This is a genomic window from Kitasatospora sp. NPDC101157, from assembly GCF_044768255.1.
Classification (GTDB): Bacteria; Actinomycetota; Actinomycetes; order Streptomycetales; family Streptomycetaceae; genus Kitasatospora.
The window spans coordinates 1-57,671 of the sequence record NZ_JBIWPL010000038.1 but is presented as its reverse complement, the minus strand read 5'-3'; the positions used below and the strand labels follow the sequence as shown (position 1 = coordinate 57,671).

Annotated in this window: 44 protein-coding genes and 1 tRNA gene (1 of these 45 running past the window's edge); 19 read left to right on the top strand and 26 right to left on the bottom strand. The window is 70.1% G+C overall.

The genetic code is table 11. The features are described from left to right. From ACIRVF_RS39935 to ACIRVF_RS39910, 6 genes are all read left to right on the top strand, one after another. Positions 1-293 carry the final stretch of a restriction endonuclease subunit S gene (locus ACIRVF_RS39935; protein WP_402829427.1) on the top strand. It extends 994 nt beyond the left edge of the window, so the window shows 293 of its 1,287 coding nt (coding positions 995-1,287); its start codon lies beyond the left edge, outside the window; its stop codon occupies positions 291-293. Beyond that, positions 290-3,472, top strand: coding sequence for a type I restriction endonuclease subunit R (locus ACIRVF_RS39930; protein WP_402829425.1), 3,183 nt, complete (start codon positions 290-292; stop codon positions 3,470-3,472). Before ACIRVF_RS39935 ends, ACIRVF_RS39930 begins: the two co-directional genes overlap by 4 nt. Before the next feature lie 203 nt (positions 3,473-3,675). Then, positions 3,676-5,814, top strand: coding sequence for an AIPR family protein (locus ACIRVF_RS39925; RefSeq protein WP_402829423.1), 2,139 nt, complete (start codon positions 3,676-3,678; stop codon positions 5,812-5,814). 231 nt (positions 5,815-6,045) lie between these two features. Beyond that, entirely contained in the window at positions 6,046-7,638 is a 1,593-nt protein-coding gene (locus ACIRVF_RS39920) for a protein kinase (protein ID WP_402829421.1), read from the top strand. Positions 7,639-7,715: 77 nt separating this feature from the next. Continuing rightward, a complete protein-coding gene (locus tag ACIRVF_RS39915) occupies positions 7,716-9,860 on the top strand; it encodes a UvrD-helicase domain-containing protein (protein ID WP_402829419.1) in 2,145 nt (714 codons plus the stop codon). A 607-nt stretch (positions 9,861-10,467) separates the two neighbouring features. Continuing rightward, a tRNA-Met gene (locus tag ACIRVF_RS39910) sits at positions 10,468-10,541 on the top strand. 529 nt (positions 10,542-11,070) lie between these two features. On the opposite strand, the gene ACIRVF_RS39905 is transcribed toward ACIRVF_RS39910, so the two are convergent. Further along, positions 11,071-12,684: a peptide chain release factor 3 gene (locus ACIRVF_RS39905; RefSeq protein ID WP_402829417.1), complete on the bottom strand. Its 1,614-nt coding sequence runs from the start codon at positions 12,682-12,684 to the stop codon at positions 11,071-11,073. 571 nt (positions 12,685-13,255) lie between these two features. On the opposite strand from ACIRVF_RS39905, the gene ACIRVF_RS39900 reads away from it, so the two are divergent. Next, positions 13,256-13,651 (top strand): hypothetical protein, encoded by a 396-nt coding sequence (locus tag ACIRVF_RS39900; protein ID WP_402829415.1) that lies wholly within the window; start codon positions 13,256-13,258, stop codon positions 13,649-13,651. A gap of 882 nt (positions 13,652-14,533) precedes the next feature. Here the strand turns inward: ACIRVF_RS39900 and ACIRVF_RS39895 are convergent. From ACIRVF_RS39895 to ACIRVF_RS39885, 3 genes are all read right to left on the bottom strand, one after another. Next, on the bottom strand, positions 14,534-14,914 hold the full coding sequence (locus ACIRVF_RS39895) for a CBS domain-containing protein (protein WP_402829413.1): 381 nt from the start codon (positions 14,912-14,914) through the stop codon (positions 14,534-14,536). A 157-nt stretch (positions 14,915-15,071) separates the two neighbouring features. After that, a complete protein-coding gene (locus ACIRVF_RS39890; protein ID WP_402829411.1) occupies positions 15,072-16,619 on the bottom strand; it encodes a DEAD/DEAH box helicase in 1,548 nt (515 codons plus the stop codon). Positions 16,620-16,991: 372 nt separating this feature from the next. After that, positions 16,992-17,195, bottom strand: coding sequence for a cold-shock protein (locus ACIRVF_RS39885; protein WP_035850027.1), 204 nt, complete (start codon positions 17,193-17,195; stop codon positions 16,992-16,994). A gap of 510 nt (positions 17,196-17,705) precedes the next feature. Between ACIRVF_RS39885 and ACIRVF_RS39880 the strand changes: the two genes are divergently transcribed. Then, positions 17,706-17,933 carry a hypothetical protein gene (locus tag ACIRVF_RS39880; protein WP_402829409.1) on the top strand — a complete coding sequence of 76 codons (228 nt, stop codon included), beginning with the start codon at positions 17,706-17,708 and terminating at the stop codon, positions 17,931-17,933. 1,242 nt (positions 17,934-19,175) lie between these two features. On the opposite strand, the gene ACIRVF_RS39875 is transcribed toward ACIRVF_RS39880, so the two are convergent. From ACIRVF_RS39875 to ACIRVF_RS39860, 4 genes are all read right to left on the bottom strand, one after another. Then, complete coding sequence (locus ACIRVF_RS39875; protein ID WP_402829407.1) at positions 19,176-20,546, bottom strand: histidine-type phosphatase; 1,371 nt, start codon at positions 20,544-20,546, stop codon at positions 19,176-19,178. A gap of 267 nt (positions 20,547-20,813) precedes the next feature. Further along, positions 20,814-23,216, bottom strand: coding sequence for a glycoside hydrolase family 2 protein (locus ACIRVF_RS39870; protein ID WP_402829405.1), 2,403 nt, complete (start codon positions 23,214-23,216; stop codon positions 20,814-20,816). Positions 23,217-23,483: 267 nt separating this feature from the next. Then, the gene (locus ACIRVF_RS39865) at positions 23,484-24,203 is read right to left on the bottom strand and encodes a carbohydrate-binding domain-containing protein (RefSeq protein WP_402829403.1); all 720 of its coding nucleotides are present in this window, start codon (positions 24,201-24,203) and stop codon (positions 23,484-23,486) included. Positions 24,204-24,268: 65 nt separating this feature from the next. Continuing rightward, on the bottom strand, positions 24,269-25,873 hold the full coding sequence (locus tag ACIRVF_RS39860) for a cellulose binding domain-containing protein (RefSeq protein ID WP_402829401.1): 1,605 nt from the start codon (positions 25,871-25,873) through the stop codon (positions 24,269-24,271). A gap of 274 nt (positions 25,874-26,147) precedes the next feature. On the opposite strand from ACIRVF_RS39860, the gene ACIRVF_RS39855 reads away from it, so the two are divergent. Next, positions 26,148-27,188 (top strand): LacI family DNA-binding transcriptional regulator, encoded by a 1,041-nt coding sequence (locus tag ACIRVF_RS39855; protein WP_402829399.1) that lies wholly within the window; start codon positions 26,148-26,150, stop codon positions 27,186-27,188. 4 nt (positions 27,189-27,192) lie between these two features. Here the strand turns inward: ACIRVF_RS39855 and ACIRVF_RS39850 are convergent, their stop codons facing one another. The 9 genes from ACIRVF_RS39850 to ACIRVF_RS39810 form a co-directional block, all read right to left on the bottom strand. Next, positions 27,193-28,218 carry a LacI family DNA-binding transcriptional regulator gene (locus ACIRVF_RS39850; RefSeq protein WP_402829397.1) on the bottom strand — a complete coding sequence of 342 codons (1,026 nt, stop codon included), beginning with the start codon at positions 28,216-28,218 and terminating at the stop codon, positions 27,193-27,195. A gap of 117 nt (positions 28,219-28,335) precedes the next feature. Continuing rightward, entirely contained in the window at positions 28,336-29,355 is a 1,020-nt protein-coding gene (locus ACIRVF_RS39845; RefSeq protein ID WP_402829395.1) for a LacI family DNA-binding transcriptional regulator, read from the bottom strand. Further along, on the bottom strand, positions 29,352-30,011 hold the full coding sequence (locus tag ACIRVF_RS39840) for a GDSL-type esterase/lipase family protein (protein ID WP_402829393.1): 660 nt from the start codon (positions 30,009-30,011) through the stop codon (positions 29,352-29,354). Before ACIRVF_RS39840 ends, ACIRVF_RS39845 begins: the two co-directional genes overlap by 4 nt. Positions 30,012-30,090: 79 nt before the next feature. Next, positions 30,091-31,386, bottom strand: coding sequence for a cellulase family glycosylhydrolase (locus tag ACIRVF_RS39835; protein WP_402829391.1), 1,296 nt, complete (start codon positions 31,384-31,386; stop codon positions 30,091-30,093). A 56-nt stretch (positions 31,387-31,442) separates the two neighbouring features. Beyond that, positions 31,443-32,705, bottom strand: a complete 1,263-nt coding sequence (gene manA, locus ACIRVF_RS39830; RefSeq protein ID WP_402829389.1) for a mannose-6-phosphate isomerase, class I — start codon at positions 32,703-32,705, stop codon at positions 31,443-31,445. Between the two features lie 95 nt (positions 32,706-32,800). Next, complete coding sequence (locus ACIRVF_RS39825) at positions 32,801-33,838, bottom strand: LacI family DNA-binding transcriptional regulator (protein WP_402829387.1); 1,038 nt, start codon at positions 33,836-33,838, stop codon at positions 32,801-32,803. Positions 33,839-33,899: 61 nt separating this feature from the next. Continuing rightward, a complete protein-coding gene (locus tag ACIRVF_RS39820; protein WP_402829385.1) occupies positions 33,900-34,769 on the bottom strand; it encodes a carbohydrate ABC transporter permease in 870 nt (289 codons plus the stop codon). Further along, positions 34,766-35,725 carry a carbohydrate ABC transporter permease gene (locus tag ACIRVF_RS39815; protein ID WP_402829383.1) on the bottom strand — a complete coding sequence of 320 codons (960 nt, stop codon included), beginning with the start codon at positions 35,723-35,725 and terminating at the stop codon, positions 34,766-34,768. The genes ACIRVF_RS39820 and ACIRVF_RS39815 overlap by 4 nt, the downstream gene beginning before the upstream one ends. A gap of 187 nt (positions 35,726-35,912) precedes the next feature. Then, entirely contained in the window at positions 35,913-37,229 is a 1,317-nt protein-coding gene (locus tag ACIRVF_RS39810) for an extracellular solute-binding protein (RefSeq protein ID WP_402829381.1), read from the bottom strand. Positions 37,230-37,533: 304 nt separating this feature from the next. On the opposite strand from ACIRVF_RS39810, the gene ACIRVF_RS39805 reads away from it, so the two are divergent. Beyond that, a complete protein-coding gene (locus tag ACIRVF_RS39805) occupies positions 37,534-38,514 on the top strand; it encodes an ROK family protein (RefSeq protein WP_402829379.1) in 981 nt (326 codons plus the stop codon). A gap of 82 nt (positions 38,515-38,596) precedes the next feature. Next, a complete protein-coding gene (locus ACIRVF_RS39800) occupies positions 38,597-39,973 on the top strand; it encodes a GH1 family beta-glucosidase (RefSeq protein WP_402829377.1) in 1,377 nt (458 codons plus the stop codon). Positions 39,974-40,380: 407 nt separating this feature from the next. On the opposite strand, the gene ACIRVF_RS39795 is transcribed toward ACIRVF_RS39800, so the two are convergent. The 4 genes from ACIRVF_RS39795 to ACIRVF_RS39780 form a co-directional block, all read right to left on the bottom strand. After that, positions 40,381-40,794: a cupin domain-containing protein gene (locus ACIRVF_RS39795; protein WP_402829375.1), complete on the bottom strand. Its 414-nt coding sequence runs from the start codon at positions 40,792-40,794 to the stop codon at positions 40,381-40,383. Positions 40,795-40,826: 32 nt separating this feature from the next. Next, complete coding sequence (locus ACIRVF_RS39790) at positions 40,827-41,594, bottom strand: SDR family NAD(P)-dependent oxidoreductase (RefSeq protein ID WP_402829373.1); 768 nt, start codon at positions 41,592-41,594, stop codon at positions 40,827-40,829. Then, a complete protein-coding gene (locus tag ACIRVF_RS39785; protein WP_402829371.1) occupies positions 41,594-41,920 on the bottom strand; it encodes a cyclophilin-like fold protein in 327 nt (108 codons plus the stop codon). Before ACIRVF_RS39785 ends, ACIRVF_RS39790 begins: the two co-directional genes overlap by 1 nt. 221 nt (positions 41,921-42,141) lie before the next feature. Then, a complete protein-coding gene (locus ACIRVF_RS39780) occupies positions 42,142-43,158 on the bottom strand; it encodes a zinc-dependent alcohol dehydrogenase family protein (protein WP_402829370.1) in 1,017 nt (338 codons plus the stop codon). Between the two features lie 211 nt (positions 43,159-43,369). Between ACIRVF_RS39780 and ACIRVF_RS39775 the strand changes: the two genes are divergently transcribed. Beyond that, on the top strand, positions 43,370-44,272 hold the full coding sequence (locus ACIRVF_RS39775) for a helix-turn-helix transcriptional regulator (protein ID WP_402829368.1): 903 nt from the start codon (positions 43,370-43,372) through the stop codon (positions 44,270-44,272). Positions 44,273-44,318: 46 nt separating this feature from the next. Further along, entirely contained in the window at positions 44,319-45,332 is a 1,014-nt protein-coding gene (locus tag ACIRVF_RS39770; protein ID WP_402829366.1) for a hypothetical protein, read from the top strand. Here ACIRVF_RS39770 and ACIRVF_RS39765 read toward each other — a convergent pair. The 3 genes from ACIRVF_RS39765 to ACIRVF_RS39755 all read right to left on the bottom strand — a co-directional run bounded on the left by ACIRVF_RS39765 (position 45,299) and on the right by ACIRVF_RS39755 (position 53,123). Continuing rightward, positions 45,299-45,496, bottom strand: coding sequence for a hypothetical protein (locus ACIRVF_RS39765; RefSeq protein ID WP_402829364.1), 198 nt, complete (start codon positions 45,494-45,496; stop codon positions 45,299-45,301). The two genes, ACIRVF_RS39770 and ACIRVF_RS39765, sit on opposite strands and share 34 nt — an antisense overlap. Before the next feature lie 71 nt (positions 45,497-45,567). Then, positions 45,568-51,861 (bottom strand): DNRLRE domain-containing protein, encoded by a 6,294-nt coding sequence (locus ACIRVF_RS39760; protein WP_402829362.1) that lies wholly within the window; start codon positions 51,859-51,861, stop codon positions 45,568-45,570. A 554-nt stretch (positions 51,862-52,415) separates the two neighbouring features. Further along, a complete protein-coding gene (locus ACIRVF_RS39755) occupies positions 52,416-53,123 on the bottom strand; it encodes a glycoside hydrolase domain-containing protein (RefSeq protein ID WP_402829361.1) in 708 nt (235 codons plus the stop codon). Between ACIRVF_RS39755 and ACIRVF_RS39750 the strand changes: the two genes are divergently transcribed. From ACIRVF_RS39750 to ACIRVF_RS39730, 5 genes are all read left to right on the top strand, one after another. Then, positions 53,116-53,334: a hypothetical protein gene (locus tag ACIRVF_RS39750; protein ID WP_402829359.1), complete on the top strand. Its 219-nt coding sequence runs from the start codon at positions 53,116-53,118 to the stop codon at positions 53,332-53,334. The two genes, ACIRVF_RS39755 and ACIRVF_RS39750, sit on opposite strands and share 8 nt — an antisense overlap. A gap of 376 nt (positions 53,335-53,710) precedes the next feature. Next, positions 53,711-54,088 carry an SAV_915 family protein gene (locus ACIRVF_RS39745; protein ID WP_402829446.1) on the top strand — a complete coding sequence of 126 codons (378 nt, stop codon included), beginning with the start codon at positions 53,711-53,713 and terminating at the stop codon, positions 54,086-54,088. A 132-nt stretch (positions 54,089-54,220) separates the two neighbouring features. After that, positions 54,221-54,310 (top strand): K(+)-transporting ATPase subunit F, encoded by a 90-nt coding sequence (gene kdpF, locus ACIRVF_RS39740; protein ID WP_402829357.1) that lies wholly within the window; start codon positions 54,221-54,223, stop codon positions 54,308-54,310. A gap of 191 nt (positions 54,311-54,501) precedes the next feature. Beyond that, entirely contained in the window at positions 54,502-54,669 is a 168-nt protein-coding gene (locus ACIRVF_RS39735) for a hypothetical protein (RefSeq protein ID WP_402829355.1), read from the top strand. After that, positions 54,666-55,598, top strand: a complete 933-nt coding sequence (locus ACIRVF_RS39730; RefSeq protein WP_402829354.1) for a tyrosine-type recombinase/integrase — start codon at positions 54,666-54,668, stop codon at positions 55,596-55,598. Before ACIRVF_RS39735 ends, ACIRVF_RS39730 begins: the two co-directional genes overlap by 4 nt. A 153-nt stretch (positions 55,599-55,751) precedes the next feature. Here ACIRVF_RS39730 and ACIRVF_RS39725 read toward each other — a convergent pair whose 3' ends face one another. Both ACIRVF_RS39725 and ACIRVF_RS39720 read right to left on the bottom strand, forming a co-directional pair. Then, the gene (locus ACIRVF_RS39725; protein ID WP_402829352.1) at positions 55,752-56,045 is read right to left on the bottom strand and encodes a hypothetical protein; all 294 of its coding nucleotides are present in this window, start codon (positions 56,043-56,045) and stop codon (positions 55,752-55,754) included. Positions 56,046-56,089: 44 nt separating this feature from the next. After that, positions 56,090-56,371, bottom strand: a complete 282-nt coding sequence (locus tag ACIRVF_RS39720; RefSeq protein ID WP_402829350.1) for a hypothetical protein — start codon at positions 56,369-56,371, stop codon at positions 56,090-56,092. 598 nt (positions 56,372-56,969) lie between these two features. On the opposite strand from ACIRVF_RS39720, the gene ACIRVF_RS39715 reads away from it, so the two are divergent. Further along, complete coding sequence (locus tag ACIRVF_RS39715; RefSeq protein WP_279095675.1) at positions 56,970-57,431, top strand: hypothetical protein; 462 nt, start codon at positions 56,970-56,972, stop codon at positions 57,429-57,431. Positions 57,432-57,671: the final 240 nt, after the last annotated feature.

The window sequence follows — 57,671 nt, the reverse complement described above, 5'->3', positions numbered from 1 at the left end:
CAACCGCCCAGAATGTTTTCGCTATCGAGGGCAACTCGACCACTATTGCTCACCTAACTGGAGAGCAACTACGTGCCCACAAATTCCCCTTCCCGGCTCGAGAAGCGCAGGACAGATTGACTGACAGGCTCGATGCTGACGCTCGGTTGCAGGAGCAGCTTGCAGAGCTGCTGTCTCGCCAGCTCAAAGTCCTGGCCGAACGCCGCCAGGCGCTCATCACCGCCGCCGTAACCGGCCAGTTCGACGTCACCACCGCCAGCGGCCGCAACGTCACCGAAGGAGTCTCCGCTTGAGCCCCGTGCACGACGAATCTTCCTTCGGTTCCGCCATCGTCGCCGCCCTCTGCGAGCGCGGCTGGCGGGAGGCGAACCCGGAGGACTACCGGCCCGACCTCGGCCTGGACACCAACGAGTTGTTCACGTTCATCGGCGCTACCCAGCCCGATGAGTGGAACGAGCTCCTCACCGTCTACGGCGGCAACCCCGACGAGGCGCAGCGCGGTTTCGCGCAGCGCCTCGACCGGGCCATCGCCGACGACGGCCTTCTCCACGTCCTCCGGAACGGAGTGAAGGACCGCGGGGTCCGTCTCCGTGTCGCCTACTTCAGGCCCAACCTCATCTCTGCGGACTCGGTCCTCGACGGCTACCGGGCCAACCGCCTCACCGTCGTCCGGGAACTCCTCTATGCCACCAAGCAGGCCGACTGGGGTCACCGCCTCGACCTGACCCTGTTCCTCAACGGCATCCCCGTCGCCACCGCCGAGTTGAAGAATCCGCTCACCGGTCAGGGCGTCGAGCAGGCCAAGGAGCAGTATCGGGACGACCGCGACCCGACCGAGCTGATCTTCACGCGCCGCGTCATCGCCAACTTCGCGGTCGACCCGGACCTGGCCTTCGTCACCACCCAGCTCCGCGGCAAGAGTACCCGCTTCCTGCCGTTCAACACGGGCTCCAACGGCCCCGGCCAGCCCGGTGGGGCCGGCAACCCCTCCCCCACCGCCCACGGCAGGTACGCCACGTCTTACCTCTGGGAAGAGGTCTGGCAGCGGGACAACTGGCTCGACCTCCTCCAGCGCTTCGTGCACCAGCAGAAGCACAGGACGCCCGGCGGCGGCACTTCCAAATCGACGATCTTCCCCCGCTTCCACCAGTGGGACGTGGTCCGCAAGCTCACCGCGCACGCGGCCGCGCACGGTGCCGGCCAGAACTACCTGGTGATGGCCTCGGCCGGCTCCGGAAAGTCGAACACCATCGGCTGGCTCTCTCACCGCCTGAGTGATCTGCACGCCGATACCGACCCGGCCGTCCTCGACCCCGAGGCCGTCGCCGCCGGCCGCCTCAAGCCCGGCGAGCCCGTCTTCGACAAGGTCATCGTCATCACCGACCGCCGCAACCTGGACGCGCAACTCCGGGAGACGGTCGGTAGCTTCTCGCAGACCGACGGCCTGGTCGTGAAGGTCGACGAGAGGCACGGGGCGAAGAGCGAGCAGTTGGCCCGCGCCCTTTCCCGGGACACGGGGAAGATCGTCACGGTCACCCTGCACTCGTTCCCGGCACTGCTGGACTACATCAAGCGCAATCCCACCGAGATCAAGGGCACCCGCTTCGCGATCATCGTGGACGAAGCGCACTCCTCCCAGTCCGGTGACGCCGCCACCGCCGTGAAGTCCGCCCTGCGCGACCTCGGCCTGGATGCCGACTCGGACGACCGGGGCGCGACCACCGTCACCCTCGACGACAAGCTGAAGGCGAAAGCGGTCGAGCGTTCCCAGGCCGCCAACCTCTCCTACTTCGCCTTCACGGCGACCCCCAAGGCCAAGACGCTCGAACTCTTCGGCACGGAAGGCATGGAGGACGGCAAGGCCGTCTACCGTCCCTTCCACACCTACTCCATGCGCCAGGCCATTGAAGAGGGCTTCATCCTCGACCCCTTGCGCAATTACGTCACCTACAACACCTACTGGAAGCTCGCGAACCTCAACCGGGACGAGAAGGAGGTCGACCCCTCCAAGGCGAACAGCCTGTTGGCCCGGTTCGCGCTGATGCACGAGCACACGGTGTCCCAGCACGCCCAGGTGATCGTGGAGCACTTCGTCGCCCACACCCGTGGTCGGCTCGGTGGACGGGCCAAGGCCATGGTGGTCACGGCGTCCCGGCACTCCGCCGTGCAGATGGCCCGCGCCATCCGCAGCTACCTCGCCGACCGCGAGTACGACACCAGGTACCCGGACCTCGGTGTCCTGGTCGCCTTCTCCGGATCCCTCACCCTCGACGGCGAGGAGACCACCGAGAGCAAGGAGAACGGTGGTCTGTCGGAGAGCGCGCTGCCCAAGGCGTTCGCCTACACCCGTGCCGACGACAAGGCCGCGAAGGCCGGCGGCAAGGGGCAGCAGGAGTACCGGATCCTGGTCGTCGCAGAGAAGTACCAGACCGGCTTCGACCAGCCGCTCCTCACCACCATGTACGTCAACAAGACGCTGACCGGCATCGCCGCCGTGCAGACGCTCTCGCGCCTCAACCGCACCGCCGACCGCAAGTCGCAGGCCGACCTGGCCGTCCTGGACTTCGTCAACGAGGCCGAGGACATCCAGGACGCCTTCCGCCCGTATTTCGAGGAGGCGCACACCCTGCCCTCCGACCCGAACCTCCTCTACACGGCTCAGAGCCGAGTCATGTCCGCGCCGATCGTCTCGGAGCAGGACATGGACGAGTTCGTCGCCGCGTACTTCGAGGCGCAGGAGAAGGCCGGTGGGTCCCAGGCCAAGTGGGAGAAGCTGCACGCCGAGCTGTACCGGCTGCTCTCCCCCGCCGTCATCCGCTTCAGCACTCTGCTGGAGAGCGGGGAGGAGGACGACGTCGAGGCCGCCGAGGAGTTCCGGGCCAACCTCAACGACTACGTCCGCAAGTACGGGTTCCTCGCGCAGATCGTTCCCTACCAGGATGCCGACCTGGAACGGCTGTACCTGTACGGCCGTTACCTGCTCAACCGGCTGCCCCGCCTCGCGGACGGCGGCGTCGACATAGGCGAGGTCGACCTCAGCCACCTGCGCGTGGAGAAGACCGGCGAGCACGACAAGTCCCTGCTCCCAGAAGGTCCCGCTGAACTCAGCGGTTTCGGCGACGGAGTCGGCGGCGGGAAGGACGACGAGAAGTCGCTGCTGTCCGAACTGATCGAGAAGTTCAACGCGAAGTTCGGCACCGAGTTCACCGAGGAGGACGTCCTCCCGGCCTTCAACGCGACGAAGAAGGACCCGAAGGTCCGGGCCGCCGCCCTCGTCAACGACGAGGAGAACTTCGGCGTCGTCTTCGACAAGAAGTTCGAGGAGAACATGATGGACCACGTCTCCACGATCGACACGCTCGGCAAGCGCTACTTCGGGACGGACCGGGACTTCAAGTCCAACCTCGACCGCAGTGCGCGCCGCGCCGCCTGGCGGATGATCCGCCGCGAGGAGGGGCTGGACGACTTCTGACGGGTTGCGGTCCGGCATCATCGGTGTCGGACCGCAACCTCGCCTGACGGGCATGGCCGGGTCCACAGAGCGTGCCGCATCTGATGGTCGGTGGAACTCCTCCCCTCCGGGAGCGCTTCAACATCCGCCAACTTCGCCTGCGGACCGTCGGGAAGGACCTAGACTGCGTCAGGAGACGCAGGTCACAGCGCTGGGGGAAAGAGTTGGAAGAAGCAGAACGCAGGGCCGCAACCGCTCCTATCCACATCCACCAGATCAGCACTGCGCTTCTGCAGCAGTACAAGGGACTCATCTACCACGAGGACCTGAAAGGCTACGACCAGCAGGGTTACGAACAGCGGTTCCTCTCCCGTGCGTTGACGGCGGCTGCCGTGCGCGAAGTGACCGGCTGCGATCACGCGGCCGCCGGCGCCTCCGTCATCGATGGTGAAGACGATCAAGGCATCGACGGCGTAGCAGTCACCGAGGGCACCCAGGAAGTCTGGCTCGTTCAAGCCAAGTGGAGCGACGAGGGCAAGGGCAAGCTCGACACCAACGCGGCCCACAAGCTCATCGCCGGTCTCCGCCTCATCGAGCAGCGAAGTTTCGACCGTTTCAACGACCGCCTTGAACCGATCGCCGCTCGTGTCAACGCAGCGATGCACGACGCCCGGCTGAAGGTGACTCTGGTGATCGCCGTCATGGGTGTGGGGACCCTCAGCAAGGAAGTCGTCAACGTTCTCGAAGACGCTCGGAACGAGTTCAACGGCCTCGGACCGGTTCTTGAGTACCGCGTAGTCCACGCTGCGGACCTCCTCCGACAGATCCGTGGCGATCTCGCGCCCGAGCCTGTCCGGGTGACCGTGCGGATGACGAACTGGCTCCGGCGGAACACACCACTCACCGCTTACCAGGGCACGGTTCCGGCCAGCAATGTGGCCGAGTGGTACCAGGCGCATGAAAGCCGACTGTACGAGCAGAACTTGCGCCAGTCGCTCGGTACTACGCGAGTCAACTCCGGAATGCTGAACACTCTGATGAATGAGCCGGAGAACTTCTGGCTCTTCAACAACGGGGTGACGGTGCTGTGCGATCACCTCGAAGAGGAGTGGCCAGGACGCCGCCGTCCGGACGAGCCCGTGCACTTGCACGCCTCGGGAGTCAGCGTCGTGAACGGCGCACAAACCGTCGCGGCGGCACATCGCGCGATGGAAGCGTCCCACCAAGCGGTGGAGGACGCCGAGGTCACGGTCAAGGTGATCGTTGTCGACAAGAACGTGCCGGACCTCGCACGACGCATCACCGAGACGACCAATACGCAGAACCACGTGGAGCAGCGCGACTTCATCGCCTTGGACGAGGTACAGGCGATGATCCGCGAAGACTTCATGCTGTCGCTCCAGAAGTCCTACGTGTTCAAGCGCGGTGAGCCCGACCCAGCACCGGACGAGGGTTGTTCGGTGGTGCACGCCGCCATTGCCCTGGCTTGTGCGCATCGCAACACCGAGCTCGCCGTACGTGCGAAGCGGGACACGGACCTCCTCTGGGAGCGCGGGAGCAGAGGCGCCTATCCCCGCCTCTTCGGAGAGCGCCCCAGCGCCTTCCAGATCTGGCGCTCGGTACTGGTGCACCGAGCCGTGGGTACTGCTCTCAACGAGGAACGGAAGCGGTTCCAGAAGCGCGCCGCCGACGTGAGTCAGCGGGGCGACCTGCTCCTCACCCATCTGGTCTTTCAGCTTCTCGATCAGGACCGCATCGACGATCCGGATTTCGACTGGGACACGGCACTGCAGGAGGTGCCTGCACTCACCAACCGGGTCCTGTCCTGGTTGATCCACCACATCGACGCCGAGTACGGACCCACCTCCTTCCTGAGCGGGACACTGACTGACGCCGGGCGCTGCAAGCGGCTTGCGGAGCTGGTGCTGCGCGACGCCGAGCGTGAGGGAGTCATCCCCGATCTGCCGGCGATCTACAAGGCCACCAAGGAGAGCAAGCGCAAGCCACGTCGGCCCAACGCCGTGCCGACCCTCGTGGACAACGGGAGGATCAAGAACGGCACGCCTGTCCGGCTACGGTTGTGGAACAAACCCGAGATCGAGGCACTCACCCCCTGGCTCGCGGAGGACCCACGACGCGGTGAAGCAACCTGGGTGAACGACCGCACACGGTGCCTCGTATGGGCGGTCGACGGGAAGGCGTATTCGCCCACCCGACTGGTCCTCAACCTGTACGAGCTCGCCGGCTGGCAGGAGGCCCCCGTGGCAGTGCAAGGCCCAGCACGGTGGACGCTGGACGGTACGGACGACACTCTTTCCGATCTTGCACGAGCACTGCACGATGAGCAGACCGAACAGGAGTGAGCACGAGCGTGCCGTGGCGCGAGCTGCGGCACGACAGCTCACTCGGTGGCACCGACAAGGCTGAGCCCGCGTGGGGACCGGTCGAGTACTCGGGGTGGCGCAATACGCGCCGTCCGCGGCTTCTTCTCGGCCGTTGGCTGGACGCAGTGATCCCTTCCGGAGAAACTCACTGCGACGGACAGGGCTCAGGGAGAAGAGCGAGCGCAAGTGCAGGACGCGGGGCGGGGACAGGTGCCGGACAAACCGATCGCGGGCCGCTACGAGTTGCTGGAGCGCCTCGGCAACGGCGGCATGGGCGATGTGTGGCGGGGCTACGACGCCGTACTGGACCGACCGGTCGCCGTGAAGCGGATCCGGCCGCAGGCCGTCGCCGCCACGCCCCGGCTGGCCGAGGAGCTCGAAAGACGCTTCCGCCGCGAAGCACGGATCACCGCCCGCATCCAGCACCCGGGCGTGCCGCAGGTGTACGACGCCGTCCTCGACAGCACCTACGAGCACCTCTTCCTCGTCATGGAGCTGGTGGAGGGCATCCCCCTCACCCGGTACGTGCACGAGGAGCGGCCCCTTCCCGTCAGCTGGGCGGTGGCGGTGGCCGCGCAGGTCGCCACCGTGCTGTCCTACGCGCACGACGTGCCCGTGGTGCACCGCGACCTCAAACCGTCCAACATCCTGGTCGCGCGGGACGGCACGGTGAAGGTCCTCGACTTCGGGGTCGCGGCGATCCTGCAGACCGACGTCACCAGGCTGACGGCCTCGGGCCGGCCCATCGGCACCCACCAGTACATGTCGCCCGAGCAGGTGCGCGGTACCCGGGTCACCCCGCGCACCGACCTCTACGCCCTCGGCTGCGTGCTCCACGAACTCCTCTGCGGCAAGCCGCTGTTCAGTTCGCACAGTGACTTCGAGCTGATGGACCAGCACGTCCGGACCGCGCCCACTCCGCTGCGAGGCCTGCGCGCCGACGTGCCGGAGGAGTTGGAGGCGCTGGTTCTGCACCTGCTCCGCAAGACCCCGGAGAGCCGACCGGTGGACGTGCAGGAGGTGTACGAGCGGCTGATGCCCTTCCTGCCCGTGCCGGGGGAGTCCTCCGCCCTCGGGGAGGCCGGGCCGCCCGGAGCGCCGGACCCGACCGGACTCTACCGCCGCCCCTACGCACCCCGCGCTCGGGCCGAGGGCCGTCTCCGTGTCGCCCCGGACGCGGCGGCAGCCGGCCAGGTCGACGGCTACGTGGTGTCGCCGTCCGAGCGGGAGCAGCTGCGGGCTCAGCTGCGGGAGGTCGACGAGCACTACATCGCCCTCATGGAGGAGGAGCGCTACACGCAGGCCGCCGAGGTCGCGGGCGAGATGATCGAGCCGCTGGCGCGAGCCCTGGGCGCCGAGAACAAGGCCGTCCTCCGGTTGCGGCGCCGTCGGGCGGTCAGCCGGCAGCTGGCGGGCGACCACCGGGCGGCCCTGCCCGAGTTCGAGGCGCTGACGGAGGCGTACGGCCGCATCAACGGGCCGACCAGTGAGGCCGCCCGCGACTGCCGCGCCCAGGCCGCCCGCTGCCGCGGCGAACTCGGCCAGGTGACCGAGGCGTTGGCGGAGCTGCGGGCGGTCCTCGAAGTGGAGCGGGCCGTCGAGAGCGACGTCAGCGACGCGGCTGTGGAACTGCGCCGTGACATCGGCATGCTGTTGCTCAGTCAGGGTAGTCCGGAGGAGGCGGGGGCATGTCTGGCGGCTCTGCACGAGGACGTCGTGCTCGTCCACGGCCCGCACCACGACGTCGCCGCCGAGGCCGCCGAGGTCCTGGCCGTGCTCCGCCGGGAGCTGGGCGGCAAGTGACCGACAGCGCACGACCGGCAGCAGGTGAACGGCCGCTCGAAGCCTGCTGCCACGCCGCGAACGCCTAGAATCCCGTCATGCCGCACCTCGCCCTCGACAGAGCCTTCTGTCAGCAGCTGGAGAAGCTCGATAAGCACGTCAGGAACGGCGTGTTCGACGCCTGGGAGAAGTTCGAGCGGCTCACCCTCGACCAGCTCTTCAAGGACCCGGGCCTGAAGCTGGAATCCCTGAAGGGCGCCAGGGACCGGCAGATCCGGACCATCCGGATCACCCAGGGATACCGCGGCGTGGTCCTCGCGCCCGAGACCGGGGACACCTTCGTGTTGCTCCGGGTCGGCCCGCACGACGACGCCACCGAGTGGGCGGTGAAGCAGAAGGCGACCATCAACGCCGTCACCGGCGCCGTGGAGCTCCGTGAGATCGCCACCCTGGAGGAGCTGACCCCCACCTACCAGCGCATCGCGCCCGCGGAGGAGCAGCGGCTCTTCGCCAAGGTCTCCGACGGGGAGATGGCCGCTCTCGGCATCGACGCGACCACCCTCACCCAGGCGCGTGTGCTGACCAGCCTGGAACAGCTCGACGTCTTCGGGCGGTTCTTCCCGCCGGACCAGTACAAGGTGCTGGAACACCTCGCCCTCGGGGCTACCGTCGAGCAGACGTGGCAGGAAGTCGTCGTGCCGGCGCTGGCGGCCGACGCGGCGTCGCAGGAGCCCGTCGACACCACCGACTACGCGACCGCCATCGCACACACCCGCACCCGGATCGCCGTCGTCACGGACGCCGACGAACTGCGTGACATCCTCGACAAGCCGTTCGCCGCCTGGCGGATCTTCCTTCACCCCGCCCAGCACAAGGTCGCCTACCGCCCGTCGTACTCCGGCCCCGCGCAGGTGACCGGCGGGCCCGGAACCGGAAAGTCCGTCGTCGCCCTCCACCGGGTGCGGCACCTGCTGCGGCACCTGCGCGACGGCGACCGCATCCTGCTCACCACCTTCACCAACGCCCTCGTGGACTCCCTGAACGAAGGGCTCTCCCTGCTCGTAGACGACCCCGACCTGCGCGACCGGGTGGACGTCGTGACCGTCGACGCCTTCGCCGGGCGCGTGGTCAACACCTCGCGTCGGCCGCTCACCGGGTTCGAGGAGACGGCACGGTGGGAGCAGGCCGCAGCAGCCACCGGCTTCACCGGCACCCCACAGTTCCTGGCCCAGGAGTACAAGCACGTCGTCCTCGCCCAGGACATCCGCAGCCGGGAGGAGTACGAACGCTGCGAGCGCCGGGGCCGCGGCAGCGCGCTGGCGCCCTCCGCCCGGCCGCGGGTGTGGCGGACCGTGGAGGAGTTCACCAGGCGCCTGTCCGAGGACGGACTGCGCACCTACCTCGGCACCTGTGTGGAGGCCGCCGACCTGCTGACCGGGCAGGGGCCGTGCTATCGGCACGTTGTCATCGACGAGGCCCAGGACCTGCACCCGGCCCAGTGGCGGGTACTCCGCGCGGCCGCCCCGCGGCGCCCCGACGACCTGTTCATCGCGGGCGACCCGCACCAGAGGATCTACGACAACCGGGTGTCGCTGAAGTCCCTCGGTATCAACATCACCGGCCGTTCGACCAAGCTGCGCAAGAACTACCGGTCCACCCAGGAGATCCTGAGCTGGGCAACGGGACTTCTGCTCGGCCGCCCCTACGCCGACCTGGCCGACAGCGGACGGCACGACACCCTGATCGGGTACAGCTCGGCCCTGCACGGTTCCGGGCCACGCGTCCACGCGGCGGAGACGGAGGAGGCCGAACTCGACGCGTTGGTCGCGCAGGTGCGTGAGTGGTCGGACGGCGGCGCCGCGTACGGGGAGATCGGAGTGTGCGCACGGTTCAACAAGACCTGCGAGAAGGTGAAGGACCGCCTGATCACCGCCGGAATCCCCTCCAGTCGGGTCCGCGCTGGAGCCACCCGGGCCGAGGACGCGGTCAACGTGGGCACCATGCACACCTTCAAGGGGCTTGAGTACCGCTACACCGCCGTCGTCGGTGTCAACGACCGTGCATTGCCGAACCCGTCGGCCATCACCCCGGAGAAGGTCGACCGCCTCCAGCACGAGGCCGACCTCGCCGCGGAACGCTGCCTACTGTTCGTCGCCTGCACCCGGGCACGGGACGGCCTGTACGTCTCGTGGACCGGGCAACCGAGCCCCTTTCTGGTGGAGGCCGGTTGCGAGGCAGGATAGTCGGCGCAGTCTGCTCACCATCCCTGTGCTCCCGCCACTACGTGAAAATCCACTCCCGCTCCACCCGTGCGATGCGCATGAACCGGCCCTGTTCCGCCGGCCACGGCAGGGCAAACGCGAGTTCGGGTCACGCGCGGCGGATGTGCCGCGACACCTGGAGCAGTACGGCTACCGGCCGCACCGCTGGTGGCGCGGCCGATGGGTCCGGGTCTCGCAGGTCAGCGACGACTGCCGCAACTACCTGTTCACCGTGTGACCACAATGCACCGGGCCGCCCTGACACCACCGGCCGGGCCTGGAGCGAATCCGGATGCACGGGAGTGGGACGCGATGGCAGCGTGCAGCCCCTTTCGGGAGCTGAACCGCCCGACCTGAGCGTTGGTCGCCGTGCATGCGGTGGACGATCAGGGCGACGGTCGCCCGCAGCCAATTCGTCTCCGAGACGGCGATTGCGTACGAGCTGTCCGCTGGTGACCAGCCATCCGGCAGGTGACGCTCATGATGGATTCCTGGGCCGCCGCCGCCACCTGCCGCAGGCATATTCTCGGCGGCGGCGAAAATGAGATTTCGCGCTGCGCGGGAAGTGCCGTAGAGTCGGTGTCACCGACGCGGGGTGGAGCAGCTCGGTAGCTCGCTGGGCTCATAACCCAGAGGTCGCAGGTTCAAATCCTGTCCCCGCTACTACGCAACAAGGCCGGGCCCGTCGCACACAGTGCGACGGGCCCGGCCTTCGTGTTTCCGGTCAACAGTCGATGGCGGTGTCGACCTCGATTCGTCAGCGGTGAGCGGCCGTGATCATCCTGGCGTTTTGCCCGTAATGGCCCCGTCAATGGAACGCCGGGCACTCACTTGCCGACGCGAACTCCTCGGCGGGACGCTGATCTGGAACCAACGCCGTCTCCTGCACGTACTGCGGGAGTTCGAGGACCACTACATCACCCACCGCCCCCACATCACGCACTCCACCCTGACACGTCACTGACACCACGGCCCGTCCCGATCGCCGATCCCGGGCGGATGGCCCGGCTGGACGTCCGCGGACGCGACCGTCCCGGCGGCACCCTCCACGAGTACCGACATGCCGCATGACCTGCACGGCCAGACTTATCGGCACCCACAGGGGCGGCGCGCGCCGGAAGACCCCCGGCAGGGGCCGCATCATGCGCCGTCCGCCGTGCCAAGCGGCGGCGCCGTGCGGAGAGGTCGGTGATCAGTCCGCCGTGGCGATCAGCGGCTGGAGCAGGACGTCGGGCTGGGCGCGCTGGAAGGCGTTCAGGTGCCACTTGTCGGCGAACAAGGCCAGCAGCACGTCGTCCGAGCGGCGGGTGAGCACCTCGCCGTTGGTCAGGCGGGCTTTGGCCAGGGCTGCGGCGCCGTGGGCGTCGGTGATCCGGGCCAAGCGGTAGGAGAGCTGGTCGAGGGCGATCGGGGAAGAGAACTCGTGCTCCATCCGGTGCAGGATCACGTCGAACTGCATCGGGCCGACCGCAGCCATGACCGGTGCCTGGTCGCCACGCCGGTCGGAGACCAGCACCTGGATCACGCCTTCCTCATCGAGTTGGGCGACGCCCTTGCGGAACTGCTTGGAACGGCTGATGTCCTTGGGCCGTGCCACCGCGAAGTACTCGGGGGCGAAAGCAGGCAGCGGGGGAAATTCGGTCTTCTTGCCGGTGTAGAGGGTGTCGCCGACCCGCAGCGCGCTCGCGTTGATCAGGCCGACCACGTCGCCGGGGTACGCGGTGTCGACCACGGTGCGCTCGGCTCCGAAGACGGTGTGCGCGTACTTGGTGGCGAAGGAGCGGCCGCTGGCCGCGCGGGTCACGTGCATGCCGCGCTCGAAGACGCCGGAGCAGACTCGGACGAAGGCGATCCGGTCGCGATGGGCCGGGTCCATGTTCGCCTGGATCTTGAACACCAGGCCGGAGAACTCCTCGCCGACCTCGCGGCTGCCGCCCGTGGCCAGCGGGCGGGGACCGGGAGCCGGAGCGAGGTCGACCACGGCGTCCAGCAGGGGCTTCACACCGATGTTGGTCAGCGCGGCACCGAAGAAGACCGGGCTGATCTTGCCGGCCTCGAAGGCTTCCTGGTCGTAGCCGGGGCCGGAGGAGAGCACCAGCTCCAGTTCCTCCAGCGCGGTCGTCCAGGCTTCGCCCTCCTGCTCGGCGGCCTTCTCGGAGGTGAGCTGCTCCTCGAGGGCAGCATGCGTGCCGGCCGGCACCTTGGTGTAGCGCAGCATCTGCTCGGTGTTCCCCGCTTCGACCAGGCCGCGCAGGTTGCCCGCGTTGCCGACCGGCCAGACGACCGGGACGGGGGTGATCCCGAGGTGCGTCTCGATGTCCTCGAGCAGGGTGAGTGCATCCCGGCCGCGCCGGTCCCACTTGTTGATGAAGGTGATCACGGGGACGCCGCGATGGCGGCAGACCGCGAAAAGCTTACGGGTCTGCTCCTCCAGGCCCTTGGCAGCGTCGACCAGCATGATCGCGCAGTCGACGGCGGCCAGCACCCGGTAGGTGTCCTCGGAGAAGTCGGCGTGGCCGGGGGTGTCGACCAGGTTCATCACATGGTCGCGATAGCCGAACTGCAATGCGGCCGAGGTCACCGAGATACCGCGCTCGCGTTCCAACTCCATCCAGTCGCTGGTCACGCCGCGTCGGTCACCCTTGGCGTGCACCGCGCCGGCAGATGTGATCGCCCGCGCGTGCAGCGCCAGCGCCTCGGTGAGCGTGGACTTGCCCGCGTCCGGATGGCTGATCACGGCGAAGGTCCGTCGGCGGCCGGCCTCATGGAGGACCTGCGGGACGGGGACGGTCTGTTCGGTGCTCACGTGTTTCCTCGGGTACGCATCGGCAGCAGGCCGGGTGACGCCTCTCCGTACCTGGTGAGCCGAGGATCAGGTCCACAGGCCCATGAAGCGATAATAGGCTGCCGGGCGGCATAACCCCGGAATTCCCGTTCGCCGGCTGCTGCCCCGGCTCCAGCTGGGAAAGCAGCCGAACTGCCAGGAGTCGAAGCCGAGGCCGAGCCGGTTCAGGGTCCCCAGCCACGGGTTGCACCGGCCCCGCTCGGAGTGGATCGTCAACTTGCCTTCCTCGACGCCCTGTTCGGCGACGGTGCCCTAATTGAAGCGCCGGGCGACCTCCTCGCTCTCGCAACCGGCCACCTGCGGGGATCAGAGACGGCAAACACCTGTATCCGGGTGGCCGTTTTCAGGGATCGCCACCACCCCGGACCACCGCGGCTGCGCCGTGTCCGGGACCGGCTCACCACCAGGCCCCACCGCCCCGGTCTCCTCCACCTGAACGGTGGTAGTGACCGGCGCGGCTCCTCCTCGGATACCGTGTTCCTACACGGGGTGCCATAACGGATGTGGCGCCCCCTACGGAGGTAGCCAGCGTATGAGTTCCAAGCGCAGTCGGAATCCAGCCCTGCCCGTCCTGGACGACGCATACCGGCTCGCGTCGGTCAAGGACACCGAAGAGTCCACCCGCGACTTGGCCGCACGGCTGGCCACCACCGAGCTGCGCCGCGCCTCCCACCCCGGCCGGATCACCTGGGATCCCATCGATCAGGCCGATCCCGTACCGGCCCCGCCGACTGTGGTCGACGGTGACGGGGACCTGTGGCTGCGGGACCGGGGCACCGGCACCTGGACCATGCCCGAATTCGACCCGAAGACGTTCCCGGCCCGCTGTGGCGAGGTTCTGACGTGGAATCAGCTCGCCTGTGAGTACGGCCCGCTGACCGCACTGGCCAACGACCGCCACATCGGCGGCGGCGGCCGCCGCCGATGACCGCGCCGCCCTCTGAGTAGACCGCACCCCGGAAGGACACCGACGCGGCCCTGACAGTGGCCCTTCTCCCCGACCGGGCGCGGATCGGGCAACACGGTCCGGCGGTTGTCCTGGCCGTGTGCCCGCTCTGAGGTGTTGCGTGAGCCGGCGGGCAAGCAAACCGCCGCCACGGGATGCCTGACCTGACTGGTGATGCCCTGGGAGCAGGCCCACAGCAGCGGCCGAGGCGGAGCACACCTGCTCCCTGGTGGGGCCGCTGAGCTGCACTGATCTTCGTGAAGCACGTCGCAGTACCCGGAAGTCGGAAGTTCCCGCAGTTCGCAGTAATTCGGTCAGTACAGAGGATGGACAGAGGGGACAGAGCGCCATCAGGATCGCCCGGCCCGTGAAGCATCACCCGGGCGGATTCCGAAGACCCCCAAGGTCATCCTCGAAGACCAACTCGAAGAAGCCCTGCGCATCAACGAGCAACTGCGCTCCTCCCAGCACGGCCAGGGAACCCCCCGCCGACACCTGACCCGCCCACCACGGCGACGAGACCGGCCCGCGGTGGGCGACAGCCGCGCACCGCGGGCCGCCCCAAAGACGGGTCCGCCGTTCCGGTGCACCGGACGACCGTTGCGCACCGTTCCGGCCGCCCGGCACCTGCCGCACCGTCGCAGCACCTGCTGCACCGCCGCGGCGCCGACCAGATGCTGGGGTGAGTCCTACCCCTGTGGAAGCCGCTTCCAGGCAGCGGGATTCCAGGGTCGGGTGAGACCGCACCACCTGCGCGTCCACTGCCCGGGCCTCCCCCGGCGAGACGCGGGGCCGGAAGCAACGGTGACGGACACTGCGAGCGGACAGGGCGATGGCCGGCGCATCGGCGCCGACGGGACGGTCCTAGAAGCTGAGCAGGCCGATGGCGTGGCCGTCATGGTCCACCACCGGCCACACATCCAGGCCTCGGGCGCGCATGGCGGCGGCCGCCGCGTCCGCGAGCATGTCGGCGGTGGCGTACGGGGCACGGTCGAGGACGATGTCGCGCACCGGGGTCCGCTCGGTGTACCAGGAGCGGGCCTGGAACGGCGCGAGGTGCAGGCGTGTCAGCAGCCCCGCACAGCGGCCGTCGTCGTCGCGGACCAGGAGGTGGTCGGTGCCGGAGCTCTGCAGGACGTCCATCGCCATGTCGACCATGACGTCGTCGCTGATCTGCAGCTCAGGGCATTTCATGAGGTCGCCGACCGTGGCGGCGGTCTCGGTACGTTCGAGGGTGATGGTCATGGGCAGACTCCTTCGCGTGTCCACCGCCGGGACCGGCGGTGGGCAGGGCGCTAACGGTGGGACGGCCGGCGGGTTCGCCGGAGCGGACCGAGAATGCTGTTCGCTTGGTGAGTGGTGGGGCCGGGACGCGGCGGCAGTCCCGGCCCCCACGTACGTGCTAAGCGGCGAGGGCGACGCGGCGCGGTGCCCGGCGGCGGCCGGAGGAGCCCTTGTTGTCGCGGCCCGTGGCGGTAGCGCGGGTGTCGACTCCCGCGCGGGCGGGGCGGCCGCGGCGCCCGCGGCTCGTGGGCGCGTTGCGGCGGGGGCGTTCGACGACGGGGGCGGCGATCACGGTCGGGATGCCCGTGGGCACCCGGGCGCCGGTGATGCGCGCCAGGTCATCGTCGCCGGCGCTGACGCGGGTGGTGACAGGGGTGATGGCGGCCGTGGCCATCATGCGGGCCATCTCGCGGCGCTGGTTGGGCAGCACAAGGGTGACGACGGTGCCGGACTCGCCGGCGCGGGCGGTGCGCCCACCGCGGTGCAGGTAGTCCTTGTGGTCGCTCGGCGGGTCGAGGTTGACGACCAGGTCGAGGCCGTCGACGTGGATGCCCCGGGCGGCGACGTTGGTGGCGATCAGCGCGGTGACCTGGCCGGTGCGGAACTGCTCCAGGGTGCGGGTGCGCTGCGGCTGGGACTTGCCGCCGTGCAGGGCGGCGGCCTTCACCCCGTTCGCGAGCAGGTCCTCCACCAGGCGGTCAGCGCCGTGCTTGGTGTCGATGAACATGATCACCCCGCCCTCGCGGGAGGCGATGTGGGCGATCGTGGCGGCCTTGTCGTAGTTCTGCACGTGCAGCACGTGGTGCTCCATCGTGCTGACCGCCCCTGCGGACGGGTCCACCGAGTGGGTGACCGGATCCTTCAGGAAGCGGCGGACCAGGCGGTCGACGTTGCGGTCCAGGGTGGCGGAGAACAGCATCGTCTGGCCGCCCTCGGCGACCTGTTCGAGCAGTTCGGTGACCTGCGGCAGGAAGCCCATGTCGGCCATCTGGTCGGCCTCGTCGAGGACCGTGACGCCCACCCCGTCCAGCTGGCAGTCACCACGCTGGATCAGGTCCTTGAGGCGACCGGGGGTGGCGACCACGACCTCGGCCCCCTGGTTCAGGGCGTGGGCCTGGCGTCCGATCGACATCCCGCCGACCACGGCCGCCATGCGCAGCCGCACGGCGCGGGCGAACGGGGTGAGGGCCTCGGTGACCTGCTGCGCGAGCTCGCGGGTGGGCACCAGCACGAGGGCCAGCGGCCGGCGCGGCTCCGCGCGCCGGCCGGCGGTGCGGGCCAGCACGGCGAGGCCGAACGCGATGGTCTTGCCGGAGCCCGTGCGGCCTCGTCCGAGGACGTCACGGCCGGCCAGCGAGTTCGGCAGCGTGGCGGCCTGGATCGGGAACGGCACGGTGACGCCCTGGCGGGCCAGCACCGACAGCAGCGCCTTCGGCATGTCCAGCTCGTCGAACGCTTCGACGGCCGGCAGCGCCGGGGTGCTGCTCACCGGCATCGCGAACTCGCCCTGCAGGGACGAGCCCCGACGGGAGTTGCGGCCGACGGCGGGCCGGTCGCCGTAGAAGGAGCTGCCGCCGGAGCGGGATCCGTAGGAACTGCCGGAGCGGGCGGAGGCCGAGGAGCGGGAGTTGGTGTTGCGGTACGGGGAGCGACTGGAGCGGCTCATGGGAAACCTTCCTGGGGCGGCGCGTCACGAGGCGGCTCCGCAGCGCGGGGCGCCGGCAGGAGGTCGCGAGGAACGGGCCGAAAGTATGGAGAGGGCGGGGCGTGGACGGTGAAACCGTGCGGCACGTCACCTCAGGTCCGCGCTCACCGCGAAAGGCAAGGAGCGAAGATCCTCGAACCGTGAGTGTCACGGCAGGGCGCCGATCCGGACGCGGCGCGGGGCGTCTCGCGTGGGGATGGCCGCCGGTGGCGGAGCCAGGGGGCCAGAAACGGCCGGGACTGTGCGTCGTGGCGCAATGCCGAGGGGCCCGCACCGGGCATCATGTACGCGGTGCGGGCCCCTCGCTACCAGGCGGGTGCCGTGGCGAAAAAACTACAGCGGACGAATGTTCTCGGCCTGCGGGCCCTTCTGGCCCTGCGTGACGTCGAACTCGACCTTCTGGCCCTCGAGCAGCTCACGGAAGCCGTTGGCGTTGATGTTCGAGTAGTGGGCGAACACGTCAGCGCCGCCACCCTCCTGCTCGATGAAGCCGAAGCCCTTTTCCGCGTTGAACCACTTCACAGTGCCATTAGCCATAAAGAAATCTCCTTCAAGGGGCTGTCCGAAACCCGCACAGCGCGGACTTCGAGTCGCCGCGATGAGCACCCACCCGGGGAAGAGCCGGGAAACAAAAAGGCGCCTGCGAAACATCAGCAGGCGCACACAAAGTTCATGGGAACCACTACTGCAACTACAACGACTCTAGCAGGTCCAGGCTCGCGACGGGCAGAAATTCCACCCCCGGTTCTGCAGGCCCCCTTCCCCGGGGCCATAGGGCGCGAGGCGAGATGACCGCCAACACGCATGAGACACCGCCTAGTTGGTCTGGCAGCTCCGCCCCCTCGGTGCCCGCGACCCACCCTCCTCAAATGGGCGAGCCCCACGGGCGCCAAGGACGGACGTGCCCCGCCGCGCCGGCCACGCAGCGCGCCCACCGGCGTCATCCATGATCATTTCGGACGGCGTACGCGAAACTCCTGCCGCGGCTCAGAAATCGATCGCACCGGAGAGACCCGCTCCCGCGATTTTCGGCGCATACTGCAGGGAATGAGAAGATCTGTAGCAGTCCGCCGCGCCCTGCCCACCAGCCCCTTCAAGGCCCGGATCGAAACGCCACGCAAGCACTTCGCCGTCGGCGACCGCGTCACCCACGACACGTACGGCCTCGGCCGGGCCATCGAGGTCGAAGAGGACAGCGACATCGCGGTACTCGTCGACTTCGGATCGCGACGCGAACGCATCACCCCGCCCTACGCCACGATGTACAAGCTCTGACCCGAGACCGACGTGGTCCTCCGAGGCGGAGGGTACGCGCGACGCCGAGCTGGCCGCGCGTCCCCTCCGGATCGGATGGGCGCCGCCCGCAGCGCCTCTGAAACGGTACCGGCGGTGACCGGCAAGGCACGTGAGAGGGGCCGTTCATGGCCTCGACGACGAACCGCTGGCGAGGACTGTCCTCGCCCGTAAGACATCTACGGCCACCTCACCACCGAGGCTGCCCGCGACGCCGTCGACACCATCGACCGCGCCCTCACCGCCGCCGACCAACCAGTGCCCACCCCCATCCGGCTCCCCCGCCCGAGAACATCCGGGACTCACGCATCCCGGATCCCCAGGCAACACACCACGGATAAGGGTCCGACACGGAAGGCAAGTTGATGCCTACGCCCGAAGGGCAAAGAAGATCCATCCCAGGTCCCCGATATCACCATGGACTCACACGGCCCCGAAAACGCATCAAGGCCGTTTTCGCATCACTGCGAAAACGGCCTCCGACCTGCGAAAATGCTGGTCGGGACGACAGGATTTGAACCTGCGACCTCTCGACCCCCAGTCAAGGGGTTCACTTACGGCAGCCGGGACCTCAAGGTCTCGGCTTTCTTTTTGCTCAACCACTTCGATGCACGAGTGAGTTGGGACTTCATGGCGGAAGTAACGCCCCGATGCACTGACAGTGGCTCAGTGTTTACTTTGCACACAAGTGTCCATTTCGGATCACCGGCGTCCATGGGCGTGGACTCCACCATCGTCCCACCAGCACGCCGCCGAAGCGCATAATGAGGGGATCTCCCACGCCCACAGGAGCCTCCCCGAGGCGTCGATACCGAGCCCGACGACCACGGCCTGGAGCGCTCCCGCGGCGGGCTGACCACAAAGCTGCAGCTGGCGACCGAGCAAGGGCGCGCAAACCGCTGTTCCTGCTCGTCACCGCTGGCCAGCGGCACCGCAGCCCCAGTACCAGTCGGTCGAAGACGACACCCGGGTGCCCGAACCGGGCGGCGCTTGGCTTTGATCAGTCACCGTAGCCACCCGGTAACCCGCCCGGTGCAGCCCCACAACACAAGCCCTGTGCCGGCGCGTGTCGTGGGGCTATGGCTTGGGTGACAGCCGTCCCGCCGGATCGGTTCACCTCCTGCACTGTCCCTGCCGCCCGCAGGGCTCCTCGGCCTGCTCGGTGAACACCTGCTGGGCCGCGTGGCAGCTGGCGTGCGGCGCGGTGGAACGGGCCGGACGGGATCAACTGTGCTGCAGGCAGCGCTTGAGCTCGTTGAGGTCGTAGAAGCGGCTGTCCTTGGCGACGGGCTTGCAGGAGGGCTTGAAGGCGGTCTCCTTCTCGTTGTAGAGCATGCGCACGAGGTACCTGGCGGGCTCTCCGGGCGCAGGCGTGTTCGCGAACAGATCCCACTGGATGTTCGCGGCCATCGGTGCGACGTCGGCGCCGCGCCACGGGTTGTTCGCGTAGGAGTACGGCGTTCCGGGCTCGGCGGGCTCGGTGCTGCCGGGCAGGCCCATGAGGGCGGCGAGCGGTTCGATCTCCTCGGCGTGGGTGAACCGGAGCACCGCGCCCCTGTCGCTGGTGCCTGCGGCCTTGGCTCCCGCCTGGGCGAGGAGGTCGTCGAGGAGGACGCCGGCCATCCCGTAGGTGATCGTGCGGCCGCTGAAGGCGGGGCCCTTCTGGTAGAACTCCTCGGCGTCGTCCAGGTAGGCGAACCACTGGGCGTCGCGCGGGGTGAGGAAGCGGGTGAGGTCGACACCCGGTGCCTCGACGCTCAGATCGGGCGCCGCGCTGTAGAGCTGGTACAGCGAACGGGCGAAGGACACCTGCTCCTCGTCGGACATCGCCGCGATGAAGTCGTCCTGGAACAGGCGCGCCGCGACGTGCCGCGCGGCCTCGGCGGTTCGCGGGTCGTCCTCGATCCGCGCGAGGACGGCGGCCAGATCCGGGTCGCTCTTCAGGTAGGCCTGGTAATCGGCGTTCTGCGGCTGCTTGTGGAAGTACAGCAGGTCCTTGTCGGTGACCGGAGCCTTGATCAGACCGGTCAGCGCGGGATCGCCGGAGGTGAGACCGTCCGTGAACGCGTTGGCGCTCGCGACCGCGCGCGGGACGCCCGAGGTCTCCACCGCGATCGGCTCGTGCCGGGCTGCGATGGTGTGGAACAGCGACGGCAGTCGCTGTTCCATCCGCAGCGCGGTCTGGCGGTGCTCGTCAGCCCCGCGTGCGGAGAGATTGCCGTAGCCGAGGGTGGACGCGGCGTCCAGGAGTGATCGCACCTGCGGACCGAGTTCCGCGCCGAGGCCGGTGAGGGCGTTCTGTTGCTGGGCCGAGCGCAGGACGGCGAGCACCGCGTCACCGTCGTCGCTGTTCGTCATGGCTCGGGAGCCGTGGCGGGCGACGTTCTCGGTGAACACCGGGTTGAAGCCCTGCGGCGGCTTCTGGTAGCGGTTGGGCTTCTCCTGCGGTGCGTAGGGGGCCTTCGTGCCGTAGAGCTCCTGATGGGCGTAATGCGTACCGGTCCAGTCGCGGGCTGACGCGGTACCCGCGGTGGACAGCACGCCGGCGCTCAGGGCTACGGCGACGACGGCGGAGACGGTGGCGTGACGCTTCATGTCGTCCTTCGGGTTTGCTGTGTTCTGTCGGCCGGTGGTGGCGACCGGATCTTCGCAGGGATGGGGGAAAGATCGTGGGCACCCCTTGGGGTTCCGGGTGAAGGGCAGTTGAACGCTGGCCGTCGCCGGCTGCCGGGGCCGGTTCCGCCGGTGTCGGCTGGGCGGATGGGCGCGGCTGACGGCCCCGACGCCGCGATGTCGTGTTCGGTACCCGGTGGGCCTGCCCGTCTGAGGCAGAGCCACCGGGGCTTGGCCGGGGCCGACCGGTCAGGCCGGTTCGACGCAGAACAGCGCTGCCCGGACGTCGTCGACGCCGACGTCACCGCATCCGGCGACTCGGATGCGCAGCTGCTCGCCGGGCAGCAGGGTGGCAAGGCCACGGTCGGCCGTCGCCGAGGGGCTGAGCCGGTCGGGCTGGAGCAGCAGGTCACGGACCAGGGTGCGAGCGGTGACGGTGACCTCGACTGCACCGTCGATGTCTTCGGCCGGTGCGAGGGTGACGTCGAACTCGGGCTTCGGGTAGGCGAAGTGGCGGTCCGTGACGGCGATATGGACGGCCCGCTGCCCGTCCGCGTCGGCCACCAGTAGTTCGGTGGTCGAGCCTTCGGCCGGCAGGAGCTCCAGCGGGACCACCAGCCGGGTCACCGAACGGGCGTCCGTCCGCACCGGAAGTTCGGTCTGAGCCGTGATGGTGCCGTCCGCGGCGAGCCGGCGCAGCCGCAACACCGTTTCCCAGGTCTGTCCGGCCTGGTTGACGAGGGCGGCTTCGGGCGCGCCGGTGACGCCGGGCGGTTGGAGGGTGAGCAGACGGTCGGCGTACAGTCGTCGCAGCTCGTGGTAGAGCGGCTTGAGACGGCCGTCGCCGTCGATGGCGGCCCAGGAGGAGACCGGCCAGCAGTCGTTGAGCTGCCACACGATCGTGCCCGCGCAGCGTGGCCAGTGGGAGCGCCAGTGTTCGATGCCGGTGGCGACGGCGCGGGCCTGGACGACCTGGGTGAGGTAGTGCCACCGGTCGAAGTCCGTCGGGGGTTGGAAGTGGCGGGCGAGACCGCGGTCGAGCTTGTCGTTGCCGTCGTCGGCCTTCTGGTGGTGGAGCATGCCGGGCGAGTCGGGTGCCAGGGCCTCCCCGGGCAGGGCTCGGCGCAGGGTGGCCAGGGCGGGCGGGGCCTGCCAGCCGAACTCGGCGACGAACCGGGGGACGTTCTCGCGGTACTCGCTGTAGTCCCGGCGGTTCCAGACCTCCCAGGAGTGGTGGGTGCCGTGGTCGGGATCGTTGGGGTGGTGGTCCCAGCTGCCGGACCAGGGGCTGCCGGCCGTGTACGGCCGGGTGGGGTCGAGTTCGGCGACGGTCCGGGGCAGCAGGCCGAGGTAGTAGCCCTCGCCCCAGGAGTCGCCGGCGAGTTCCGGCTCCCAGTCCCAGTCGCGGAAGCCCCAGAGGTTCTCGTTGTTGCCGTTCCACAGCACCAGCGAGGGGTGCGGCATGAGGCGGACGACGTTCTCCCTGGCCTCGGCCTCGATCTCGCCGCGCAGCGGCTGCTCCTCGGGGTAGGCGGCGCAGGCGAAGAGGAAGTCCTGCCAGACCATCAGGCCGAGTTCGTCGCAGGCGTCGTAGAAGGCGTGGTCCTCGTAGATGCCACCGCCCCAGACCCGGATGAGGTCGATGTTGGCCTCGGCGGCACGGGTGAGGCGCTCCCGGTAGCGAGTGGGGGTGACGCGGCTGACCAGGGTGTCGTCGGGGATCCAGTTGACGCCGCGGGCGAAGAGGCGCTCGCCGTTGACGACCAGGGTGAAGCCGGTGCCGTCCTCGTCGGGGGAGCGGTCGAGTTCGACGGTGCGGAAGCCGATCCGGCGGTGCCAGGTGTCCAGCGGTTCGGTGGCGTCGGAGAGGGTGACGTCGAGGTCGTACAGCGGCTGCTCGCCCCGGCCGCGCGGCCACCACAGTTCGGGACCGGGGACCTCCAGGACGAGTACGGCGGCGTCGCCGTCGAGCACCGTTTCGGCACTCGTGCCCGCGACGGCAGCCCGGACGGTGAGCGGATGGGTCGTGCCGGTGGCGGTGCGCTCGACGGTGAGGTGCAGTTCGACGCGGCCGTTGCCCTCGGCGACCGTCACCAGGGGCCGGACCTGAGCGATGCGGGCGGTGGACCAGTGCTCCAGACGGGCGGGGCGCCAGATTCCGGCGGTGGGCAGGGTCGGGCCCCAGTCCCAGCCGAAGCTGCTGGCCATCTTGCGGATGTACTGGAAGGGCTCGGGGTAGACGTTGGGGCGGGCGCCGGTGAGTGCCCGGGTCTCGGCGGCCTCCTGATAGGCACTGGTGAAGTGGACGGCCAGCTCGCCGGCCAGACCGGTGACGTCGAAGCGGTAGCTCCGGTGCATGTTGCGGGTGCGGCCGAGTTCCGCCGCCCCGAGGGTGATCCGGGCAGCGGTGTCCAGGCCGGCGAACACCAGGTCCGTGCGCTCGTGGGCGCTGACCGGCGCCACGCGGGTGGTGTAGGTCCAGTCACGGCGGCCGACCCAGGCGACATCGTTCTCGTTGGCGGCGAGGAACGGGTCCGGGATCAGTCCGGCGTTCAACAGATCGGTGTGAACGCAACCCGGGACCGACGCGGGCACATGCTCGCCCTCGTACTGCAGGGCCCAGCCCTGGTCGAGCTGAGTGACTTCCTTCATGGTGCGGCTCCTGTCCGGTGGCCGGGCTTGTCGGTGGCGCCAGTGACGGTGGTCCGCATGGCAATCTCTGTCTGTTAACCGGTTAGGTTCACTATCTTGGCCACTAGAAGCGGCAATTGCAAAGGACGTGACAGCCTAGTGGCTAAATCGGTTCACCAGCCGCGTTCGACGTGACTGCCGGGGACTGGTCCAGCGCGGTCTTCCCGCCGCCGCGCAGCCGGCGCGGGGGCGGGGCCCGTCGGTGCGTCGGCTCCGGACGCGGGCGGCTCAGATGGCCGGCACCTGCACCCAGAACCGGACGTCGTTGCCGAGGTTGGCGGAGTTCGAATCCAGCCTGGCCTTGATCCAGTAGACGGCGGCCTTGTAGCGGGAGATGTCGGCGGTGTCGGGGTTGCTCAGACCGGAGGCTCCGTTGCGATGCCCGGCGAACCAGGTGTCCAGGCCGTAATGACCCTGGCCCTGGTGCAGGCAGGAAACATCCTGGCTCAGGCTGGAGTTGAGCGCGGCACCGTTGTTGTACTGCGCCGCCGACTGGCCGGAGAACTGCCCGCACGACGTCCTGAGCATCAGCCAGTTCTGCTTGAAAATTCCGAAGTTCGCGGAGTCCGAAGACTTGTTGTCGCCGTACGGGTAGTCGGTGGCCATCCGGTCGCTCTCCAGCATGGCGATCGCGAGGTCGAGCGAGGTGGCACCCACTGCCCGTACCTGGCCCTTGCGGCTGCCGAGACCGCTGACCAGGTAGGAGCCGCAGGGCATGCCCGAGGGGCAGGCGGTGCCGCCGCCCCCCGTGTCGGCCCGCGAGCCGCGGACGACACAGGACTGGTTGTTCTCCCATCCCCAGCCGTCGCCGTCCGGATCGCTGGCGCTGCCGTTGACGCAGTACGGGTATCCGTTGGGTGCGGTATCAGCGGATGCGGGCTGGGCGAAGGCCGCAGTGGCGGCGAGGGTGGCGAGTGCGGCGCCGAGTGCCTGGGGAACGCGGTTCATGACGGTTGCTCTCCTGGTTCGCTGGCACCCCCGGGCCGACGGCGCCCGCCCGGGGGTGGGGTGGGTCAGTAGGTCGTGCAGGCTGATCCGTTCAGCGCGAAGGCGGTCGGTACACCGTTGGTCCCCGGCGTCGACGTGCCGGTGAAGCCGAACGCGACCGTGCCGCCGGCTGCGATGGTCGTGTTGTAGTCGGGCGGATTGCTCGCGGTGACCTGCTTGCCGTTCTGGGTTCCGCGGGTGTTCCACATGGCGGTGACGGTCTGCCCACCGGGGAAGGCGAACACCAGCTGCCAGCCGTCGACCGGAGTGGAGCCCGTGTTCCTGATGGTCACGTCACCGTTGAAGGAGGCTCCCCAGTCGGACAGGCCGTAGTGGACGGCGCAGGCGCCCGCCGGGGTCGGGCTCGGAGAGCCTGAGGGGCCGCCGCCGGGGGAGGGCGACGCGGAGCCGGTCGGGGTGACGAGCCCGCTCTTGGCCGCCATGCGGTCGGAGTGGTCGCGGAACACAGCCAGTTCGGGCGCGCCCGCCCGAACGCCGAACGTGCCGTCGCCGTCGTGGTCCGCGTACCACCAGAAGGCGCTCCCGTCGCCGTCGGCCGCCTCGAAGTCCATGTAGAGGGCAGTCCACCAAGCGGAGCGGTCGACGTTCTGGACGTTGAACTCACCCATGAAGAAGGGTTTTCCGACCACGTTGTGCGAGTCGCGGATCCAAGCCCGGATGAGCGTCCTGGTCTGGTCGATCGTCAGGTTCGCCCAGGGCTCGGTCGGGTACGGGTGGGCCGAGGTGTAGTCGATGTACGGCGACTGCTGCACGGCCACGAACGGATTGCCCTCGTCACCGCCGAACCCGTACGCGGTCCCGTGGCCCTCGATGCCGACGCCGAGCAGGTGCTTGCCGTCGATGCCCTTGACGAAGGCCCCCATCTCGTCGACCCAGGCCCGCAGGGTGGTGCCGCCGGTGTCCTCGGCGGCGCCCTGCCCCTGGTAGCGGGGCTCGTTCATGAGGTCCCAGGCGAAGATGGTCGGGTCGTCCATGTACCTGACGCCGCTGTAGTGGTTGGTGCGGTTGAGCACGTGGCCCACGTAGTCCTTGTACGAGGTGAAGCAGCCGGGACACCGCTTCCTGTCGAAGAAGGCCGCCCGGCCGGGCTGGCCGCCGGACAGCCCCTCCCACTGCAGGCGGCTGTCGATGCCGCCGTAGGCCTCCCAGTAGTTCTCGAACACCGGTATCAGCTTCAGGCCGTGGGCCCTGGCGGACTCGACGATGTAGTCGAACTGGGCGAACTCCTGCTCGTCGTACACGCCCTTGGCCTTCTCGAAGCCATGCCAGTTCTCGTGGCTGAACATCCACAGCCGGACCACGTTCACCTTGTCCGCCCGCAGGTTGGCGAAGTGGGCGTCGATGCGCGCCTTGTCCATGAACTGCGTCTCGGTGTCACCGGACCCCGACCCGAAGGTGAAGAGGTCGTAGGAGTCTGCGCCCGCGAAGTAGTACGGCTTGCCGTTCAGGCAGAAGTGGATGCCGCAGCGACTGGCGAAGGCACTCGTGGTGTCGGCCGCGGAGGCGGTTCCCCGGGTGGCTACGAGGCCCGCTGCGGCGAGAACGGCCGCGAGGAGGAGCGCCAGTGGCCAGACGCGGCTTCCGGCGGCGGAGTGTGGTTGGTGGTGCACGCGCGTCCCGGACGGGTGGGTGGTGGGTGAAGGGACCCCGGCGCCCGGTGACTCCACCGGGAACACGTCGGGGGCGGTGCGGCCCCGGCTCGGGGTGCGCCGGCCGGCACGGGGGAAGTCGGCGACAGAGCCCGGCCACGGCTTCGATTAACCGCTTAATGCAGACGGACCGTACGGCTGCCTATAGCTGCCCGTCAATAAGCGGTTAACCGTTTGTTGCAATGAGCTTGCCGATCGGCCGCTGTCGTGGGTGGGCGCGTAGTAGCTTGGGGGCATGTCCCAGCAGAAGAATCCCGCCGCTCGGCGGCCGACCATCACCGACATCGCGAAGATCGTCGGTGTGTCCAAGGTGTCGGTTTCCAACGCGCTCAACGGCCGGCCCGGTGTCTCCGAGGCCACCCGGGCCCGGATCGAGGCCGTGGCCGAGGAGATCGGGTTCGTGCGCAACAGCGCGGCCCGGGCGCTCAGCGGGGCGACGGCGGCGGCGGTGGGCTTGGCGCTCGCCCGACCCGCGCGGATGCTGGGCACCGAGCCGTTCTTCATGGAACTGATCGGCGGCATCGAGAACGTACTGTCCGACGCCTCGTACTCGTTGGCGCTCCAGGTCGTCGCGGACCACGAACGCGGCCTGGAGACCTACCGGCGCTGGTGGAGCGAGCGGCACATCGACGGCGCGATCCTGGTCGACCTGCGCGAGGACGATGCCCGGGTGCCCGCGCTGGAGGCGCTGGGCCTGCCGACCGTGGTGATCGGTCACCCGTCCGGGGCGGGCTCACTGACCCCCGTCTGGTCGGACGACGCCGCCGCAGTGCGGGAGACCGTGGAATACCTGGCGGCCCTGGGCCATCGGCGCATCGGCCGGGTGGCCGGGCTGGAGGGCCTGGTGCACACCTCGATCCGGGACCGTGCCTTCGCCACCGCCAGTTCCGAACTCGGCCTGGACCCCGCGCCCACGGCGCACACCGACTACACGGGCGAGGCCGGGGCGCGGGCCACCCGGCGCCTGCTGCTCTCCCCCACCCGTCCGACGGCGATCCTCTACGACAACGACATCACCGCCGTCGCCGGCTTGTCGGTGGCCCAGGAGATGGGGCTCCAGGTCCCGCGCGACCTGTCGATCGTCGCCTGGGACGACTCCCCGCTGGTCCAGGTGGTCCGGCCGCCGCTCACCGCGCTGACCCGCGACATCCACGCATACGGCGCGAACGCAGCCCGCACTCTGCTCGCCCTGATCGCCCGCGGGCGCGGCGAAGGCTTCGAGGACCGGTCTCCTCGGCTCACCCCGCGCGGGAGTACGGCGCCGCCGTCTGCCTGACCTGTCAGGTACGGGCAGGCGGGCCGGTGGTCCCTCGCGGGACCAGCACCGGGGCGTCGGAGACCCGCGAGCGGGCCCGGCCGTCGTCCAGGAGCTCTAGCAGGCAGCGAGCGACCTCGGCGCCGAACGCAAAGGGGTCGTAACTGAGCGCCGAGAGAGCCGGCCTGGTGATCCGGCACAGGTCCGAGTCGTCCCAGGCGACCAGCGACAGGTCCTCGGGAACCCGGAGGCCGAGCTCGCCCGCCACCGCAAGGCCGGCCACCGCCATGAGGTCGTTGTCGTACACGATGGCGGTCGGCCGGCCGGCGTCGGCCAGCAGTGAGCGGGTCGCCGTGGCGCCCTCGTGTGCGGACAGGGCGGTGTGCACGCTCCTGGCGTCCTCCAGCCGCAGTTCGGCGGCGGTGGACGCGAACGCCTCCGCGCGGACGATCGACTGGCCCAGCATCACCGGCCCGCCGACGTGCGCGATCCGGCGGTGGCCGAGGATCGACAGGTAGCGCACGGCCTCCGCCATGGCCATCGCGTCGTCGTGCCACACTGCCGGGAAGGGGCCACTGAGCTGCGGAGGCGCAACGGCGACGACGGGCATGCCGAGCCGGTGGACAGGTTCGATCCGCGGGTCGTCGCTGGTCACTCCGACCAGGACCGAGCCGTTCACCTTGCCGGACTGCCACCACTGCTTGTACAGCGCGATCTCGGCGTCGAGGTCGGGGGCCACGTGCAGCAGCAGGGAACAGGGCCGCTCGGTGAGCACACTCTCGATCCCGCCGATCAGCGCCATGTGCACCGCGTCCAGAACGGTGCCGGCGGCGGCGCGAGTGAGCGCCATGCCGATGGTGTGGACCCGGTGCCCCTGAGCGAGGGACCGGGCCGCGAGATTGGGCGACCAGCCCAGTTCGCGGGCGGCCTCGACGATCCTCTTGCGGGTGCCGGCGGAGACGCCGGGCCGGTCGTTGAGGGCGAGCGAGACGGCGCCCGCCGAAACCCCGGCTCGGGCGGCGACGTCCCGGATCGTCACCCGGCTTTCCATGTGCGTTCCTTCCCGCGGCCCACTGGATGCGCGACGAGGCGCCGCACGGGTCCATCCTGTCAGGCGAGGTGACCCGTGCGGGACCACGGGCGGCGGGGAAGGGCGAGGGGCGACTGGTCAGCCGGCGCGGGGGCCGATCTCCCCGGAGCCGCGAGGGATCAGGCGGGTGGGGATCTCGATCCGGCGGGCCGCGCCGGTGTCCCCGGCCAGGCGCTCGAAGAGCGTACGGGCGGCCGCGGCACCGAGCGCGGCCGGGTCCTGGGCGACGACCGTGAGACCCGGCGTGAGCAGATCGGCCAGTTCCAGGTCGTCGAATCCGACCAGGGCGGGGCGGGGCCCGTCCGATGGAAGGTGGTGGAGCACGGCCAGGGTGATCCGGTTGTTGGCGGTGAGGAGGGCGGTGACCGGTGCCGCTCCCCTGGTCAGCCGGTCGACGGCGGCCGTGACCCGGGCCGCATCGGTGGGTCCGGTGTCGATCCACCGCTCGTCCACCGGCAGCGCGGCGTCGGCCATGGCCCTCCGGTAGCCGCGCAGCCGCTCGGCACTGGTGTGGATGCGGGCCAGGTCCCCGATGAAGCCGATCCGCCGATGGCCGTGCCGGATCAGGTGGGCGACCCCGGTCCGGGCGCCGCCCGCGTTGTCACTGAGCACGGCGTCCGCCTCGATGGCCGCCGCCGGGCGGTCGAGGAAGACCACCGGGGTCCCGGCGGCGGATTCCGGAAGCAGGTAGCGGTGGTCGTCCCCGGTCGGCACCACGATCAGGCCGTCCACCCGGCGGGCGCAGAAGGCGAGCGCGAGGTCGCGCTCACGACGCTGGTCCTCGGCACTGGAGCCGGTGAACAGGAGGCAGCCGTGCTCCGCGGCCACGCCCTCCACCGCACGGGAGAGAGCGGAGGAGAAAGGGTCACCGATGTCCTCCAGGAGCAGGGCGATGCTGGCGGTGCGGCCGGTCCGCAGCAGGCGGGCACTGTCGTTGCGGCGGAACCCGAGCCGGTCGATGGCGGCCCGCACCCGCTCGGCCGTCGCGGAGGCGACGCCGCTCTCGCCGTTCACCACCCGGGACACGGTCTTCAGGCCGACGCCGGCCTCCACAGCGACGTCCTTCATCGTGGGCCTGGTGCCGTATCCCCTGCTCATGCCCGGCAGCATACGGCGGAAGCGCCGGCCGCTCCGAGGACCAGGTCGCACCAGGCCGCGGCGAGCAACCGGTGCCCGTACGGGGTGGGGTGGACGCCGTCGGCGGCGATCCGGCCGGGTGCGCCCACGGAGCGCGCGGCCTGGTTGAGCAGGCCGTCGGCGGCCAGCAGGAGCGCGTCGAACTCGGTGGCGAGCCTGCGGACGGCGTGGATGCGCGGGTCGAGGTCCTCGCGCCAGGCCCACTGCTCGGGGGTGACGGGGACGAGGAACGGTTCGATGAGCAGGATCCGGGCGTCACAGTGTTCACGGACCCGGCCGAGCAGTTGCCGGTAGGTGTCCTCCCACAGGCCGGGGGGCGAGGCGAGCCCGGAGTCGTACCGGCGCCAGGTGTCGTTGACGCCGATCATCACGGAGAGCAGGTCGGGCCGGTGGGCCAGGGTGTCGCGGCCCCAGCGGTCGCGCAGGTCGTGGATGCGGTCGCCCGAGACCCCCAGGTTGAGAACGGTCGCACCGCGGTGTGCGGTGTTCAGGGCGGCCGCGGCGAGCGCCGCATAGCCGTGGCCCAGGGAGGCGGGGTCGCCGCGGTCACGTCCGGCGTCGGTGATGCTGTCGCCTTGGAAGAGCACGATGGCGTTGAGCGGCAGGTCGGATGGCATGCGGTCCTCGGGCGGCAGGCTGCCGCGCCCGTCGGGCGGTGGACGGCGGGTGCGGCGGCGGGGGCGGTGTGGGGGCCGGTCAGCCGGCGGCCATCGCCCTGGCGTGGGCGGCGAACAGCTGGGCGGTGGTGCGGGTGGGGTTGGCGGGGTCGTTGTTCCACATGATGCGGTGGCCGTCGTAGTCCGGGTAGAAGGAACCGTCGTCGACCCGGGAGGTGAGCAGCCAGAACTGGTCGCCCGCACCGCCGCCGGTGCGGACGGCGTCGGTCCAGGCGGTGTAGGCGGCGTCGCGGGCGGCGGTGTCGGGGATGTCCCGTGCTGCGTCGATCTGGAGCCCGAACTCCTCGACCACCACCGGCTTCCCGAGTGCTCGGCCGGCGGCGAGGTGGTCCTCGATCCAGCGGGTGCCCCAGGAAGTGGCGTCGGTGCCGGGCTTGCCGACCCTGGTCTCGCCCCAGTTCTGCGGGTAGACGTGGACGGTGCCGTAGTCGACGGCGGGGAGGGCGACCAGTTCGTTCCACCGGACGCCCTCGTAGTCCGAGTAGGGGTAGTCGGTGTGTCCGGGCCGTCCGAAGAAGCCCTCGTCGCCGACGGCGAGCAGTTGGCGGGGGGCGAGCGACTTGACGTAGGCGCTCATCTCGGCGGCCCAGGCGAGCAGGGCGACGCCGCTCTTGTCGCTGCGGCACCGCGGTTCGTTGGCGAGTTCGAAGGCCATGACGGTGGGGTCGTCGCAGTAGCGCAGGCCGGTGTAGCGGTTGCGGTGCTGGACGAGGTGCTTGGCCCAGGCCCGGTAGCAGGCCTTGATCCCGGGGTCGGTGTAGAAGCGGTCGTGGTTGACACTGTCGCCGTAGGAGTCGTCGGGCAGGCCGAGGAACCAGTTGACGTACTGCTGCATCCCGCCGTAGTCCGGCCAGTTGTTGACCAGGGGCAGGACGAGACGGATCCCGAGCTGCCCGGCCTTGTGGACGGCGTAGTCGAGGGAGTCGAGCGCCTCGTCGTCGTAGCTGTGGGGCTTGGGCTGCAGAGGGCGGTACGAGCGCCCGGAGCCGTCGGCGAACGCCCAGGCCCGGACCACGGCCAGGCCCATCACGGCGGCGTCGTCGAGGACCGCGTCGATCATGTAGTGGGACTGCTGGTGCAGGTAGTAGCAGTTGGTGCCGCCGAAACGGAACCGTTGTGCCGCCAGGCGGAGTTCACCGCCGTGGGTGGTGACGAAGCCCGCGTCTCGGCGGCCGGGTCCGGCGAGCGGCGCGGGCTCGGCGGCGGCCGGCGTGGTCAGGGCCGGGACGGCGGCCAGCGCCAGGGTGGCGGAGGCGGCGCCGAGCAGCGATCGGCGGGTGGGGGCGGGGTCGGTGGTGCCGGGAAATGCGTTCACGGGAAGGGACCTCCGAAGTGGGCGCCTGGCGGCGCCGACGGGTGGCAGTGGTGCGGTCAGACGGCAGGGTGCTCGGGGACGCGGGCCCGGTAGAGCGTGGCGGTCCCGCGCAGCTCCGCCTGAGCGCCGGTGGCCGAAAGGAAGGCACTGTCCCCTCGGCGCAAGGTGAGCGATCGCCCCGGGGACCGATGGAGTTCGGCGCTGCCCTCGGTGCAGAGCAGGATCTGCGGGCCGTCGGCGGCGAGGGTGGCGCGGCCGAGGAGGTCGAGCCGGGAGAGCGCGAACTCGGCGGCCGGTGTCCGGTAGTGGAGTTCACCGTCAACGCCGCCGGTCGGGGGAACCAGGGTCGGTGGGCCAGGCCGGAAGTCGACGACGGTGGCGAGGGCCTGGACGTCGACGTGCTTGGGAGTCAGACCGCAGCGCAGGACGTTGTCGGAGTTGGCCATGATCTCCACGCCGGTCCCGTGCAGGTAGGCGTGCGGGACGCGGGCGTCGAGGAAGAGCGCCTGTCCGGGCCGCAGTCGCACGTGGTTGAGCAGCAGCGCGGCGACCAGTCCCGGATCACCGGGGTAGTCCCGGCCAGCCGCGGCGTACGCGGCGAAGGTGGCGGAGTGCGGGCCGGGGGTCCCGGCGGCGCGCTCCAGGGCGGGGGCGAGTTCCGCGACGGCCTCCTCGCCCCCGGCCCGGTCGGCGTCGAGCGCCTCGGTCAGGACGGTACGCAGGGCCGTCGCGGGGTCGGCACTGCGCAGGGTCGCGATCCACGGCGCTAGGGCCGGCGCGTCCAGGGAGGCCATCAGCGCGGCGGTGGCGGCCGGGTCGCGGAAGCCGCAGAGGGCGTCGAAGTCGTCGAGTGCGCAGAGCAGTTCGGGCTTGTGGTGGCGGTCGCGGTAGATGCGGTGGGCTGCGTCCCGTGGAACGCCTGCGGCCTCCTCGGCTGCGTACCCGGCCTCGGCCTGGTCTGCGCTGGGGTGGACCTGGACCGACAGGGCGTGCTCGGCGGCGAGCAGCTTGACCAGGAACGGCAGTCGGGCGCCGTAGCGCTGCGCGACCCGTCGGCCGAGTTCGTGGTGCGGGTCGCGGGCGATGACCTGGTCGAGGGGTTCGGGGCCGTTGCCGCGGTCCAGGGTGGACGGCGAGTCGGGGTGGGCGCCCATCCAGAGCTCGGCTTCGGGTTCGCCGGTCGGGCGGCGGCCGGTGAGTCGGGCGATGGCGGTGGTGGAGCCCCACGGGTAGGGCCTGATCCGGTTGGTGAGCAGGTCGGCTGCGGAGAGCGGGCCTGCGGCTGGAAGCGGATGGGCGGGGTGGTGCGGCGGGGTCACGGGCGGGCTCCGGTCTGAGGTGGTCCGGTCCGCCCCCGGGCTTCCTCACCCTCAGGAGGAGTCGGGGGCGGACCGGGGTCTGGAGCGGCATGTGGTCAGGGCATGCCGGGGGGTGCGGTGGTGCCGCGGGGTACGAGGACGGGGGTCGGGGCGGGGCCTGCGGCGGCGGCGCGGCGGTCGAGCAGGGCGAAGAGGCAGCGGGCGACCTGGGCGCCGTAGCCGTGGACGTCGTGGCTCATCGCGGAGAGCGCGGGATGGGTGAGTCGGCACAGTTGGGAGTCGTCCCAGGCGACCAGGCTCAGGTCGTCCGGGACGGTCAGTGCGAACTCGGCGGCGACGGCGAGCCCCGCGACGGCCATGATGTCGTTGTCGTAGAGGATCGCGGTCGGCCGCCGGGTTCCGGAGGCGAGCAGTTCGCGAGTGGCGCTGGCGCCGGCCTGGCCGGAAAAGTCGGTGGGCAGGCTGCGCGGCTCGTCCAGGCCGAGTTCGGCCGCGACCTGTTCCAGTGCGCGCCCCCGTATCGCGGAGTGTCCCAGCCGTGGGTCGCCGCCGACGCGGGCGATCCGGCGGTGGCCGAGCAGCGCGAGGTAGCGCACGACCTCCTCGACCGCGGCGGCGTCGTCCGTCCAGACGGAGGCTGTCGAGCCGCCGGTGAGTTCGGGGTGGCCGGCCGCGACGACGGGCATGCCGATCCGGGCCAGGGCGGGAATTCGAGGGTCGTCCTCGACGAGCAGATCAACCAGGACTGACCCGCAGACCCGCCGCTCGCGCCACCAGGTGTGATGGACGGCGCTCTCCTGAGCGTGGTCGCGCACCAGCCGCAGCAGAAGCGTGGCCGACCGTTCCTCCAGCACGCTCTGGATGCCGGAGACGAACTCCATGTAGAAGGGTTCCAGGCCGAGCTGGCGGGCCGGGCGGGTGAGTACCAGACCGACGGTGTCTCCCCGGCCGCCGCCCCCGGCCGGGCTGCGGGCGGCCTGGCCGGGCGCCCAGCCGAGTTCGGTCGCGGCCGCGCGGATCCGCGCGCGGGTGCGTTCCGACACCCCTGGCCGGTCGTTGAGCGCGAGGGACACCGCCCCCGGCGAGACCCCGGCGCGCTCGGCGACGTCCCTGATGGTGGTGCGCTCGCTCAACTGCGGCTCCGCTCATCGGCTCGGCGGTGACGCGGCGCAGGTGCGGCACCGGAGGGACGGATCACTTCGTGGAGCCTGCCGCGAAGCCGCCGTAGATGAAGCGCTGCAGGGCGAGGAACACGATCAGGGTCGGCAGGATGACCAGGATGGTTCCGGCCGAGATGGTCTCCCAGTGCGCGCCGAACGGCCCCTTGAAGCGGAACAGCGAGGTGGAGATGGTGCCCAGGTCGGCCGAGGGCATGTACAGGAAGGGGATGTAGAAGTCGTTGTAGACCGCGATGCCTTTGATGATCACCACGGTGGCGATGGCTGGTCTGAGCATCGGCAGGATGATCCGCCGGTAGATGGTGAAGGAGTTGGCGCCGTCGAGCCTGGCCGCCTCGTCGAGCGAGAGCGGGATGGAGCGGATGAACTGGAGGAAGATGTAGATCGACACGATGTCGGTGCCCAGGTAGAGCATGATCGGCGCCCAACGGGTGTTGAACGCCCCGAGGTCGTTGACGATCTGGAAGGTGGCGACCTGGGTGGTCACGCTCGGGACGAGCGTGGCGATCAGGAAGAGGGCCATCACCAGCTTCTTGAGCCGGAACTCGAAGCGGTCGATGGCGTAGGCGGTCATCGAACCGATCAGCACGGTGCCGGCGGTGGAGACCACCAGGATGATCGTGGTGTTGACGAAGCCCTGCAGCATCTTGCCCTGCTGGAAGGCGGTTGCGTAGTTGTGGAGGTTGAGCCAGTCGCCCGGCGGGGTGAGCGGGCCTGTGGTCAGTGCCTCGTTGCTGCTCTTGAGCGAGGTGAACAGCACCACGGTGAGCGGTATCAGCACGATCGCGCCGGCGAGTCCCAGGGAGGTGTACTTGCCGACCGTGGCGGCGAACGCCCGAGGGGTCGGGGCGAACCGGCGGGCGGCCGGGGTGGCGGGAATGGTCACGACAGTTCAACCCTCTCCTCCGGCACCAGGCGGCGCTGGATCCAGGTGACGAGCAGGATCAGGGCCAGCAGCACGACGGCGCAGGCGGAGGCGAGGCCGACCTTGTCGAACTTGAAGGCCAGCTTGACGGTCTGGATGACGAAGGTCTCGCTGCCGTTGGAGCCGCCGGTCATGACGTACGGGATCTCGAACACGGCCAGCGAGCCGGAGACCGCGAGGATCGCGCTGAGGCTGATGATCGGTTTGATGCTGGGGGCGATGATGTGGCGGAACTGCTGCCACCGGCTCGCACCGTCGAGTGCCGCGGCCTCGTAGAGGTGGGGCGGGATGGACTGGATCGCGCCGAGGAACAGCACCATGTTCAGGCCCGTGTACCGCCAGACCGACACCCCCGCCAGTGACTTGTTGACGAGGTCCGGATCCCCCAGCCACAGGTGCTGTCCACCGACGCCCAGCAGGCGCAGCACGGTGTCCAGCGTGCCGCCGGGCTGGAAGAAGTAGAGGAACACGAAACCGATCGCGACGCCGTTGATCAGGTACGGAAAGAACAGGATGCCCTTGAAGAGGTTCCTGAAGCGGGTGTCGAAGCTGAGCACGGTGGCGAAGTAGAGCGCGAGCGCGATCTGGACGAAGGAGGCCAGTAGGTACACGCCGCTGACCAGGAAGACCTTGAACAGTTCCGGACGCGTGAACAGCGCCGTGTAGTTGTCCACCCCGACGTTGTTCCGCTCGGGGCTGATGCCGTCCCAGTCGGTGACGCTGTAGCCGAGCATGTCGAGGATCGGCAGGTACGTGAAGGTCACCAGAAGCGCCAGTGGGACCAGCAGGTAGAGCCAGGGTGTGAACCACCAGTGGGTTCGGCCGGCCCTTCGGCGCCGGACCGGCGCAGCCGGTACGGCCCGGTCGCCGGAGGGCGGCGTCACGCTCGCGCTCCGGTCCTTCTGCAGTGCAGTCATCTTCCTGTCCTTCGTTGAGCCCGACACCCGGGAGCCCGCCTCCCCCTCCCCCCGCCCGTCCGGAAGGCGGGGCCGTTCCCTTCCTCGCGCCGCCGAGCGGCCGGGACACGGGGGTCGGGGCCGTGGGCGCGGTGCGGCCGGGAGGTCAGGGCAGTGCGCCCGGCCGCACCGCAGTCCTTCGGCGCCGTCAGCCGGCCACGGTCTTCTGTGCCTCGGACCACTTCTTGTTCAGGTCCGCGAAGTAGCCGTTCTGGTCTCCGGCGCCGGCGCCGCGGGCGATGTCGACGAGCTTCTGCCGGTAGTCGGGGGCGTCGAGGTCGATCTCCGCGGCCTTGTCGATCTTCTTGACGGCGGCGGACTTCTCCTGCTTCTGGCCGATCATGGTGACGCCCTTGTCGGCGAAGGGCTTGAGCGCGGTCGGCATCGGAGAGCCCTTGACCGAGGAGATGCCCTGTTCGGCCTGGGCGCTGCCGGACTTGTTGATGAACCAGTCCAGCCAGGCCCGGGCCGCCTCCTGGTTCTTGGAGTGCTTGTTGATGCCGTACTTGTAGTCCGGCTGGAGGACCGTGCAGAGCTTGCCCTCCGCGGTCGCGGAGGGGAACGGCATGTAGCCGATGTCGTCGGGGTTCTTCCCGGCGGCCTTCGCGGCGTCCTGCATCTGGGCGATGGACCAGGAGCCGAGGTACATGGTGGCCGCCTGTCCGGTGCCCAGAAGCGTCTTGGAGTTCTCCCAGTTGGTGGTCGTGGGGTCGGGCTCGGTCAGCTTCTCGTGGACGACGGAGTACAGCAGGCTGTCGATCGTGTGGATGTCGTTGCCGCTGGTCCACGGGGCCGCGGTGGAGGCCATCGAGTCCTTGGCGCCCTCGTTGCAGCTCGGCGAGCCGATCGCGTCGGTCCACTGCTTCAGCGGCCAGCCGTCGTGGTAGTTGGTGTAGTACGGGATCGCCTGGGTCTTGGACTTGACGGCCTTCAGGTCCTCGATGAACTCCTGCGGGGTCCTCGGCCACTCGGTGATGCCGGCCTGCTGCCAGAGCGCCTTGTTGTAGACGAAGCCCGTGACGGTGCCGTAGTTGGCGATGCCGTACACCTTGCCGCCGACGGTGCCGTAGTCAATCCAGTCGTACAGCTTCGACAGGTCTCCGGCCTCACCCAACGGGGCGAAGAAGTTGGGGAGTTGGGCGATCGAGAGGTCGGACGGGATCGGCAGCACGTCACCGTAGTTCTCGGTGTTCATGCGGATCTTGACTTCGCCCTCGTAGTCGGTCATGCCCTCGAACTTGACCTTGACGTTCGGGTAGGTCTTGTTGAACTCGGCGGCATACCCGGCGAGGACCCCCTTGTTCAGCTGGTCGGTCCGGTTGGTCAGGACCGTGATGGAACCCGACACCTTGGCCGGATCGGAGTTGACGGTCGCCGCGGAGGACGCGGTCCCGCCGCCGCCACTGCTACAGGCAGTGAGCAAAATCATGGAAGCGGCCGTGCCGGCCATCCACCCTCTGCGCATCTTCGCTCATCCTTCGCGCTGATCGTCATGAACGCCGGGAAGCGGCCTCCCGGTCGTTGGCTGCTTAACGTAGACGTCATATCGGGGCCATGTCCATAGACCGATCAACATTGAAATGCAGGCAGTTTTTTACGATCTCCGTCCGATTTGCTAAACGTTTGCCTAACCTGATGACGAAAAGGCCTCGGCCTGTCGACTCCATGGACAACGTTGTCCAACGCAGCGAGAATCACCGGGACCGCCCCGGGGCGACATGCCCGAAGCAGGTCGGCACTCCCCCCGTCCTATCAGCGGAGAAGTCACGATGAGTTACGAAAAGGCCCTCGCGGTCGACGGCCGCCCCACCTCCGCGCGTGCCCTTCTGGCGGCACTGGACATCGGCGGAACGAAGATCGCGGGAGGTCTGGTCGACGCGGACGGGACCCTCCTCCACCAAATCCGGCAGCCCACCCCCCGGGAGAACGCCCGCACGGTGCTGGCTGCGGTAGAACACGTGCTGGACGGCCTCGCCCGGCACCCTCTGTGGGGAGGCGTGCGGGCTGTCGGAGTCGGCAGCGCCGGCCCGGTGGACATCGAGGACGGTACCGTCAGCCCGGTCAACATCCCCGCCTGGCGGGCGTTTCCGCTACGGACTGCGGTCGCCGGCCACCCCGCCGTCAACGGCCTGCCGGTGGTACTCGGAGGCGACGCGGTGGCGATGGCCGCGGCGGAGCACTGGCTCGGCGCCGCACGCCCGTACCGCAACGCCCTGTGCCTGGTGGTCTCCACCGGAATCGGCGCGGGCCTGATCATCGACGGGAGACTCCACACCGGGCCCACCGGGAACGCCGGCCACCTCGGTCACATCAGCATCGACTATGCCGGCCGGCCCTGTCCCTGCGGCTCACGCGGCTGCGTCGAGGGGCTCGCCAGCGGAACCGCCATCGCCCGGACCGCAGCCGAGAACGGTTGGCGGGCCCCCGATGGCGACAGCTCCGCCGCAGCGGTCGCGGCCGCCGCTTGTTCGGGCGACCCGCTCGCCCTGCACGCCTACGACCGGGCCGCCCACGCCCTCGCCGCCGGGATCGCCGCCGTCGCCACCCTGGTGGAGATCGAAGCCGCGATCATCGGAGGCGGCGTCGCCGCCTCCGGCGACCTGCTCCTCCAGCCGTTGCGCCGCCACCTGGCCGACTACGCCACCCTGCCCTTCACGGCCCGAACCGCTGTCCTCCCCGCCGCCCTGGGCACCGGCGCCGGCCTGGTCGGCGCGGCAGCCCTCGCGCGCCCGGCACTGCCCGTTCACTGACCCCGTCCAGCCCACTGTCGAGGCAATCCGGGCCGGTGCGGATCCGCCGGCCCGGTGCCCCGTTTCCCGAGGTGTCACGTCCGTGTCCGAGCAGACCTTCCTCCGCTTCCCCGACGGGTTCCGATGGGGCGCCGCCACCTCCGCCTACCAGATCGAGGGCGCCGTCTCCGAGGACGGCCGGACATCCTCCATCTGGGACGTGTTCAGCCACAGACCGGGCACGACCGTCGACGGCACCACCGGCGACACCGCCTGCGACCACTACCACCGCCACGGGCAGGACGTCGCCCTGATGGCCGATCTCGGCCTCCAGGCCTACCGCTTCTCGCTCTCCTGGGCCCGGCTGCAGCCCGACGGCAGCGGCCGAGCCAACCCGAAGGCGCTCGACTTCTACCGCCGGCTACTCGACGAGCTGCACGAGAACGGCATCCAGCCCGTCGCCACGCTCTACCACTGGGACCTCCCACAAGCGCTGGAGGACCGCGGCGGCTGGCGCGCCCGGGACACCGCCTGGCGCTTCACCGACTACGCCCAGCTGGTCGGTGAACACCTCGGCGACCTGGTGGACACGTTCATCACCGTCAACGAACCCTGGTGCGCCGCCTTCCTCGGGTACGCCAGCGGCCTGCACGCCCCAGGAGCGCAGGACCCGCCGGGCGCGCTGCGCGCCGCCCACCACCTGCTCCTGGGCCACGGGCTGGCAGCGAGGGCACTACGGGTGCAGGGGCGGCACCGGGAAATCGGCCTGGCGCCCAACTTCTACCCCGTACAGGCGGTGAGCGACGACCCGACCGATCAGGACGCGGCCCGGCGGATCGACCTGCTGATGAACCGGCTCCTCCTCGAACCGGTGGTCACCGGCGCCTACCCGGCCGACGTCCTGGCGCACATCGAACCGATCGCCGGCCTCGGCCACCTCCGTGAGGGCGACGAGGCCGTGATCGGCACCCCGATCGACTTTCTCGGTGTCAACTACTACAGCTCCCACACCGTCGGCGCAGGCCCTGTTGATCACCGGCCATCGCCCTGGGTCGGAGCCGAGGACGTCGTGTTCCACCCGACCGGACTCCGCACCACCGCCATGGGCTGGGACGTCGATCCCGACGGCCTGCGTCGGCAACTGGAGCGAATCGCGTCCGCCCGCCCCGACCTGCCCATCTGGATCACCGAGAACGGCGCGGCATACGCCGACATCCCCGACGACAACGGCCGGGTACACGATCCCGACCGGATCGAGTTCCTGCGCGACCACCTCACGGCCCTGCACGAAGCGATCCAGTCGGGGGTGGACGTCCGCGGCTACCTGCTCTGGTCGCTGATGGACAACTTCGAGTGGTCCGAGGGGCACACCAAGCGTTTCGGCCTCGTCCACGTCGACTTCGCCACCCAGCGGCGCACGCCCAAGTCCAGCGCGCACTGGTACGGCGAGGTCATCAGAAGCAACGGCTTGAAGCGATGATCGCCTTCTGCGGCTATGGAAGACGCACAGGTCACAGGCCGATCTCCGGGGCCGTTGGTCGCACGGTGATCGCCTCTCGGGCGCAGGCCGGGAAGAGCAGGAGCCGCTCGCTCCTTCGAAGCGATCACCATGCGCTGGTCACCGAATCCCGGCGAAGACCGAGGTCGCGTGGCCTGCGCTGCGGCTGCCGCGACGACCACTGCCACCGGGTCGGCACCGCCTGCCCCGCCGGGAGCCGGGTCGCGGCCGGCCCTCACGTGGCAGCGCCAGGCCTCGGTGGTGGTGCTGTCCGGGGCGGGGCCGGTCTCCGCTCGGCGGCCGGTACGTCGGGGCGGGCCCGGACCTCGGCGGCCCCACGATTCCGCCACCCAGACCGTGACCGCCTGCCCGCAGTGCGGGAGGGCGGGCTACGGCCGGCGGGTGCGGGGCTCGTTGTACTGCGGGTCGGTGACGGGTTCGGCCCAGATCGTCTCGGGGCTGCCGTCGGCGGTTGCCTCCCACATGGCGATGTGCTCCATGAAGCGGTCGGGGGCGGCTCCGTGCCAATGCTCCTCGCCGGGCGGGCAGGCGACGGTCTCGCCCGGGTGGGCCTCGAAGATCCGGCCGTCGCGGGTGCCCACGTACGCGATCCCGGAGAGGACGTGCAGAGTCTGGCCCACCTCGTGGACGTGCCAGTGGGTGCGGGCGCCAGGCGCGAAGCGCACCAGGTTGGCCCGCAGGCGGGAGGGTTCCTGCCCGGCTGCGATGACGTCCCACCAGACGTCGCCGGTGAACCAGTCCGCGGGGGCTTTGCTGGTGGGCTGGGGCTGGACGAATTCCATGACGGTCCTTCTCGTGTCTGGGGGCGAAGGGGCTACCGGGCGGTGTACCCGCCGTCGACGGGCAGGGCGACGCCGGTGACATAGCTCGAGCCGGCGCTGCACAGCCACAGCACGGCCTGAGCGATCTCCTCGGCGGTGCCCAGCCGCTCGATGGCCTGGCCGGTCTCGGCCTGGTCGCGGTCCAGTTCGCCGCCTTCGACCATGGCGTCGACCATGGGGGTGGCGATGGTGCCGGGGCAGACGGCGTTGACGCGCACACCGCGGGGCCCGTATTCGAGGGCGGCGCTCTTGGTCAGGCCGAGCACTCCGTGCTTGGTGGCGTGGTACGCGGCGCGGCCGGGGTTGCCGACCAGGCCGCCCAGCGAGGAGCAGTTGACGATCGCGCCGCTGCCCTGTTCCCGCATGTGGCGCAGTTCGTGCTTCATGCTCGCCCAGATACCGCGCAGGTTGACGGCCGTGACCCGGTCGAATTGCTCGGCGCCCTCATCGGCGGCGTCGGTGGGCGGGGGCATGATCCCGGCGTTGTTGTAGGCCGCATCGAGGCGGCCGAACGTGGCGACGGTGCGGTCGACCGCGGCGGCGACCTGCTGCTCGTCGGTGACGTCACAGACGAGGGCGAGGACCTGGTGGCCGGCGTCGGTGAGCTCCTTCGCCACCCGGTCGACGGCGCTCTCGTCGATGTCGGCGAGGCCGACGGCGGCGCCCGCCTCGGCGAAGGCACGGGCGGTGGCCAGACCCATGCCGGAGGAGGCACCGGTGACGAAGGCGACCTGGCCGGTGAAGTCGTACACGGGGTTCATCAGGGAGTGCTCGCAGCGGGTTCGGGGGCGGTCTGGATGGTGATCTCTTGGGCGCGGGCGATCGTGTCGGGATCGGCGTCGAGGCTCCCGAGGATCAGGAGGTCCGGGGATGGGGCGGGGCCGTCCCTGTAGAAGAGGGCCAGGTTGCCCCAGGGCGCGTAATAGGCGATGTCGCCCGCCCTCGCCGCGGCGGGCGCGGGCGTGCCGGAAGTGGTGACCTCGCGCGGCGGGTAGCCGATGCGCTCGGTGCCGTGGAAGTCCTCCAGCTCCACGGTCAGCGGGAGCATGGCAGCCAGGTCGCGGGCGGCGGGGCTGTCGTGCAGCACCGCTGCGACGGGCGTGCCGTCGAGGGTGACGCGGATGTTGATCGGGGTGCTCCTGTCGGCGGTGGCCGGGCGTCCTGCCGTCCGGCCGTCGGTGGCGCCGCAGTGGCCGGGCCGGCGGTCGGCCAGCTGTTGGTGCAGGCGGCCGTGGCAGCAGTACGGCCGGGGCGGGGTGGAGCAGCGAGGTGCGCGGGGTGAGGGCGGTCATGGGCGGACCGGCGCGGTCAGGGCTTGAGCAGGGCCTTGATCGCGCGACGCTCGTCCATCGCCTTGTAGCCCTCTGCAACGTCGGCGAGGGGCAGGGTGAGGGCGAAGACCTTGCCGGGGTCGATGCGGCCGGACAGGACGCGCTCGATCAGGTCGGGCAGGTAGCGGCGCACGGGGGCGGGGCCGCCGCGCAGGCCGACGTGGGAGAAGAACAGCTCCTGGCCGTCGACGGCGACCCCGTGGGGGACGCCGACGAAGCCGACGCTGCCGCCGGGCCGGGCAGAGTGCAGGGCCTGCTGCACCGCCTGGGCGGTGCCGACGCACTCCAGCACGCTGTCCGCGCCGATCCCGCCGGTCAGTTCCTTGACCCGGGCGATACCCTCTTCGCCGCGCTCGGTGACGATGTCGGTCGCACCGAACTCCAGGGCGAGCTTCTGCCGCTGCTCGTGGCGGGACATGGCGATGATCCGCTCCGCGCCCATCTCCTTCGCGGCGATCACGGCGCACAAGCCGACCGCGCCGTCCCCGACCACCACTGCGGTCGACCCGGGTCGGACCTCGGCGGCGTCGGCAGCCCACCATCCGGTGCCCATCACGTCCGAGTTCGCCAGCAGGCCCGGCCACAGCTCCTCGTCGGGCACCTCGTCGGTGGCGACCAGGGTGCCGGCGGCGTTGGGGATGCGCACGTACTCGGCCTGGCAGGTGGACATGAACTCCCGGTGCAGGCAGTTCGACTGGAAGCCGTGCGAGCAGTTCGGGCAGGTGTTGTCGGAGGTTGCGAACGAGCCCACCACGAACTGGCCGGACCGTAGGCCGGTGACCTCGGAGCCGACCTCCTCGACGAAGCCGACGTACTCGTGGCCCATCGGGTGCGGGTCGCCGATCGGCTCCGCCCCCCGGTAGGGCCACAGGTCCGAGCCGCACACACACGTCACCGCCGTTCGGATGATCGCGTCGGTGGGCTTGAGGATCTTCGGGTCTTCCACGGTCTCGAAGCGGACGTCGCCAGGGGCGTGGATCACTGCACCGCGCATCAGAGTGCTTCCTTCGGTTCCGGGGCGGACGGCCTGCCGTGTCGGTCGCCGCCAAGTGCGGGTCGGGCGCCCCCGCATGCCTTCCGAAGGCCGGGCCGGGGAGCGCCACGCTTTCCAGACAACCTCCTGTCGTCCACGGCAGCGAGTCACCGATGAGGGGTGTACCGGCCGTACACCCCTCCGGGTTCAGCGGGGCCGTAGGGTCGAAGGCGTGGACAACACTCAGGAGGTCCGCGAGTTCCTCACCTCGCGACGCGCGAAGATCACCCCGGAACGGGCGGGCATGCCGGCCGGACCCCGCCGCCGGGTGCCGGGCCTGCGCCGCAGCGAGGTCGCCGCCCTGGCCGACGTGAGCGTGGAGTACTACGCCAAGCTGGAGCGCGGCAACCTCGCCGGCGCCTCACCCTCCGTCCTGGAAGCTCTCGCCCGGGCCCTGCAGCTCGACGACGCCGAACGAGCCCACCTGCTGCACCTGGCCCAGGCCGCCGACGGCACCGACGCGCTCGCCCGCCCCCGCCGTCGCACCAGTCGCCAGTGGACGCCGCACCGCAGCCTGCAGTGGATGCTCGACGCCGTCACCGGCGGCCCCGCCTTCGTCCGCAACGGCCGCATGGACCTGGTCGCTGCCAACCAACTCGCCCGCGCCTTCTATGCCGACGTGTACGAAACCTCCGGCAACCTGAACAACCTCGCCCGCTACCAGTTCCTCGACGCCGCCTCCCGTCGCTTCTACCCCGACTGGGACCAGGCCGCCGACATCACCGTCGCCATCCTGCGCACCGAGGCAGGTCGCGACCCCCACGACAAGGGCCTCCACGACCTCGTCGGCGAACTCTCCACCCGCAGCGACGACTTCCGCACCCGGTGGGGTGCCCACAACGTCCGCCACCACGGCACCGGAACCAAACGCTTCCACCACCACGCCGTCGGCGACCTCACCCTCGCCTACGAAGGCATGGACATGGCCGCTGCACCCGGTCTCACCCTCACCATCTACGCCGCCGAACCCGGCTCTCCCAGCGAACAGGGTCTGCGCCTGCTCGCCAGCTGGGCCGCCACCCGCGAAACCGCGGCGGGCTGCCGGCCGCGCCCTGCACACCCTCCGCAACGCTGACCTCACCGACGCCGTCCTCGCCGAGACCGCCACCGAACTCGCCGCCGTGGAGAACGCCGAACTCGGCAACCTCACCGACCGCGCCCGCCAGGCCGTCCTCCTCAGCCGCGAAGGCGCCTCCCCAGTCCAGGTCGCCGCCGCCGACCACCTCCTCGAACAGGATCCCTTCGGCCCGGCAGCCCTGTTCACCGAAATCGACCCCACCGCCGCAACTGTCGCCGCGGCCCACTGGCTCGCCGCCGCAGCCGAGGTCGCCTCCGAAGCCTCCGGCCACTCCCCCGCCGCCGTACTCGTCGAAGCCGACAACATCGAAGCCCTCCCCCACGAGACACCCACCCTCGTCCTCCAGCTCATCGAAGCTGGCGCCTCCCCCTACGACATGGTCACCCGCCTGCTCGGCCACGCCCTCCACGTCGCCGACGGCCTCCTCCCTGACCCCGCCGGCCTGCGCGAACAACTCGACGACATCGACGACACCCTCGCCCAGCACACCGACCCCGAGGACACCGGCCTGCGCCTGACCCCGCTCGACCCCAGGCGCCCCGCCCGGGACCTCGTCGAAGACCTCGTCACCGGCATCCGCGCCTGCTGGCTCCTCCACACCGAATACGACGACCTCGACGACGAGGACGACGACACCAGCGCCGAGGACTGGAGCGACGAACAGGCCGAACAGCACCAGCAGCGCAGCCGCGCACGCTTCGCCCAGCTCGTCCGCGAGACCGCCGCACACCGCGACCCGCTCATCTGCCCTGCCCGCCCGGGGCTCCCACTGATCAAGGGAGACCCGCAGGTCATAGCCGGATTGTCCAGCCGGTGGTCGCGCGGTGGTCGCCACGCGAGCACACACTGGAGGCGAGGACTCCTCGCGCACGACCCTTCGAGGCGATCGCCATGCGCAGCTCACCCACCCCATCCAGCGGCCGGGGCCGCGGACGCGTCTACCGGCGCTGCGGCGGTGGTGCACTTGCAGGACAGGGTCCCACCTGGTTTCCCAGGTGGGACCCTGTCCTGTTGCGGTCGGGGCTATCGCCTGCTGCGGAGCGACTTCACCAGGTAGGCGCCCCAAGCGAGCGTGGCGCCCGCCAACAGGCCGCCGCCCGCCGTGCGCAGCACCGATCCGAACGCGGAGTCCTTGGACACCAGGCCGAGCAGTACGAACACGGCGGCGACGAGCAGCAGGAAGCCGAGCGTCGCCAGGGCGGCCTTCCCGTATCGGTTCACAGGTACCTCAATCCTCCCAAACGGCCCAACGGGCGATATGGGGATGCTAGTGACTTGGCAGCGTCCGGGCTTCACCAGCCCCAGGCGCCGCGGTGGGCACCGCCGCCACGGAAGAAGCGGAAGCCGCGGAAGAAGGCGCCACCGCCGAAGCCCGCCGTGACGGAGCCGACGATGGTCGCCCGGGCGTAGCCGCCGTAACTGCGGGGCCCGCTGTAGCCGTAGCGGTAGCCGACTGCGCCGCCGACTGCGCCGCCGAGATAGGCACAGCCGGCCGCGCCTGCACCGCCGGTGAGGATGGTGCAGCCGCCGGCGACGGTGATGCCGACGCCCCAGGTGATGATGGTCTGCTTGTTCTCGTTCCAGGTCTTGCGCGCGAAGGACTTGGCCCGGTTCCAGCCGCAGCTGAAGCAGATGTTGCCGTCGAGGTCGTATCGGTTGAGCGGATCGCCGTAGACGTAGTCGTAGGCGTTGGCGTTGCCGCCGTAGACGGGATCGACGGACAGGAAGCGGCCGGTGGCCCCGTTGTAGAGGCGCACGCCCATCAGGACCAGGCCGCCGCCGGGGGTGTCGGCGGAGCGCAGCTTGGCACCGGTCCAGCCGTAGCGGACGGCGCCCTGGCCGGCGCGGGGCTGGCCGTACTCGTCGTAGTCCAGGACGGTCGGCGCGAGCGCGGTGTCCAGTGGGAGCTGGAGCGTCACGTCGCCGTGCAAGTTGGCCAGTTGCAGGGTGACCGCGGTACCGGAGGTGGTGGCGATCAGGTCACCGGTCGGACCGGTCACGTTGCGCGAGGCGGTGCCGTCCACGGCGATCCAGCGCGGGCTGTCCCCGTCCGAGCCGTAGTGGTTCGTCCGGCCGCCCGAAATCGCCCAAGCGGCACCCGAGTTGGTCTCGGTAGTCCAGCCGCGCAGGCGCTGCGCCGAGTCCAGGGTCCAGGTGTAGCGGCTGGCACCGGTGGTCTGCTGCTGCACCAGATCGGTGTTGTAGTAGCCGATCGTGCTGCCCGGCAGGGCTGTGGTGCGGCCGAACGCGTCGTAGGCGTAGCCCGGGTTCACCAGGCGGTCGGCGCTGTCGTAGCTGTTGGTCTGGGTGGTGGCCCCATTCGTCGAGCACTCCTGGCCGCGCGGCGCGGTGGCGGTGGCCAGGCTGGTGCGGTTGGTGTTGTTGTCGAAGCCGTATGTGCGGGTGGTGCAGACGGCGTCGGTGGAGGTGTCGCGGACCTGGGTCAGGCGTCCGGCGCGGTCGTAGTCGTACGTCTGGGCCGCGGTCACGCCGGGGGTGCCAGTGTGGGTGGCCCACTGGCCGTGGACGGTCTCGGTGATGGCGTCGTTGACCAGCACGGCACCGTCGCTGTTGCGGGTGTGGGTGCGGGTGACGGCGGTGCCGGTCGGGTCAATCCGGTCGGTGCTGGTGTAGCCGCCGGGCAGGCCCTGGGTGATCACCTTGCCGTCCGCGTTGTAGCGGGCGGTGAAGGTACCGGCCGCCGAGTCGGTCACAGAGGTGGCGAGCCCGCGCGGTTCAGCCGCGGTGTCGTAGCCGTAGGTGGTGGTGGACGGCGAGCTGTCGGTGATCTTGGTGGGCCGGTCGAGCGCGTCGTACTCGGTGGTGGTGGTGGCGCCGTCGGCGTCGGTGTAGGTGATCAGGCGGCCGAGGATGTCGTACGCCTTGGTGATGGTTCCGCCGGTGGCGGAGGTCTGCTTGACGACCTTGCCGGTGGCCGGGTCGTAGGTGACGGTGGTGGCCGGGGCGGCCGGGCCGACGCCGCCGCTGACCGTGGTGGTGACGGGGCGGCCTGCCGCGTCGGTGGTGATCACGGTGGTGCGGGTGGTGCCGCCCGCCGTCTCGTCGGTCTGCGTGGTCTGACCGAACAGGCCGTACTGGACGGTTTTGACGGGCAGTTGCGCCGGGTTGGCGCCGCCGCCGGTGATCGGGCCGGCCGGGCCGGTCTGGCAGACCAGGTCGGCCCACTCCGGGCGTCCGGCGCAGGGTCCGGTGCCGGTGGCGGTCCAGTAGCTGGTGGTCCTGGTGCCGGCGTCGGTGCCGTTCGAGGCGGGCAGGGACTGGGAGGTGACCCGCCCCTGGGTGTCGTAGCCGGTGGTGGTGGTCAGGTTGAGGCCGCCGGCGTCCTGGACCTTCTTGGTCGCGACGCCGAGGGCCCAGTCGTAGACGCTCTTGTCGGTGCGGGTCTCGGCGAGGACGTCCGGCCAGCCGCGCAGGGCGCCGCCGGTGACGGTCGTGGTGACCTGGTCCTTGACCTTGGCGGTGCCGTCCGTGGGCCGGCCCTCGTCGTAGGTCTTGACGGTGCGGGTGCGGGCGGTCACCTGGGTGCCGGCCTTCGCCACGGTGGTGGTGCCGCTGGTGGCGTCGGCGGCCAGGGTGACGCGGTGCAGCGGGCCCGAGGTCTCGGTCTCGCGCTGGCCGTCCTCGCTGTACACGTTGGTGGTGGACAGCAGCTTGGCGCGCTCGCCGGAGGGGAGCGTGTCGATGCCGAGGTCGGCGAGCTGGGCCTTGGCCTCGTCGGTGGTGCCCAGGGCGAGTTCGCGGTTGGCGGCGGTCAGGGTGCGGACCGCGTTGCCCCACTTGTCGTACTCGGTGGTGCCGATCCGGTGGCCGGGCGCGACGCTGTTGACCTGGCGGCCGGAGGCGTTCAGATAGTGGATCGTCGCGCGGGTGTAGTCACCGGCGTTCAGCTCCGCGCCGTTGCTGGACGTGGGGATCTGGTCGGCCGGGAAGACCGCCGTGGCGTCGGTCGGCAGGTCCGTCTGTCCCCAGGTCGCACCGGCCGTAGCCGAGAGGTCCTCCGGGGCCTTGCTGCCCGTGGCCGGGACACCGTAGACGATGACGGTGGCGGCGGTGCCGTTCACGGTGCTGGTGGTTCCGGGGGCGAGGGTGTCGTGCCGGACCTTGGTGAGCATGCCGTCGCCGGCGGCGGCGCTGCTCGGCACGTTGCGGTAGTCCATGCAGGTGCTGGCCTGGCCGCCCTGCTGGATGCAGGACAGCATGCCGTCCTGGCCGGGCCCGCTGTAGTACGAGTACGTGGTCTTGGACGCCTGGTCCAGGCGCGGGTCCCACTCCTGCCGCAGTGCGCCGGTGCTGTCATAGCGGTAGGTGGCGACGTCGGTGGCGGTGGAGTTGGCGGCGCCGGGGGCGGTGGCCCACAGCTTGAGGGTGCTGACCTGGCCGGCGTAGTCGCCGAACTGGTTGGCGTTGTCGGTGCCGGTGGCGGTCGTGGCGGTGGCGTAGACGAACTGCAGGACGCGGCAGCCCTTGGTCGTCACGTCCGCCGTACAGGCCGAGGCGGTGGCCGCGGAGGTCGGGGCGATCACGTACTTGGGCCGGGCCAGGGTCTTCCCGCCGACCACGGTCTTCTCCGAGACCACCGTGGTGGTGCTGTTCGCCAGGCCGTCCAGCAGGCTGGAGGTGACCGTCCAGGTCGCGGCGGCCGGGTCGACCTTGGCGAAGGCGGTGACGGCGCCCTCGGTGTCGGAGAGGGTGAAGTCCCCACCCGCGAGGGAGCCCTTGAGGGTCAGCTCCTCGCTGCCCGGCTCGGGCACCCAGCCGTCGCCGGTCTTGTTGGCGGTGAAGGAGACCGTGCCGCCCTCGGTGGTGACCACGTCGAGCGAGGTCGCCGAGGTCTTGCGGATCTCGGTGTACGAAGACGTGGAGACCTCCGAGGAGACACCGGAGGTCCAGTTCGGGCCGAAGACCGGCGCCTGGCCGTCCTTGTTCGCGGCGGCCTTCGGGTCGCGCGAGGAGCTGGTGCGACCGACCGTCATGCCGAACACCGAGACGTCCGTGGCGGAGACGGTCAGGTCACCAGTGAGCAGGTTCAGCTCGCCCAGCCCCACCTTCTGGGTGGCCGCGCCGCCCGCCTTGCGGTCCACCACGACCTTGATCGGCTCGGAGGAGACCGCCGCGCTGTTCGGACCGGTGAAGTCCGCGCGGACCTGCACGGTGCCGTCCGGGTTGACGGTGCTGGTCGCGTTCCAGGTCAGCGCCGGGCTCTTCCCCCCGGTCAGCGCGACCGGCCAGGAACCCAGCGCGGTGCCGCCGTTGGCGACGTCGCCGGCCGGGACCGGCGTCCAGGCGTCGGCGTCCGAGCGGCGCCAGGAGAAGGCGACCTTGTCGTACTTGGCACCGTCCGCCTCCGCGACCAGCGGGACGCGGGCGGCGGTGCGGGTACCGTCGTTGGGCGCGGTCACGCCGCCGGCCCCGACCTGGAAGGTGTACGAGACGGCCTCGGACTTGTTCTCCGCCCGGTCGACCGCCCGTATCTGCAGGGTGTTGGTGCCCGCCTTGGCCGGAGTGACGGTCAGGCTGACCGGTGCGGTGGTGCCACCGGTGGCGACCTTGGTCCAGTTCGCGCCGTCGAGTGTCCACTCCAGGGCGCTCTGGTCACCGGCCGGCGGGGTCACCGTGAAGACACCGCTCTGCCCGGGGCCCTTCACCCACTGGCCGGAGGGGTAGTCGGTCGAACTCACCGCGCTCGGCGCGGAGGGCGCCGAAGTGTCAACGGTGAAGTACGCCCACGGCGACCAGGTGTTGTTGTAGTGCGTGCCGTCGTACGGCGAGGTGCGGAACCGGTAGGTCTTCCCGTTGACCAGCAGACCGGCCGGGACCTTCACCGACGCGGGGGAGCCGCTCGGCACGTACGGCGAGACCAGGACGTTGCCGACCTGCGCATTGGTGGCGTCGTCGAAGATCTGGAAGGTGCCGTCGACCTTGTCGTTGTTCGGGTCGACGAAGGTGTCACGCAGCGTCGGGGTGGTCGAGTTGACCCACCACATACCTGCCGCGTCCTTGTAGAACGGCGAACCGGCCTGCTGGTCGGTGCCGGTACGCGGACGGTAGTTGTAGGTCACCGTCAGCTTCGGCACGTTGCTCGCCGCGTTAGCCGAGTTGAACTGCTTCCAGTACTTGGTGTTCACCTCGTCCGGAGCGCGCAGGCCCATGCTGGACAGGCTGTTCTTCGCCGAGGTCCAGGTCTGCACGAGGTTGGTGACGTCCGCGTTGACCCACCCGTCACCGCCGCACGCGTCCCGGCCCTTGGTCTCGGTCGAGGTCGCCTTCTTGCTGTTCCAGGCCGGTTGCGCCGTCCAGCGCGAGGCGGTGGACGGGCGGCCGGTGTCCCAGACCTCCCAGGCGTACGGCTGGCAGTCGCTGTTGCCGGCGTGGAAGTTCCACAACGACAGCTGCGCGTTCATCACCAGCGCATCCGCGATCGGCGCGGTGTCCCAGGTGATGAAGGAACGGGCCTCACGCGAGCTGCCATCAGCGTTCTTGGTGCCCGGGTTGCCCAGGTCCAGCTCCGTGTCGGCCGACCAGTCGACCGTCTCGCCCTTCTGCACGTAGGTGTCGAAGACGTTGCCCAGGCCGGTGGTCGACGGGTCGACCGTCACCGGGTACTTCGTCCTCGGATCGGCCAGAAAGGCCGCGTCCGGGGTGAACACCAGGTCGATCTCGTCGCCGCGCTGCACGACCTTCAGGTCGACCCTGGCCTTGTGGCTGCGGGCCCCGGCGATGTCATCGACGGTGGAGTCCCACATCACCGGCGCGGGCAGCATCGCGCGCTGCTCCCCGGAGGCGGCATCGGTGAACACCACACTGCCGTCCGGCCGCGCCTCGGCCTTCAGGCCCTTGGCCTTGAGCGGCATGGTGTACGAGTAACCGGCCGCGCTGGGGCGTTGCTTGAGGACGGTGTACTGCTCGAAGCCGGTCCGGGTGGCCTCCACCACGAGGTCGGCGGCGCCGTCGCTGATCGCGTCCCGGTAGACCGCCTTGGTGCCGTCGATCTCCGGCTTCGGCAGGCCGCCCTTCCACTGCAGCTCGACCCGCTGGTCCCCCCGACCGAGGGTGACCAGCGTGCGGTCCTCGCCCTTGCCGGACTGCGACTCGGCGAACGAACGCGCGCGGGTCCCGCCGGAGCCGGCCAGCTTCAGGCCGTTGGGGTGTGCCTTGGGTGCCACCGAGCCATCGGCGGCCGCCTGAAGGGAGAGGTCCACGTCCACCCACTCGGTGGCTGCGGGGTTCTTGCCGTCCGCGGTCGTGCGCGCCTTCTCGCCGTCGCGGCGGAACCGAATCGGGCCCGCACTCAGTTCGGTGGTGAGCGAGCCGTCCTTGTTCACCCAGGTGGTGGAGGTCTCGGTGCGCTCGGAGAGCGCCTCGACCCGCCGACCCGAGAGCCGGGCCGCGACCCGGGCCGAGGGGATGTCAGCGGCCGTGGTGGCGACGGGCTTGGCCGCGCTGCCACCTCTCCCGTCCGGTGTCGGGGACGCCGCGAAGGCGGTCTCTGAGCCCGCCAGGAGGGAGACCGCCACCGCCAGGGCGAGTGAGCCGCTCACCACCCTGATCGGTATGTGCCTGTGCATTGATGACTCCTTGTCAACGAGCTGCCACGTCAACAGCTCGCACGCGGATCGTAAGGACCGACAAGGCGGACAATGACGACACATCAAAACAATGAGGGGTCAAGGTAGTGCAATGGAGAGGTAATCTTGATCGATCTGTGATTCGTGCCGGACGGCTTGATCGAACGCCGGATCTCGCGGGGCTTCCGTTCGCGCAGCTCGCTCGCCGCATCCTCATGGAAATCAGGGGGAAGGTCTCAACCCTGATCGAGTGGAGCTGGGCAGGACCTGGCTACCCTGTCGGGCCGTCGTCCCGGAACAGGTCGTGAAAGCCCTCAGCGGCACCATCACCCCCGTATCGCCGGGTGCAGGTCCACAACGTCGCAGCTGGCGGAGTAAACCTTGTCCAGGTCGCTACCTGGGTCCGCGCCGTCGCCTTTGCCTTCAGATGGCGCCGCCGATGTGGATCCCGCAATTACTTCGGGGCGGGTGGAACGACCCCGAAAGAACCCACGCAGGACTCAATGAGCCATAAGGTGGTCGTTCCACGGCCTGCATGACGAATCGTCGCTGTGTCAGCCGGTAAGGGCGACGGGGCCGTCCCAGGCATCGCGGTCGACGGCAAGAGTGGCGCCGCCGTACGTTTCCTTCTGGTTGACCTGGTACTGGTGACCCCTCCGGTGGCCGCTCCACAGGCCGGGACTGAAGGGGAAGCTGGAGGTGGTGTCCGCGGCGCCGTCGTACTTGGCGTACCAGACGGCGTCCGGCAGATCAGGGGTTGCCTGCTCAGCGGCTTTCGCGAGCGCGGCCGCGCTGGAGGAGGCGTAGCCGTACAAGCCGGACTTGTATCCGGCCTGGTGGAGCGAGCGGGTGAAACCCTGGACGTAGGCGAGGACAGCCTGATTGCACGTCGCGTCGCTCGCATCGTACGCCTCAACATCCAGGTACAGCGTGCTGCCGGGCTGCATGCCCAGAGCGGTCGCCTTGGCCACCGCGTCCTTGCCGTCTGAGGCTCCCTGCGGGGCGGCGTTCGAGGCATCGATGCGGTACGGGCTGGCACCGAGCTGGCATGGCGCCTGCGCGCCCACGTACAAGGGGATCAGCCGCCACCCGGACGCCGTCACGGACTTTACCCAGCCTGCGGTCAGCTGCGGCTGGGCGCATCCGCGGTTCCGACCCCCGATGTACACAGCTGCGGCCCCGTAGGGTGAACTTCCGCGCCAGACATCCATGGTGGCCTGCGGCGGGGCGGTGCAAGTGTCGAACGCCAGGCCGGTGAACACGGCGGAAGTGGATGAGGGCGCTTGCACCGGAGCCGGGGTCGGCGAAGCGCCGGCGGAGGAGGCCGGGGAGGCACTCGCGCGGGCCGAGGCCGAGGGGCTCGCGTTCCCCGAGGCCGAAGGGCTGGCGCTCACTGATGTTGAAGGGCTGGTGCTCGCCGAGACCGTCGCGCTCGTGCTCGCCGAGGCCGACGCCGTCGAGGTCACGTCCTGAGTGGGCGCCGGTGCACCGACCGCGTCCATGGCGGAGGAGGAATCGGTCGCGGACGTGCTCCGCGACGCCGGGGCCGCGGTACCGCTACCGCCTGCAGTAGTCGCCAAGGTGACGGCGACACAGCCTGCGATCGCCAACCCTGCGGCCGAGAGCATGGCACCGCGCCGTTTCGACATCCGGATCATCGGCACGGGACATCTCTCCAAGTCAGTGTGCAGCGTTCGGCATTCATCGCCACGCAAGTCAGTAATACCTATCATTCCGGTAAAGCGTCGGCCAAGCCGGTGTTGCATCCGCAGGCCGGAGACGATCCTGGGAGGACAAGTGGCAGGTCGGCCGCGTAGGCGCAGGCGCCCGACAGCCAGGCGATCTGGTGTTGGCCAGCGACTGCTGCGGCCGCGATGACGAACAAGGACGCCTCCTGGTACCCGTCCGCTCGGGTCCGCTGGGCCACACGGCCCGCCTCTTCCGTACCGCCCTGGGCGAGCGCACTGCGGTCGCCTTCACCTCCGAGCAATGGCTCGTCGCCGTGCTCGGCCCTGCTCAGCCCTGGATCGCCCTGGCCGAGCCTGCGCTACGCGCTCTCACCGAGCCGCTGGGCGTCGCCGTGCTCACGGTCGACCCGCAGCTGGCCGCCCCCGCGCCGAAGCCGCTGCCACTGCCGCTCCCGCAGGCGGAGCGGCTCCCCCGGGCCACTGGGCCCCGCCCCGCCGTGCCCGTCTCGGCGCGACCGGGCACCGCGCGCGTCGCCTGACGGCGCGCCCCTCCCCAAGTCCCCTCCGGGCGGCGCCTGTCCCTTGCCCTTGCCGCCGCCCGGGGGTTCCCCCTGCCCACCCGCCTTCCGCCCGCCCTCACGCGGGCGCCGTCGCACAGCGAGGAGCGGCACATGAGTGCCGAGAACGCCGCCGGTCTGCTGGTCGCCACCGCCCTGGTCGGCTACCTGATCGTGGCCCTGATCCACCCGGAGAAGTTCTGATGTCCGCGACCACGCCGGTCAGACCCGGCACCGACGGGCCGGCCGCCCGGCGCCCGGCACCGCCGCCCCGCGCCGGGTCGGCGCCGGGATGCTCGAACCGAGGCAGCTGTGGCTCGCCCTGCCCGAGGCGCTGCGCAAGCTCAACCCCGTGACCCGGCGGGCTCAGTTCCTGCCAGTAGTACGTCCCGACCGTGCCGCGCAAGGGCGAAGTCCTCGGCCTTCGCTGGGACGACGTCCACCTGCCCGAGCGCACCCTGTTCGTCCGCGCGACACTCTCCGCCATCGACAACAACCAGCTCCTGCTCACCGCTCCGAAGACCACGGGCAGCCGCGCGTGGGTCGCTCTTTTCTCACCGTGAACACCTACGCCGGCTACAAGGCCTACGTGGATAGGGACCTGGTCCCCGCGTTCGGGCGTTGCCGTCTGCTGGACCTGCGGCCGAAGCAGATCGAGGACTGGATGGCCGCGCAGCGCAGAGCCGGTCGGGGCCGGGTCACGCTCTACCGGGTCGTCTCGACGCTGCGCAACGCGCTGAACCACGCGGTGCGGTCGTGGCGGCTGAAGTTCAACCCGGCCGAGCACTGCGTGCCCACCAAGCCCCGCGCAGACGAGCGGATTTGCTGGACACCGAAGGAGGCCGCGGCGTTCCTGCGGCACAACGCGGAGCAGTACGCGGACCAGCTGGCCGACCTGTTCGAGGTCCTGCTCGGCACCGGCATGCGCCGGGGTGAGGTCCTGGCCCTGCACTGGTCGGACGTCCACCTCATGGACCGCAAGCTGTTCGTCCGGTGGACCCTGTCCGCCGTGGACAACGGCGACCTCCACTTCAACCAGCCCAAGACCGAGGCCAGCCGCGCCTGGATCAGCCTCTCCCCCAGAGTCATGACCGCCCTCCACCGCCAGGCCGCCCTCCAGATGGCCGCCCACCCCGACGGCCGGCTGGAGGGCCTGGTCTTCGCCCACGCGGACGGATCGCCCCTGCGGCCCCAGTGGGTCCTCGACCAGCTCCGCAAACGCACCGCCGAACTCTGCCTGCCCCGGATCGGGCTGCACGACCTGCGACACACCGCGGCCAGCATCATGATCGCCGAAGGCATCCCCATCGCCATCGTCTCCAAGACCCTGCGCCACGCCACCCTGGCGACCACCATCAACTTCTACGGCCACCTCTTCAAGGACTCCGCCGACCAGGCCGTCAACGCCCTCGCCCGAGCACTCGACCAAGCCCAGACAGACCGGCTCCGAGCCATTCCCCGCGGCGACGATGACCTGCCGCTCGCCGCATAGCGGCAACTGCCGCCGGAACGCCTGTCAGGGCTGCCTGGGGCTCGCGTCAGTGACTGGGGGCTCGTCTTCCCCAAGGTCCGCGCGGAGATTGTGGAGGAGGTCGTGAACTGCCCAGTCCGGGAGGGTCATGGCCGGTGGGACCGGGAGCCTGGCTTAGCGCCGGAGGGACCCCTCCTCGAAAACGGCTTCGGTGATCCAGGCGGAGGTGTCGTCGGCGAGGAGGTCGGGGTGGGTGGCCGCCGTGTCGGCCAGGTGCTCGGTGTCGGGGAAGGCGAACGAGACCGCGGCGGGCAGGCCGCCGTTGTTCGCCGCGCGGGCGACGGCGCGGCCGACCGCGGTCTGGGGATCCCTTGCCGCCGCTGGGCGTTCCTCCTGTCGCGTGCGGGGGTTTGACCGCCTGGCGGACGACGGTTCCGAGCGCGCCCGTTTCGGCGGCCTGGTCGTCACCGACCGGCGGCGCCTGAAGCGCCTGATGGAACGAGGCGACCCCGCTATTCATTTATCCCGGTACCTACGTCACCCGCGTCCACGACCACGCGAAGGCCCTCTGCCAGCAGCGACGCGACACCGCCGACCGCGACCGATCCGCCCTCGACGCCTGCCGCCCGCTCCAGTGCCGCAACGTCGCCCTCACCACCGACAACACCGACGCCTGGACACAGGAGATCCAGCGCATCGACGAGCGGCTCTCCGCCCGGCCGCCGCTGCCCCCGCTGCCGGAGTACCAGCTGCGTGAGCGACGCGACAAGCTCGTCCGCTTCCTCGCTCGCCACCACCCGGAGTCGCTGTGAGCCGCAGAGTGGCCCTCCCCAGCGAAGAGCAGGTACGCCAAGCCCTGGCTGAGCTCACCGCCGAGACCGCCAGGGCGGGACGACGGCCCACCGTCCTCGGCCTCGCCCGCAGCCTCGGTTTGGCCAACGCCGACTTCTGGAGGCAGTTCCCCGACATCGCCGAGGAAGTACGGGACCACGCTCGGTCCCCCACCCCGTCGGAGGCGATACCCCGCACGGCGACCGCTACGCCGGCCAGCGCAGGAAGAACGCCGAGCTCCGGCCAACAACACCGCGCTGTCCGACCACCTGGCGTCGGCAGTGGCGAACATCCAGCGGCTGCCCCTGGAGAACCACCAGCTCCGCCAAGAGCTCGAAGCCGCGGCAAAGGCCACCCGCCTCTTCGCCCGGACTTTCCCCGCATGACCGATCGACAGGCCAGTGATGGTGCCAGGCGTTGCCCCAGACGCGTGTCGACGCCAAAGGAAGTCGCACTTAAGACGGCCCGACATGGAATCTAAGATTTTCCCTTGCTCGCACTTGTTATCTTACTTTAGAGTTGACGCATCATCAGGAAGCGAGCCTAGGGAGAGGCCGATCCATGACCACCGTGATCGAGCAGGACGAGACCGAATCCCCGCAGTTCTCCACCTGGCAGGAGCTCGATGAAGCCGTACGCAAGAACGGCGGTGTCCTTCGTGTCGCCATGTGGGCACTGCGTGACATCAGCGGCTACCAGCGGCTGAAGGTTCGAGTCCTGGAGTACATCCAGAGCGAGCTTGCGAACGTCGGACTCGCCCAACTGCCCCCGGAGCTGCCCGGCGATCAGAACAGGTACGTCGTCCTCTACAAGGCCGGCTCCCATGCCGCGGCGGTCATCGATGCCGTCCGCACCGGCACGAGCACCGAGGCAGCCGAGGCGGCCCTGCGACGCCTGAACACGTCCGACGCAGCGCACACCGGGAGCAAGGACAAGGCGAAGCTTGCCGAGCTGGCCGACAGGGTCGACGAGCTGGAGGACCTGCTGGAGGGGTTCCGCTCTGTCCTCGCCGACACCCGGTGAGTCCCGTCAGACGCTTCTGAACGAAGTCGTGGGGGGCGCCCCACCCCCGGGGGTGGGGGGCGCCCCGTTGTGGGGGCACAAAAACAACACCCCAAAACCACCCCGGCCCCCCCCGGCCCGCCCCCCCCGGGGGGGGGACCCCCCGGGCGCAAACTTGCCGGTGCCGGCCGCCGCCCTGTCACAGCCCGGGTACGGGCCGGTGTCGTAGTCGTACACCGGGACCCCCGGGGCCGCGCCCGC

Excerpts from the sequence above, each read along its gene's own strand:
- kdpF (WP_402829357.1), top strand. The coding sequence starts at position 54,221 with ATGAGTGCCGAGAACGCCGCCGGTCTGCTGGTCGCCACCGCCCTGGTC.
- ACIRVF_RS39815 (WP_402829383.1), bottom strand. The coding sequence starts at position 35,725 with ATGACTGCACTGCAGAAGGACCGGAGCGCGAGCGTGACGCCGCCCTCC.
- ACIRVF_RS39900 (WP_402829415.1), top strand. The coding sequence starts at position 13,256 with ATGAGTTCCAAGCGCAGTCGGAATCCAGCCCTGCCCGTCCTGGACGAC.
- ACIRVF_RS39875 (WP_402829407.1), bottom strand. The coding sequence starts at position 20,546 with ATGAAGCGTCACGCCACCGTCTCCGCCGTCGTCGCCGTAGCCCTGAGC.
- ACIRVF_RS39780 (WP_402829370.1), bottom strand. The coding sequence starts at position 43,158 with ATGCGCGGTGCAGTGATCCACGCCCCTGGCGACGTCCGCTTCGAGACC.
- ACIRVF_RS39890 (WP_402829411.1), bottom strand. The coding sequence starts at position 16,619 with ATGAGCCGCTCCAGTCGCTCCCCGTACCGCAACACCAACTCCCGCTCC.
- ACIRVF_RS39880 (WP_402829409.1), top strand. The coding sequence starts at position 17,706 with ATGAGAAGATCTGTAGCAGTCCGCCGCGCCCTGCCCACCAGCCCCTTC.
- ACIRVF_RS39805 (WP_402829379.1), top strand. The coding sequence starts at position 37,534 with ATGAGTTACGAAAAGGCCCTCGCGGTCGACGGCCGCCCCACCTCCGCG.
- ACIRVF_RS39840 (WP_402829393.1), bottom strand. The coding sequence starts at position 30,011 with ATGCCATCCGACCTGCCGCTCAACGCCATCGTGCTCTTCCAAGGCGAC.
- ACIRVF_RS39795 (WP_402829375.1), bottom strand. The coding sequence starts at position 40,794 with ATGGAATTCGTCCAGCCCCAGCCCACCAGCAAAGCCCCCGCGGACTGG.
- ACIRVF_RS39895 (WP_402829413.1), bottom strand. The coding sequence starts at position 14,914 with ATGACCATCACCCTCGAACGTACCGAGACCGCCGCCACGGTCGGCGAC.
- ACIRVF_RS39885 (WP_035850027.1), bottom strand. The coding sequence starts at position 17,195 with ATGGCTAATGGCACTGTGAAGTGGTTCAACGCGGAAAAGGGCTTCGGC.
- ACIRVF_RS39915 (WP_402829419.1), top strand. The coding sequence starts at position 7,716 with ATGCCGCACCTCGCCCTCGACAGAGCCTTCTGTCAGCAGCTGGAGAAG.
- ACIRVF_RS39810 (WP_402829381.1), bottom strand. The coding sequence starts at position 37,229 with ATGCGCAGAGGGTGGATGGCCGGCACGGCCGCTTCCATGATTTTGCTC.
- ACIRVF_RS39715 (WP_279095675.1), top strand. The coding sequence starts at position 56,970 with ATGACCACCGTGATCGAGCAGGACGAGACCGAATCCCCGCAGTTCTCC.
- ACIRVF_RS39845 (WP_402829395.1), bottom strand. The coding sequence starts at position 29,355 with ATGAGCAGGGGATACGGCACCAGGCCCACGATGAAGGACGTCGCTGTG.
- ACIRVF_RS39790 (WP_402829373.1), bottom strand. The coding sequence starts at position 41,594 with ATGAACCCCGTGTACGACTTCACCGGCCAGGTCGCCTTCGTCACCGGT.
- ACIRVF_RS39760 (WP_402829362.1), bottom strand. The coding sequence starts at position 51,861 with ATGCACAGGCACATACCGATCAGGGTGGTGAGCGGCTCACTCGCCCTG.
- ACIRVF_RS39850 (WP_402829397.1), bottom strand. The coding sequence starts at position 28,218 with ATGGAAAGCCGGGTGACGATCCGGGACGTCGCCGCCCGAGCCGGGGTT.
- ACIRVF_RS39865 (WP_402829403.1), bottom strand. The coding sequence starts at position 24,203 with ATGAACCGCGTTCCCCAGGCACTCGGCGCCGCACTCGCCACCCTCGCC.
- ACIRVF_RS39855 (WP_402829399.1), top strand. The coding sequence starts at position 26,148 with ATGTCCCAGCAGAAGAATCCCGCCGCTCGGCGGCCGACCATCACCGAC.
- ACIRVF_RS39870 (WP_402829405.1), bottom strand. The coding sequence starts at position 23,216 with ATGAAGGAAGTCACTCAGCTCGACCAGGGCTGGGCCCTGCAGTACGAG.